The sequence below is a fragment of the Cyanobium sp. Aljojuca 7A6 genome (genome assembly GCF_024346455.1).
Taxonomy (GTDB): domain Bacteria; phylum Cyanobacteriota; class Cyanobacteriia; order PCC-6307; family Cyanobiaceae; genus Cyanobium.
Window position 1 is genome coordinate 52,838 of record NZ_JAGQCY010000011.1, and the last position, 57,671, is coordinate 110,508.

General features: G+C 67.1%; 37 protein-coding genes and 1 tRNA gene (2 of these 38 running past the window's edge). 25 read left to right on the top strand and 13 right to left on the bottom strand.

Features of this window, described 5'->3' with window-relative positions:
- Positions 1 to 766: the 5' portion of a serine hydrolase gene (locus tag KBY95_RS10885; RefSeq protein WP_254965028.1), read on the bottom strand. It extends 155 nt beyond the left edge of the window; only the first 766 of its 921 coding nucleotides appear in the window; the start codon lies at positions 764 to 766; its stop codon lies beyond the left edge, outside the window.
- 18 nt (positions 767 to 784) lie between these two features.
- Between KBY95_RS10885 and KBY95_RS10890 the strand changes: the two genes are divergently transcribed.
- From KBY95_RS10890 to KBY95_RS10905, 4 genes are all read left to right on the top strand, one after another.
- The gene (locus KBY95_RS10890; protein ID WP_254965029.1) at positions 785 to 1,501 is read left to right on the top strand and encodes a C40 family peptidase; all 717 of its coding nucleotides are present in this window, start codon (positions 785 to 787) and stop codon (positions 1,499 to 1,501) included.
- A gap of 33 nt (positions 1,502 to 1,534) precedes the next feature.
- A complete protein-coding gene (locus KBY95_RS10895; RefSeq protein WP_254965030.1) occupies positions 1,535 to 2,500 on the top strand; it encodes a glycosyltransferase family 2 protein in 966 nt (321 codons plus the stop codon).
- 82 nt (positions 2,501 to 2,582) lie between these two features.
- A complete protein-coding gene (locus KBY95_RS10900) occupies positions 2,583 to 2,699 on the top strand; it encodes a photosystem I reaction center subunit VIII (RefSeq protein ID WP_254951695.1) in 117 nt (38 codons plus the stop codon).
- 63 nt (positions 2,700 to 2,762) lie between these two features.
- Positions 2,763 to 3,254, top strand: coding sequence for a photosystem I reaction center subunit XI (locus KBY95_RS10905; RefSeq protein WP_254965031.1), 492 nt, complete (start codon positions 2,763 to 2,765; stop codon positions 3,252 to 3,254).
- A gap of 409 nt (positions 3,255 to 3,663) precedes the next feature.
- On the opposite strand, the gene KBY95_RS10910 is transcribed toward KBY95_RS10905, so the two are convergent.
- Together KBY95_RS10910 and KBY95_RS10915 are read right to left on the bottom strand one after the other, a co-directional pair.
- Positions 3,664 to 9,648, bottom strand: coding sequence for an ExeM/NucH family extracellular endonuclease (locus KBY95_RS10910; protein WP_254965032.1), 5,985 nt, complete (start codon positions 9,646 to 9,648; stop codon positions 3,664 to 3,666).
- Positions 9,649 to 9,909: 261 nt separating this feature from the next.
- Positions 9,910 to 16,089 carry a choice-of-anchor I domain-containing protein gene (locus tag KBY95_RS10915; RefSeq protein ID WP_254965033.1) on the bottom strand — a complete coding sequence of 2,060 codons (6,180 nt, stop codon included), beginning with the start codon at positions 16,087 to 16,089 and terminating at the stop codon, positions 9,910 to 9,912.
- Between the two features lie 481 nt (positions 16,090 to 16,570).
- Here KBY95_RS10915 and KBY95_RS10920 point away from each other — a divergent pair, with 481 nt between their 5' ends.
- Complete coding sequence (locus tag KBY95_RS10920) at positions 16,571 to 16,744, top strand: hypothetical protein (RefSeq protein WP_254965034.1); 174 nt, start codon at positions 16,571 to 16,573, stop codon at positions 16,742 to 16,744.
- Positions 16,745 to 16,834: 90 nt separating this feature from the next.
- On the opposite strand, the gene KBY95_RS10925 is transcribed toward KBY95_RS10920, so the two are convergent.
- Complete coding sequence (locus KBY95_RS10925; RefSeq protein ID WP_254965035.1) at positions 16,835 to 18,493, bottom strand: cation:proton antiporter; 1,659 nt, start codon at positions 18,491 to 18,493, stop codon at positions 16,835 to 16,837.
- 166 nt (positions 18,494 to 18,659) lie between these two features.
- On the opposite strand from KBY95_RS10925, the gene KBY95_RS10930 reads away from it, so the two are divergent.
- The 4 genes from KBY95_RS10930 (at position 18,660) to pstB (ending at position 24,486) form a co-directional block, all read left to right on the top strand.
- Complete coding sequence (locus KBY95_RS10930) at positions 18,660 to 21,371, top strand: HAD-IC family P-type ATPase (protein ID WP_254965036.1); 2,712 nt, start codon at positions 18,660 to 18,662, stop codon at positions 21,369 to 21,371.
- A gap of 291 nt (positions 21,372 to 21,662) precedes the next feature.
- A complete protein-coding gene (gene pstC, locus KBY95_RS10935; protein ID WP_254965037.1) occupies positions 21,663 to 22,658 on the top strand; it encodes a phosphate ABC transporter permease subunit PstC in 996 nt (331 codons plus the stop codon).
- 186 nt (positions 22,659 to 22,844) lie between these two features.
- Positions 22,845 to 23,663 (top strand): phosphate ABC transporter permease PstA, encoded by an 819-nt coding sequence (pstA, locus tag KBY95_RS10940; RefSeq protein ID WP_254965060.1) that lies wholly within the window; start codon positions 22,845 to 22,847, stop codon positions 23,661 to 23,663.
- 4 nt (positions 23,664 to 23,667) lie between these two features.
- Positions 23,668 to 24,486, top strand: a complete 819-nt coding sequence (pstB, locus tag KBY95_RS10945; RefSeq protein ID WP_254965038.1) for a phosphate ABC transporter ATP-binding protein PstB — start codon at positions 23,668 to 23,670, stop codon at positions 24,484 to 24,486.
- Positions 24,487 to 24,718: 232 nt separating this feature from the next.
- On the opposite strand, the gene psaB is transcribed toward pstB, so the two are convergent.
- Entirely contained in the window at positions 24,719 to 26,947 is a 2,229-nt protein-coding gene (gene psaB / locus KBY95_RS10950) for a photosystem I core protein PsaB (protein WP_254965040.1), read from the bottom strand.
- 20 nt (positions 26,948 to 26,967) lie between these two features.
- Positions 26,968 to 29,271, bottom strand: coding sequence for a photosystem I core protein PsaA (psaA, locus tag KBY95_RS10955; RefSeq protein WP_254965041.1), 2,304 nt, complete (start codon positions 29,269 to 29,271; stop codon positions 26,968 to 26,970).
- A 495-nt stretch (positions 29,272 to 29,766) separates the two neighbouring features.
- Between psaA and KBY95_RS10960 the strand changes: the two genes are divergently transcribed.
- Both KBY95_RS10960 and cobJ read left to right on the top strand, forming a co-directional pair.
- Positions 29,767 to 30,918, top strand: coding sequence for a hypothetical protein (locus KBY95_RS10960; RefSeq protein ID WP_254965043.1), 1,152 nt, complete (start codon positions 29,767 to 29,769; stop codon positions 30,916 to 30,918).
- A gap of 53 nt (positions 30,919 to 30,971) precedes the next feature.
- Positions 30,972 to 32,693, top strand: a complete 1,722-nt coding sequence (gene cobJ / locus KBY95_RS10965; protein WP_254965061.1) for a precorrin-3B C(17)-methyltransferase — start codon at positions 30,972 to 30,974, stop codon at positions 32,691 to 32,693.
- A 17-nt stretch (positions 32,694 to 32,710) separates the two neighbouring features.
- On the opposite strand, the gene KBY95_RS10970 is transcribed toward cobJ, so the two are convergent.
- Positions 32,711 to 32,784, bottom strand: a tRNA-Pro gene (locus tag KBY95_RS10970).
- 67 nt (positions 32,785 to 32,851) lie between these two features.
- Here KBY95_RS10970 and lipA point away from each other — a divergent pair.
- Positions 32,852 to 33,748 (top strand): lipoyl synthase, encoded by an 897-nt coding sequence (gene lipA / locus KBY95_RS10975; protein ID WP_315858915.1) that lies wholly within the window; start codon positions 32,852 to 32,854, stop codon positions 33,746 to 33,748.
- Positions 33,749 to 33,794: 46 nt separating this feature from the next.
- Here the strand turns inward: lipA and gltB are convergent, their stop codons facing one another.
- Positions 33,795 to 38,399 (bottom strand): glutamate synthase large subunit, encoded by a 4,605-nt coding sequence (gene gltB / locus KBY95_RS10980; protein WP_254965045.1) that lies wholly within the window; start codon positions 38,397 to 38,399, stop codon positions 33,795 to 33,797.
- A gap of 212 nt (positions 38,400 to 38,611) precedes the next feature.
- Between gltB and KBY95_RS16290 the strand changes: the two genes are divergently transcribed.
- From KBY95_RS16290 to KBY95_RS11025, 9 genes are all read left to right on the top strand, one after another.
- Entirely contained in the window at positions 38,612 to 40,438 is a 1,827-nt protein-coding gene (locus KBY95_RS16290; RefSeq protein WP_261353642.1) for a phosphodiester glycosidase family protein, read from the top strand.
- Positions 40,439 to 40,457: 19 nt separating this feature from the next.
- Complete coding sequence (locus tag KBY95_RS10990; RefSeq protein WP_254965046.1) at positions 40,458 to 40,793, top strand: AIR synthase; 336 nt, start codon at positions 40,458 to 40,460, stop codon at positions 40,791 to 40,793.
- Between the two features lie 97 nt (positions 40,794 to 40,890).
- Positions 40,891 to 41,265, top strand: a complete 375-nt coding sequence (gene rpsL / locus KBY95_RS10995; RefSeq protein ID WP_015109448.1) for a 30S ribosomal protein S12 — start codon at positions 40,891 to 40,893, stop codon at positions 41,263 to 41,265.
- A gap of 64 nt (positions 41,266 to 41,329) precedes the next feature.
- Positions 41,330 to 41,800 (top strand): 30S ribosomal protein S7, encoded by a 471-nt coding sequence (gene rpsG / locus KBY95_RS11000; RefSeq protein WP_254951669.1) that lies wholly within the window; start codon positions 41,330 to 41,332, stop codon positions 41,798 to 41,800.
- Positions 41,801 to 41,912: 112 nt separating this feature from the next.
- Positions 41,913 to 43,988 (top strand): elongation factor G, encoded by a 2,076-nt coding sequence (gene fusA, locus KBY95_RS11005; protein ID WP_254965047.1) that lies wholly within the window; start codon positions 41,913 to 41,915, stop codon positions 43,986 to 43,988.
- Positions 43,989 to 44,030: 42 nt separating this feature from the next.
- Positions 44,031 to 45,260, top strand: a complete 1,230-nt coding sequence (gene tuf, locus KBY95_RS11010; RefSeq protein WP_216908134.1) for an elongation factor Tu — start codon at positions 44,031 to 44,033, stop codon at positions 45,258 to 45,260.
- Positions 45,261 to 45,391: 131 nt separating this feature from the next.
- Positions 45,392 to 45,712 (top strand): 30S ribosomal protein S10, encoded by a 321-nt coding sequence (rpsJ, locus tag KBY95_RS11015; RefSeq protein ID WP_015109452.1) that lies wholly within the window; start codon positions 45,392 to 45,394, stop codon positions 45,710 to 45,712.
- Between the two features lie 139 nt (positions 45,713 to 45,851).
- Positions 45,852 to 46,520 carry an LON peptidase substrate-binding domain-containing protein gene (locus KBY95_RS11020; RefSeq protein WP_254965048.1) on the top strand — a complete coding sequence of 223 codons (669 nt, stop codon included), beginning with the start codon at positions 45,852 to 45,854 and terminating at the stop codon, positions 46,518 to 46,520.
- 3 nt (positions 46,521 to 46,523) lie between these two features.
- The gene (locus KBY95_RS11025) at positions 46,524 to 47,543 is read left to right on the top strand and encodes a methyltransferase domain-containing protein (protein ID WP_254965049.1); all 1,020 of its coding nucleotides are present in this window, start codon (positions 46,524 to 46,526) and stop codon (positions 47,541 to 47,543) included.
- 15 nt (positions 47,544 to 47,558) lie between these two features.
- On the opposite strand, the gene pheA is transcribed toward KBY95_RS11025, so the two are convergent.
- Positions 47,559 to 48,404: a prephenate dehydratase gene (pheA, locus tag KBY95_RS11030; RefSeq protein WP_254965063.1), complete on the bottom strand. Its 846-nt coding sequence runs from the start codon at positions 48,402 to 48,404 to the stop codon at positions 47,559 to 47,561.
- 56 nt (positions 48,405 to 48,460) lie between these two features.
- Here pheA and KBY95_RS11035 point away from each other — a divergent pair, with 56 nt between their 5' ends.
- Positions 48,461 to 48,973, top strand: a complete 513-nt coding sequence (locus tag KBY95_RS11035; protein WP_254965050.1) for a DUF1997 domain-containing protein — start codon at positions 48,461 to 48,463, stop codon at positions 48,971 to 48,973.
- On the opposite strand, the gene KBY95_RS11040 is transcribed toward KBY95_RS11035, so the two are convergent.
- From KBY95_RS11040 to KBY95_RS11050, 3 genes are all read right to left on the bottom strand, one after another.
- Positions 48,912 to 49,508 carry a ribonuclease HII gene (locus tag KBY95_RS11040; RefSeq protein ID WP_254965051.1) on the bottom strand — a complete coding sequence of 199 codons (597 nt, stop codon included), beginning with the start codon at positions 49,506 to 49,508 and terminating at the stop codon, positions 48,912 to 48,914. The genes KBY95_RS11035 and KBY95_RS11040 overlap by 62 nt on opposite strands.
- A 94-nt stretch (positions 49,509 to 49,602) precedes the next feature.
- Complete coding sequence (locus KBY95_RS11045) at positions 49,603 to 51,648, bottom strand: Rne/Rng family ribonuclease (RefSeq protein ID WP_254965052.1); 2,046 nt, start codon at positions 51,646 to 51,648, stop codon at positions 49,603 to 49,605.
- 376 nt (positions 51,649 to 52,024) lie between these two features.
- Positions 52,025 to 54,664, bottom strand: a complete 2,640-nt coding sequence (locus KBY95_RS11050) for a TIGR03960 family B12-binding radical SAM protein (protein WP_396095014.1) — start codon at positions 54,662 to 54,664, stop codon at positions 52,025 to 52,027.
- Between the two features lie 99 nt (positions 54,665 to 54,763).
- On the opposite strand from KBY95_RS11050, the gene KBY95_RS11055 reads away from it, so the two are divergent.
- Genes KBY95_RS11055 through KBY95_RS11065 form a run of 3 tightly spaced genes read left to right on the top strand, consistent with a single transcriptional unit; the run spans position 54,764 to position 57,225 of the window.
- On the top strand, positions 54,764 to 55,990 hold the full coding sequence (locus KBY95_RS11055) for an LL-diaminopimelate aminotransferase (protein WP_254965053.1): 1,227 nt from the start codon (positions 54,764 to 54,766) through the stop codon (positions 55,988 to 55,990).
- Between the two features lie 29 nt (positions 55,991 to 56,019).
- Complete coding sequence (clpS, locus tag KBY95_RS11060) at positions 56,020 to 56,352, top strand: ATP-dependent Clp protease adapter ClpS (protein ID WP_254965054.1); 333 nt, start codon at positions 56,020 to 56,022, stop codon at positions 56,350 to 56,352.
- Between the two features lie 48 nt (positions 56,353 to 56,400).
- Entirely contained in the window at positions 56,401 to 57,225 is an 825-nt protein-coding gene (locus tag KBY95_RS11065; RefSeq protein WP_254965055.1) for a CPBP family intramembrane glutamic endopeptidase, read from the top strand.
- Positions 57,226 to 57,346: 121 nt separating this feature from the next.
- On the opposite strand, the gene KBY95_RS16410 is transcribed toward KBY95_RS11065, so the two are convergent.
- Positions 57,347 to 57,671, bottom strand: partial view of a calcium-binding protein gene (locus tag KBY95_RS16410; RefSeq protein WP_315858914.1) — the end only. The gene runs 1,643 nt beyond the window's last position; 325 of the gene's 1,968 nt are visible here — the last part of the coding sequence; the start codon falls outside the window, past its right edge — the gene reads right to left on this strand; its stop codon occupies positions 57,347 to 57,349.

The window sequence follows — 57,671 nt, forward strand, 5'->3', positions numbered from 1 at the left end:
TGCTCCACAGCCGGGCCCCATCCGGCAGTGCGGCCCCGAGAAAGCCATCCACCTGATTCTCAGGATCGGCGGCCCGCACCTGGGGATCCAGCGAGCGTTCCAGCAGGGCCATCATGCGGTGGCAGGCCGGCGGGGAGACCGCAGCACCTGCCATCACCGCGTGCAGCAGACGGGCCGTGAAATCCGTGCTCAGGCGGTTGCGGTTCTCCAGCTGGGGCCCATAGAACTCTCTCTCGCGGCCGTAGGGCCCCTCTGCCCAGGTCTTCTGGCAGGCGTTCACCCCCATCACCTCGCTCCAGCCGAGGCGCCCCAGCCAGTCGTTGACCACCTGGCGCTGACGACACCAGGCCGCCGCCCGCCCAGGGGGAAGGGACGGTCCACTGGTGGTGCCGGTGAGCAGATCCACCACCAGGCTGGTGGCGTCGTTGCCGGAGTCGCGCACCATGTCGGCCAGGGCTCGGCGCAGCTCCGGCCCCTCCTCGATCAGCTGGCGTTGCAGCCAGGCTTCGGCGGCCACCAGATAGACCAGCTTCACCACGCTGGCGGGGTAGCGCGGCCTCTCCCCCTCCCAGCCGGCACCGGTCACGGTCTGGGCCCAGAAGGCCTCCTGGCCCAACCCTTCAGCCCCGCCCACCAGCGAAGCCCCGTAGCGGAGCCAGGTGATCGAGAGCTGCTCCCCCAGTCCCGGGCGCCCCTCCTGCTCCAGTTGGCCGATGAGCTGGCGCAGGGTCTGGCCCATGGCCGGATCCGGGCTGTAGAACGCCATCAGCGGCGGCACCTTGCGATGGCGACCTTAGGCACCCTGCCGGCGCCCGGCCGTACCTGGACCCTGACCCGGCCGCTGCCGGCCTACAGCCTGCCGCAGGGCCCGGGCCTGGCCACCGAGATCCAGGCCGGCCGGTACCTGAGGGTGCTCGACAGCGCAGGGCCCCGCCTGCGGGTGCGGCTGCACGGAGACGGCTACCCCTGCTGGGTGGAGGCGCCCGCCCTCGCGAGCCACGGGCACCCCGCCCCGCCGCCGCCGCTGCCGCGCCTCGATCGCGACAGGATCGCCGCCCGCCTTGGGGCGGTGCTCGCCTTCGCCGAGGCCGCCCGTCACCAGCCCAACCGCTACCTCTGGGGGGGCACCCTGGGCCCGGACTTCGACTGCTCGGGGCTGGTGCAGAGCGCCTTCGCCCAGGCCGGCATCTGGCTGCCCCGGGATGCCTACCTACAGGAGCGCTTCTGCCGCCCGGTGGCGGTGGGCAGCGGCATCACCAGCCTGCTGCTGCCAGGGGATCTGCTCTTCTTCGGACCCCCGCAGCGCTGCACCCACGTGGCCCTGCACCTGGGCGGCGGCCGCTATCTGCACAGCTCCGGCCGCCAGCATGGCCGTGATGGCATCGGCATCGACGACCTCCATCCCCGCAACCGGGATCCGGTGGCCTGCCACTACCGGGCCGAGCTGCGGGGCGCGGGGAGGGTGATGCACAGCCACGACGGCAGTCCCCTGCCTCCTTGAGCGGGTACGGTGCAGCCTGAGCTGGGTGGGGCCATGGCGGAGACCGCCAGCCTGTCGGTGGTGGTGCCCCTCTACAACGAGGAGGCCAGCGTGCCCCTGCTCGTGGAGAAGCTGCTGGCGGCCCTGAGGCCCCTGGGACGGCCGTTCGAGCTGGTGCTGGTGGACGACGGATCCAAGGACGGTACCCAGGCCGTGCTGCGGCACTTGGCCGGCCAGGTGCCGGAACTGGTGGCCGTGCTGTTACGGCGCAACTACGGGCAGACCGCCGCCATGGCCGCCGGATTTGATGCGAGCGGTGGTGGGGTGATCGTCACTCTCGACGGCGATCTGCAGAACGATCCCGCCGACATTCCGCTGTTGCTGGCCCGCCTTGAGCAGGACGACCTGGACCTGGTGAGCGGCTGGCGGCACCAACGCCAGGACGGCGCCCTCAACCGGCTGCTGCCGTCCCTTGTGGCCAACCGGCTGATCGCGAGGGTCACAGGCGTGCACCTGCACGACTACGGCTGCTCCCTGAAGGCCTACCGACGGGAGGTGGTCAGCGACATGAACCTCTACGGGGAGCTGCACCGTTTCCTGCCGGCCCTGGCCTTCATCGAGGGGGCCCGGATCGGCGAGGTGCGAGTGTCCCACCAGGCCCGTCGCTACGGCCGCAGCAACTACGGCATCGACCGCACTTTCCGGGTCCTGATGGACCTGCTGACGGTGTGGTTCATGAAGCGGTTCCTGACTCGCCCGATGCACGTGTTCGGCTTCGCCGGCCTGCTGGCCCTGGGGGTCGGGCTGGCCATCGCCATCTGGCTGGTGGGCGAGAAGGTGCTGCTGGGGGTCGACATCGGCAACCGCCCACTGCTGCTGATGGCGGTGCTGGCGATCGTCAGTGGGGTGCAGCTGTTCAGTTTCGGGCTGCTGGCTGAGCTGCAGATGCGCACGTACCACGAGAGCCAGGGCCGGCCGATCTATCGGGTGCGGGCCACGCTGCGCGGCGGCGCCGGCTGAACTTTTATGTCACCCCCGCTTCCCTGAGAAGCCAGGCAGGAAGGGGTCCTTACAGTACCGGCGGTTCCTATTGGCCCAAGCCATGACTGGTGAATTTGCCGTTGCCTGGATGCCGTCCGTGCTGGTTCCCCTGGTGGGAATCCTCGGCGCAGCGGTGGCCATGGCCCTGCTGTTCAACGTGATCGAGGCGACCGACTGACAACCGGCCCAGGCCCCAGCGTCACTCGCCTCCCCTTCTGACGACCCCCCGATCCGCCCCCCCATGACCGTGACCCCCGTCGCCGACCCGACCGTCGGCAATCTGGCCACCCCCGTCAACAGCAGCTATTTCACCAAGGCTTTCCTGAACGCCCTGCCGGCCTACCGGCCCTCCCTGTCCCCCAACCGTCGCGGCCTTGAGGTGGGCATGGCCCACGGCTACCTCCTCTACGGCCCCTTCGCTTACACCGGCCCGTTGCGCGCCACCGAGTTCGCCAGCACCGCTGGTCTCCTCGCCGCCATCGGCCTGGTGTCGATCCTGACCGTCTGCCTGTCGATCTATGGAACCGCCGGCAGCGGTCCCAACGTCCAACCCCCTGACGCCACCATCGACAACCCGCCCGCCGACCTGTTCACCAAAGCCGGCTGGGCTGAATTCGCCAGCGGCTTCTGGCTGGGTGGCTGTGGTGGCGCCGCCTTCGCCTGGTTCCTCTGCAGCACGGCCATCCAATCACCGCTGGCCAACATCGCCGGTGGCGTCTGGAGTGTTGGCTGAGCCAGCCCTGAGCACCTGACATCTGAAAATCTGCTCTAACCCTGCCTCGGCAGGGTTTTTTATTCTCCCTGGGTCTGTGTGTGATGCCAGCAGCCAGCACGGCCTGCTGGATGTGGATGAAAGCGTGCGAAAGAAAAGATGGGATCTCACCCCACCAGCCCGAACAGCGACTTGAGGTGGTTGACGTCCAGATTCAGCACCTCACCCTGGCCAATTTCCTGAAGCCCTTGGCCAGGGCAGGCCGGTTGAGCAGGCTGCCGTTGGCGAGGGACTTGGTGAAGCTGGCCAAGCGCAGCTGCCCGTCACGAAGGTGAGCAGCGCTGTGGGGTGCTGCCGTCGTCAAGCACGAACTCGCTGAGGGCCGTGGCCTGCTCGGCGGTCACGAGACAACGGCCCAGGCCAGCTGCCCTCAGGCCAGCAGCTGGATGTCGTCTCCGAGACCGCCCAGCCTGAGCCCCTTGACCCCCTCCAGCAGCACACCCTGGAGGGGGCGTCCCGAGAAAGTGAGGAAGGTGCCGTTCTGGTACTCCGTCACCTGGGCCGTTCCCAGTCCACCGAGCACCTGAAGCTGGTCGCGACCGGCCTCGAAGCCAAGGATGCGATCGACACCCCCGTCCTCCAGCGCGTAGATGACCGCGTCGGCGGCCCCGTCTCCACCGCCCCCGGGGGCACGCAGGTCGATCAGGTCGCCGCCGCTCACCACCACCCGGCGGGCCGAGCCGCGGCCAGCGAAGCGGAAGCTGCCATCGTCGCCACCGCCGGTGAGGCTGTCTTCCCCGAAACCACCGGTCAGGGTGTCGTTGCGGCGCGCGCCGATGAGGGTGTCGCGGCCCTCGCCGCCATCGGCTTGCAGCCGCACGTTCCCCTGGGTCTCGATGCGGTCATCGCCCTCACCGCCGGAGGCGACGGCCGTGCTGAAGCGGCCGTCGTAGGTGGGGTCCCACTGGGAGCCGTTGCCGGACGGCCGTCCATTGTCGGCCAGCAGCACGTCATCGAGGTCAGAGCTGCCCACCGCGGCGAAGCGGAGCACATCGTTGCCTTCCCCGCCCGACGCCGTGGCCGTGTTGGTACGGCTGGCCCCATCGCTGTGGAACAGCCAGGTGAGCGTGTCGTTGCCGGCGCCGAACCCGATCGCACCCCGCTTGGCTCCCACCACCTGGAGATCGAAATCCAGGGGCGGCGCCGTGGAGAGATCCCAGCGGACGTCCACGAAGTTGGCCACCAGCAGGTCGGTGCCCAGGGACGGTGTCCAGTACTCGGAGCCGAGGGTGAGGTTCTTGAGAGAATTCCAGTAGCTGGTGTTCTCGATCCGGGCCCGGGGGACGCTTTCCCCCGGAAGGGTGATCGGGGTGGTCTGCACCGAGCCGAGGGACCCAGTGGCGAGGGGCTGACCCGCTGGGACCGATCCCGGGGGGTTCCCGCCCACTCGCTGGCTGATGGAGAAGCCGGGGCCATTGATCACCGCCGCCTGCACGGCGGCGCCCTCGGCCAGGTCCTCCACCGTGATGGTGAAGGGCCTGTCGTAGCTGTTGCCAGCGCTGTCGTTGACACGCAGGGTGAGGCGGCGCGCTGCGGCCGCCTCGAAGTCCAGCGGGGCGGTGGTCAGCAGGCGCTCGCCGTCAAGGCGGAAGAGGTCGCCTGGGTTGCCGTTCGGCGCGAAGGAGAAGCTGAAGGTGTCGCCACCATCCGGGTCGGTGGCGGAAAGCTCCCCGACGAGCGTGTCGGCCGGAAGGTTCTCCAGCACCGTGCCGCCCGTGAGCGTGATCACCGGGTCGATCACGGAATCACCGCGCACCGCCAGGCTGAAGTCGGCCGAGCCGGTCACCGTCTCGATCGCCCAGGCCGGCTGGTCGGTGATCGGGTCGATCCCGGAGAGCAGGTGGAAGTCACCGATCACCTGGTCGGTGGTGACGGTGAGATCGAGGAAGCCGCGCCGGTTCACATCGGCATAGGCCAAGCCGCCGATGTAGCCCATGAACAGGCCGTCGAGGCCGTCGACGGCGGGGTAGTTCGCCCGGATGTAGGCATCGGCGCCCGGGAGATACCTTTCGAGGCCCGGCGAGGTGACGCCGGGGGTGGCGAATTCCAGTCCGGCCAGGCTGCCCGTCGTCGTGTCGAGCACGCCGGCCCAGGCGTTGTGGGTGTCACCGGCCAGGCTGATCAGCCGCTTGCCAAGGGCCAGGGCGCTCTGCAGGAGCGTCTCCCGCTCCACCCCGTAGCCATCCCAGGCATCAAGGTTGTAGGGGATCTTGCCGGCTTCGGCGAACAGGGCCCGCTCCGCCGCCGTGAGCTGGTCGAAGGGGGTGCCGGTGGCGAGCTTCTGCAGCGGGGCGGCGTACTTGTCGAGCAGGGCAGGATTGCCGGCATCCAGCAGGAGTTCCGCCGGCACCGCCATCGACTGCATCAGCACCTGTTGGCCCAGCACCTGCCAGGCGGCGGCAGAGCCGGCCATGCGTTGCTGCAGCCAGGCCATCTGGGTGTCGCCGATCAGATCCCGGTCGGGATCGCCCCAGGCCTGCTGAACAGTGGACAGCACCAGTTGCTGGGTGACCAGGGGAGCCAGGGCGGCGGCGAAGCCCGGGACCGCCGCGGGGGAGGTCGGCGGGGTGAGGCCCAGCTGGCTCGCATAGGCCGCCAGCTGGGCCGGGTCGGCGAGGATCGCGCCGATGCGGGCCTGCACCGCGGCGGCATCGGGATACTCCAGCTGCTCATCGCGGGCGGTGAGACGGGTTTCAAGGATGTGCAGCGCCAGCACATCGCCGAAATCAAAGGAGCGGTAGCCCTGGGTGAGGGGCGAAAGGGCCGTGGCCCCGTCCCCGCTCTGGCGCAGGCCGGGCTCCCGGATCGGCAGCCACTCGTGGTAGGCCTTCAGGGCGGCGTCGCGCCGGGCGATCCAGTCGCCCTCGGTGGCGCTCTGGTGGTTCTGGGCGCCACCGGCCCAGCTGTCGTTGGCGGTCTCGTGGTCGTCCCAGATGGCGATCAGCGGCGCCGAGGCGCGCAGCGCCTGGAGATTGACATCGGTGTGGTACTGGGCATAGCGGAGCCGATAGTCGTCCAGGCTGACGATCTCGCGGTTGGGCAGGAAGCCACGGCTGCCGGCGGCGTCCTCCGCCTCATTGAAGCCCCCGGGACCGTACTCATAGATGTAGTCGCCCAGATGCACCAGGGCGTCGTAGGGGTTCACCGCATGGATGCCAGCGGCCCTGGCGTAGGCCAGGAATTCCTCCTCGGCGGTGAAGTTGGCACAGGAGAACACCGCCAGCCGCACCGGACCACTGCCCACCGGCAGGGTCTTGGTCTGCCCCACCAGCGACACCGCATCGCCGGAACGGAAGCGGTAGTGGTACACGGTGTCGGCACTGAGGCCGTCGGCCTCCACCTTCACGGTCCAGTCGCGGGCGACGCTGGTGGTGAACACACCGCGATCGACGATCGAACCGGCCTCGAAACCGGCGCTTGTGGACACCTCCCAGTGCACGTCAAGCAGTCCGGCAAAACTCCCGGGCGGTGTGACCCGGGTCCAGAGGATCACCGAATCGGCATAGGGGTCGCCGGAGGCGACGCCGTGGGAGAAGGCGAGTCCGGCGGGCAGCGCCCGGCCCAGGTCCAGGTCCAGCACCAGGGGGTCGTGGTCGGAGGTGCGGTAGGGATCGGGCGCGAAGAAATCGCGGGCCGCCGCATTGCCGTTGCTGTTGGTGTCGAGGTTGTAGTCGCGGAAGGCGCCCTCGGCGGCGTTGATGCTCCAGTCGGTCGCTGCCACCGCCTGGCTCACCAGGGAGGGGGAGATCAGCATGTGATCGAGGGCCCCGCTCATGTCGACCGGGGTGAAGAAGGCATAGCTCGAGGGGGGCTCGGCCGTGAACGTGGGCAGGGCGTTGCGGAAGCCCGCCGCTTCGAACACACCGATCGGGTCCTCCTTGGCGTAGGCATTGATGTCGCCCAGCACCACCCAGTCGCTGTCGCCGTTGCCGGTGGGATCGGTGCCGATCCAGCGCACCAGTTCGCTGGCCGCCGCGGTGCGGGTGGCATTGAAGGCCGCCTGCCCATCCTGTTGATCCAGATCCAGGCCGGTGGCACCGCCACTGCCCTTGGATTTGAGGTGGTTGACGACCACATTCAGCACTTCGCCGCTGGCCAGTTCCCGGAAGCCCTGGGCCAGGGCCGGCCGGTTGAGCGGGCTGCCGGTGGAGAGGGGGTCGGTGAAGCTGGCGGTGCCGAGCACCCGGGCCGCGCCGTTGGGGGCCACGGCCTGGCTGTCGTAGATCAGCCCCACCTTGATGGCGTCGCTGCCGATCAGGCCGGTGGGCACGAAGCTGTACAGGCGCCCCGAGCCACTGGGCTGGGCGGCGTTGAGGCGGGCCACGATCGCGGCGAGGGTGGCGTCGTCGGCATCGTTCTCCAGCTCCATCAGGCCGATCACATCCGCCTGCAGACCCACAAGGGCCGCAGTGAGCTTGGTGAGCTGGCGCTCCAGTTCTGCGGCCGTGTTGGCCCCGCGGGGGGCCAGGTTGGTGTCCGTGAGGGCGCCGCCGGCGTTGAGGGTGGTGAAGGTGTTCAGCACGTTGAAGCTGGCCAGCCGCAACTGGCCAGCAGCGGCCGGGGCCGGCGCCGGCGGGCGGGGGTTGCCGCTCTCGAAGCTGAGCGGCGCCGTGGGCTGCAGCCGGTACTTGCCGAAGTCGAATCCGAGCACCCCTTCCACCGCGGTGATGGTGTCGCCGCGGCGCAGCAGCTGGTCCCGCACCGGCGCCGCCGGGGTGGCCGCCGCCGCAGGCCGGTAGCTGCTGTTGCTGCCGTCGTCGAGCACCAGCTCCCGGCGGGCCGTGGCCTGCTCGGCGGCAAAGGCCGCTGGGCCCGGCTCCATCACGTTGGTGGGCTGGAGCGGCAGGCCGCCGGCACTGAGCTCCACTTCGCCGAAGCGGAACTGACCGAACAGACCATTAACGCTGAGGGTTTCCGGGAAGCGCACCCACATGCCCTCGTAGGGCTCCAGATCAAGGGGGCTGCTGCGTTGGGCCAGCAGATCGGGAATGTCGACCCGTTGCGTGTCGCCCAGGCGGCCCTGGCCTTCCACCGTCAGGGCGCTGACGGACGTGATCGCCGTCTGGCCGAAGCGCTCGGCCACCGTGCCAGTGAGAAGCACCCGGTCACCGATCACCACATCGGCGTTCGTGCCCGCCAGCGGGTAGGCCACATACAGCCCCTCGGAGGTGAGGTCGCTGGTGTCCCAGTCAGCGGTCTCCTCCTGCAGGAAGAACCCACCCAGTTCGGCGGAGGCCTGGAAGTCGCCCACCACCACGGCCCTCAGCGTCACGCTCTGACCGACCAGGGGGCTGCTGGCGCCGCTGCCCTGGACCGCCGAGATCAGGCTGATGCGGTCGTTGTCTTGGATGGTGATGGCCGCACTGCCCGCTCCGCTGGCGATCGCGTGACCGGCAGGAGCCGTCAGCTCCACGACCAGGGTTTCGGTTCCTTCATCGAGGGCGTCGTCGAGAACCTCGATCGCCAGATCAATGCTGCTGGCCCCGGCGGGGATCACAACCGAACTGGGCAGGGTGCTCAGGTCGTTGGCATCGGCAAACCCAGCACCGCTACCCAGAGTGATCGGCACCTCCAGGGGCGCCACCGTGGAGCCGCTGCGGCTGATACGCAGGCTGGCCCCATCACCGGATTCGCTCGCCACGGCGTCGATGGCCTGGATCGAGACCTCCGGCAGCGCCGGTGGCGTCGAGACCGACAGGCGCAGATCGTCGATGGCCAGGCCGTGGTCGTTGCCGGGATCGTTGATCTCCGCCCAGCGCAGCCAGAGGGTGGCGTCGGCCGCCCAGGGGCTGGCGGAGAGGTCGAGGCTGCCGCCCACGCCAGCCACCCGGCCGGCGCCGTTGCCATCGACGGCACCGGCCGTGCTGCCGGTCACCGGGGTGCTCCAGTTGAAGCTGCCGCCCGGGGTGGTCCAGAGGCCCACCTGCTCGAAGCTGGCGCCGAAGCCCCATTGGAGCTCCATCGTGTGGGCCGTGGTGTTGCCGCCGTTGCGCCACTGCTCACCGTTGAAGGAGAGATCCATGCTGGCGATCGCCGCCCCGCTGGCATTGGTGAGTGCCAGGGCGAACCAGCCCGCCGGCGAACCGCTGGAAGGGGAACCGAAATAACTGCCGCCCGACCCGAGCCCCCCCAGGGCCCGGTCGCTGCTGCCCGTCGACCCGTAGCTCACGACGGCGCCGGCATTGCCCGTGCCGCTGTCGGCGTTGTAGCTGATCAGGGCGACGGGTGCCGCCGCCGGCTGGCGGAACAGGTGCCAGCCCGGCAGGGTCACGTCGTTGGACCAGCCGTTTCCGGAACCGGAGAGGGCCAGGGCATCGAAGCTCTGGCTGTACAGGCCTGTGAAGAGGGCTGGCATGGTCCGGGGGGGTAGGCGAGGGGAGAAGGCGGAGACTGGGAGGGGCTCAGGGGGAATCCCAGGGGCTGGTGGAGGCCGCATCCCTGGTGGAAGGAATGGGCCTCGAGGGCACACTCAGGCCAGGGCGAAGTTGGCCTGGTTGTTGAGAACAGCGGCGCCGAAGTCGGCGCAGTGACCAAGGGAAAGGAGAAGCTGGGCGAACCGGTCAGCAACGTTCACGGCTGTCAGGACCGTCCACGGGACGACATCGACCTGCTGCCCTCAGGCCAGCAGGTCGATGTCGTCGCCGGCTCCGCCCACGCTCAGACCCCTGACACCCTCCAGCAGCACGCCCTGCAGCGGGCGGCCCGAGAAGCTCACGAAGGTGCCGTTGCCGAACTCCGTCACCTGGGCCGTTCCCAGGCCACCGATCACCTGCAGCCGGTCCAGGCCCGCCTCGAAGCCCCTGACCCGGTCCACTCCGCCGTCCGCCAGGTCGTAGATGACCGTGTCAGCCGCTCCGTCACCGCCACCGCCGGGGGCCTGCAGGTCGATCAGGTCGCCGCCGCTCACCACCACCCGACGGCCGGATCCGCGGCCGGTGTAGCGGAAGCTGCCGTCGTCGCCGCCGCCAATCAGGGTGTCCTCGCCCAGGCCACCGATCAGGCGGTCGTTGCGGCGCGCCCCGATCAGGATGTCGTCCCCCTCGCCGCCATCGGCCTGCAGCCGCACGTTCCCTTCCGTCTCGATGCGGTCATCGCCCTCACCGCCGTTGGCGAAGGCCGTGCTGAACCGGCCGTCGTAGGTGGCGTTCCACTGGGAGCCGTTGCCCGCGGGCCGGCCATTATCAGCCAGCAGCACGTCATCGAGATCGGAACTGCCCACCGCCGCGAAGCGGAGCACATCGTTGCCCTCCCCGCCCGACACCGTGGCCGTGTTGCTGCGGGCGGCCCCATCGCTGTGGAACAGCCAGGTGAGGGTGTCATCGCCGCCGCCGAAATCGATGGCCCCCCGCTTGGCACCCACCACCTGCAGGTCGAAATCCAGGGATGGCGCCGTGGACAGATCCCAGCGCACATCCACGAAGTTGGCCACCAGCAAGTCGCTGCCCAGGGACGAGTTCCAGTAGTCGGCGCCGAGGGTCAGGGTCTTGAGGGAATTCCAGTAGCTGGTGTTCTCGATCCGTGCCCGGGGCTCGCTTTCCCCCGGAAGGGTGATCGGGGCGGTCTGGACGCTGCCCAGGGAGCCGGTGGCGAGGGGCCGGCCGCTGGGGACCGATCCCTGGGGGTTGCCGCCCACACCGTTCGTGATCGAGAAACCGGGGGCGTTGATCTCCGCCGCCTGCACGGCGGACCCCTCGGCCAGGTCGGTCACCGTGATGGTGAAGGGCCTGTCGTAACGGGTGCCGTCGCCATCGGTGACCCGCAGGGTGAGGCCGAGGGTCGCGGCCGCCTCGAAGTCGAGCGGGGCGGTCGTCAGCAGACGATCCCCGTCGAGGCGGAAGAGGTCGCCAGGGTTGCCGTTGGGCGCGAAGGAGAAGCTGAAGGTGTCGCTCCCGTCCGGGTCGATGGCGGAAAGCTCCCCCACCAGGGTGTCGGCCGGCAGGTTCTCCAGCACCGCCCCGCCCGTGAGGGTGATCACCGGGTCGATCACCGAATCACCGCGCACCGACAGGTTCTGCAGCCGCCTGTCGAGGGCCGCCGGGGTGTCGGCCGCCGTGAACGGGTTGGCCGGCGAGTGGTTGGCCGCCAGGAATTCGGCCAGGGCATCCTGCTCGGAGCCGTTGGCGGCGAAGGTGGCGACGCCGGTGCGGGGGGCGCCGGCCTCTGTGATGTTGACCCGGTTGGGGTTGGTGAGGCTGGCGAAGGGGTAGCCATCGCCGCCGCTGGCCAGGAAGTCCAGCGTCACCATGCGAATGCTGCGGGTCGGATCCCCCACCACGGAGCCATTGCGCACCACGACGTCAAGGTCGTTGCCGGCGTCGTCCTGGATCGCCAGGTTCACCACCCGGGAGCCGGCCGGCCTGCTGAGGTCATAGCTGAAGGCCAAGCCTCCCACCTGGGGGAAACGGCCCTGGTTGACGCCGGCGGCGATGCCGTGCTCGATCAGGGCCTTGAGTTCGCCGGGGGTGACGCTGACCAGGGACAGGCCGTTGTTGAAGCTCAGGGCGTTGGCAATGTCGTTGCGGGAGATGCCGCCCTCCGGCTTCACCACATTGCCCTGGGCATCGAACACCGCGGCGGTGGGCAGCAGATCGGGAACGCCGTCGACCGAGCCGGTGGGGATCACCGACTGACCGATGGAGTTGCGGATACCGCCACCGTTCTTGAGCGAGACCAGAACGGTGGAATCGATCTGGCGGGCATAGGCGAGGTTGGCGTCGGCGGTGAGGTTGCCGAAGTTGGTCTCCTCGCTGCGCACACCGGGGTTGCGGTTGCCATTGAGGAACACCTCACTGACGCCGAACCATTCCGACTCCTGGGAGACGATCACCGCCCGCAGGTTGTCGACCACCTCCTGCACGCGGGCGTCGATGAAGGCTTCGGCGTTGAGGGCCGCCACTCCAGCGGCATCGGTGCGGAAGGCCCCGCTGATGGTGGGGTCGTAGCTCTCGGGGATGATCACCCCCTGGCTGTCAAAATCGAGCACCAGGCGGCCGAGATACTGGTAGGTGCCATCGGTGTTCACCACGGCCACCGGCTTGCCATCGGCATCGGTCTTGATGATCGGGTAGGGGCCCTGGACGCTGTCGCCGGGGCGGGCCACGTCATCGCTGTCGAACAGACGGGTGTTGGAGCCGCCGGCCACGATGATGTCCACGTGCCGCAGGCGCTCGGCCAGGGCCTGTTCGATGCTGATCTGCTGCATGTGGGCCAGCAGGATCACCTTGTTGAGCCCAGGGTTGGCTGCGATCAGGGCATCCACATCGGTCTGGATCTCCGCGGCGAGGGCATCGAGATCGGCGGCCGTGGGGATGCCGCTGAAGCCAGCCGGTGCAATACCGACGTTGCCAGGGCTGGAGATGGTTCTCAGCCAGGGGGTGGTGGCACCGACCACGCCCACCGTCTCGCCGTTCACATCGAAGACGACACTGCTGGTGATGCTGTTGGGCCGCGGCGCCTGACCGGCGGGGACCACGAGGGAGGCGAGGTTGGCGTCGGTGACGAAGTTGAGGTTGCCGCTCAGGTAGGGGAAGGCGGTGCCGGGGTAGCCTTCGGCCGCATTGGGCCGGATCAGGTCCCGCACCACCGCGGTGCCCTGGTCGAACTCGTGGTTGCCGAAGGCGATCGCCTGGACGCCCAGGGCGTTCTGGATCAGCACATCACCGCGGCCCACGGCGCCATAGACCTGGGCAGAGGCGCCGTAGAAGAGGCCGGGGATCCAGGCGTCGCCGCTGGAGAGGGTGAGGGTGTTGGTGAAGCCGGGGATGCCATCGAGATCGATGTCCTGGGCCCGCAGGGCATTGAGCACGCCGGACAGGCGGGGGGCATTCTCAAGGGCGGAAATGGCCCCTTCCTGATCGGCCAGGTGGAACAGCTGCAGCTTGAAGGCGCTGCCCGCCGCCAGGGGCGCTGCCGAGGTGATGCTCACCACATCGTTGCCTTCGCTGCTGGCGACCACGCCCGCCGGCTCGCCGGCGGCACTGCGCAGGAAGGTGATGCCCTCGATGCGATCAGAGCCGGGGAACACCAGCGGATCGACGGCCGCCACGTTGTAGGGGTCGGTGATTTCGAAGATCGCCGCCACGCTGGTGGTGGTGCGCTCCAGGGCCACGAAGGCGTAAGTGCGGCCGGCCACGGTGGCGATCTCCACCATCTCGGGCTCGGTGCCCTTGTCGTCGTCGCGATTGCTGGCCATCAGGCCGAGGCTGTTGGCCAGCTCCTCAAGAGCCGAGCTGGAATCAAAGACCACGTTGCCCTGGTCGTCGAAGATGCGCAGCGATCGGGAGCCGATGCTGAACGGCTTGTCGATCAGGCCATCGCCGTCGATGTCGCCGTAGTCGTTGAGCAGATTGAGGCGGGTGCGGCTGATCCCCGTGGAGGCCGCAAAGGCGGCATTCAGCGCGGCCACCCCGGGATGGTCGCGGAAGGGGGTGGTGCCGTCTCGCACCGGGGCAGCACTGTTGGCGCGGCTGAGATCGAACCAGATGTTGCCCTGGTCGGGCTCGTATTCGCGCGAATCCCCCTCACCCACGGCCAGCAGGAAGTTGCGGCCCTGGGCATCGGTGAAGGCGGCGATGCCGTCGGGCATGGTGAGGCCGTAGAGCGGTAATCCGCTGACGGGGCGGTATTGGTTGCCGCCGACATCGGTGCCATCCACGTCCCGGTCGGAGCTGTCGAAGCCGGCGCCATCGAAGCTCACCACGGTGATGGTGTTGCCACTGGCGCCTTCGGTGCCGAAGTCGTTGTCGTAGTTGATCACCAGCGCGCCGTCGTCGCGGATGGTGAGGCCTTCCGGCTTGTCGAAGGCCAGGCTGCCGCCGATCGAGGGAAGATTGAACAGCTCGATCTTGTGGGCCAGGCGAATGCCGGCGGCCGCCAGGGCATCGGCGCTGGAGAGGCTGAAGATCGTCGGGGTGGCGGGGTTGCTGTCGTGGTCCACAAGGGTGCGACGGTTGTCGAGCAACTCGGGGCTCACCAGGCCGATCGCACCCAGCCAGCCGTCAGTGGCCTGGTTGGCAGCGGAGGTGAGCGGCAGGGTGTCGGTGGCACCGCGCAGGTCCACCTCAAACACATGCTTGAAACCGGTGAGGCTGCGGCTGCTGTCGCGCTCCAACACCAGGAACACACCACGGGCGGCGTCGAAGGCGACATCGCCGATCTTGTCCTGGCCGGCGCGGCCACTGAGCAGATAGAGGTGCTCCTTGACCGGGGCACCGGTGGCGGGGTCAATGGCCAGGATGCGGGTCAGTTCCGAGCGGCTGCGGCCTTCGGTGACGCCGTCCCCGTTGGCGTCCACATCCAGGGGGCTCTGCATGAAGGCATAGAGCAGGCCGTCGGTGGGGTTGAAGGCCATGCCCTCAATGCCGCGGTTGGCCCAGCGGTTGCCGTAGATGGCCGGCAGGCTGTCGATCGTTTCGGCGCCGATCGGGGTGGCGCCGCCCACGTTGTGCTGGGCCGCAAGCTGAGCCTTCTGGCCGGCGGGGATGTAGCGCTGGATCAGGTTGCCGCTGACCGCATCAAAGATGGAAATCTGGCCCCGGTATTCATCCCCCACAGCGAACACCTGGCGGGCGGCGCCGCCGATGTTGAGGCTGAACAGGGAGACGGTTTCCGAGTCGATGCCAAACGGGTCGTAGCTGAGCGGGGCGTTGACAGCATCGATTGGCACATCGTCCTTGATCGCCAGCTGGGGCAGGCCGGTGAGGGGGGTGCCGTCGGGGCGGTTAAGGCCAATGCGGTCGAGCTCGGTGACGGCGCCAGTGGCGCGATTCATGCCCAGCTTGTAGATGGTGGGCTGGAAATCAGGATCGAGAAACTGACGCTGCCCAGCGATCAGATCGCCGTTGGGGCCGCGATCGGTGATGGAATAATAAACATCCAGCTCCGTGCCATTGACCGTTTCCTTGCCGGCGAAGAACAGGCCGGAAAGACCACCAGCCAGCACGCCAACGGGCTGGTTCTCGGCACCAGCCGCATACTCCAGCTCATAGTTGAAATTCTCGGCGCTGGCAACGCCGCGGGACCAATCCTTGATTCCGGCGGAGAAGATGGTGCTGATCACCGGCGCTGTGCCGCGCAGATCAAGCACGGCGATGGCGTTGTTCTCCTGCAGGGAGATCCAGGCGGTGTTGCCATCGGCGCTGATAGCGATCGCCTCCGGCTCGATGTCCTGGGCCACTGTGGTGGTCATCCGGCGGGTGCCGATGCGCACGCCGCGGTTGATCAATTCCTCGCGGCGGTTTTCCCAGGCTTCAAAACCCACGCTCTGCACATTGGCGGCCGTGGGAGCCAGAGGTGTGGCCGCCAGGTAGCCGCTGGTGTCGATCAGGGAGATCGAACCAACCGGATCAATGGTGTACAGAGAATTCGGCTCTCCTTCATTGGTCACCAGCAGCTTGGTGCCGTCGCTGCTGAACTTGACCATGTCGGGCAGGGAGCCCACGGTCACGGTGCTGAGGTGAACGGGCAGTGCAGGGTTGCTCAGGTCATAGAACTGCACGAAGCCGGGGTCCGTCTTGACCGCGTTCTGCACCGCAATGGCGAGCAGATTGCCGAACACCGCCACGCTTTGGAGGGTTTCACCATTGCCGGTGGAGGTGGCCCGTGCAACAGCAAGTGGGATGGCGGGATTGCGCAGATCGGAAACAACAATCGCTCCAGATCCACCACCGACGGTGTAGAGAAAACCAGTCGTTGGGTTGTAGGCAGAGATTTCAGCGTTGGCCCCAAGACTCCCCAGTGAAATCACTCCATTTGTCGCCTGGATGAAGGGATCCAGTGCGGAAAAGGTGAGAGCCATTGAAATCAGCTGCATTCAGCTTAAACCTGACAGCAGCGGCCTCATGCCAGGTTAAGCCCTGACAAATTCATGTTGAAGAGCTGGGGGCCATTAGCTTGCCCACTACGCGCCCAGGTGTTCGGGGCGACGTACGCGCTGCTCACTCCATACCCTTAGGAGCCCAGGCCCTGTTACCAGCCTCTCCTCAGCCGTCCGCCCCTCTGCCTGGCGCTGTGATCATGGTCAATCTCGTCGCGAACAGCGCGAGTATGTGGCCGTTGGCTATGCCAATGCTCGTTACTTTCTCGCTTCTCGCTGTCAACTGACAGGCGGCTTGTTGCTTCCACTGATGGCAACCAGGAACAGGGCCTGGGAAAGAAACGCACCGATGGACCAGGGAACAATGACCCAGTTCCCTCAGGAACAATTCAGGGGCAGCTCAAGATGGGAGCATCGCTCTGAGCCGAAGCGCTGAGTGACCATGGGGACGATCAACACATCCATGCTGCTGGCCAGTGTGCTGCTGCTGATCGGCATCGCCTCGGGTAAGTTCTCGGCCCGGCTTGGCGTGCCTGAGCTGGTGCTGATTCTCTTCGACGGCGGTTTGCGCACATCCTTGATGAGCGTGCGGCGTGTCTGGAGGCAGGCCCTGTCCCTCTCCACGGTGGGTGTATGACTCACCTCGGCCATCACCGGCCTGGCAGCGAGCTGGGTTCTGGATCTGCCAGAGCGGCATCGTGCGGGTCACCACAACAGCAGGCGAGGTTCAAACCGAACCTTGAGCTTGCAGTTCCAGCAGGTCGGCAACAATCAGCTCAGCCGCCCGCTCGGCAGCATCCAGAAAGGGCAGCAGGGTGCGCTGGGCACCCAGGGATTCCAGCCGGGCCACCTCCGCTTCGTTGTGGGCCGTGGCGATGAAATGGCCGCGAAACCCTGCCGTCTGCAAGCCGTGGCTGATGGCCGCATTGGCCTCCAGGGACGGAAGGGTGCTCACCACGACCGTGGCCGAGGAGAGCGGCAGGGAGGCGGTGAACTCCGGATCCTCGGAATCGCCGTACTGAACGGGCACGCCTTCGGCGGCGGCCTGGCGCAGGGCCTGGGGATCGAAGTCGACACCAAGGAGCGAGAGGTTGTGGGGTCGCAGCTGGCGCTGGATGGCGCCGCCGAATCGGCCCAGGCCCAGCAGAATCACGTCGACCCTTGCCGGCCCAGAGGAGCCGCCGGCGATTTCGCTGAAGGGACGGGCCCGCTCCAGCAGCCGCAACGGTTGCTGCAGCCATTGGTAGAGGGGATCAGAACCCAGGATCATGTAAGTGGAGAGCCCGATGGTGATCACCCCCACCAGGGTGATCAAGCTCACTTCGGCTTCTCCGATCTGTCCGAGCTGCATCCCCAGGGCCGCCAGGATCAGCGAGAACTCCGAGATCTGGGCCACGGTGAGCCCAGCCAGCAGGCCTGTCCGGCGCCGGTAGCCCATGACGCCCATGATCGCCACCACGATCAACGGGTTGCCCACCAGCACAAACAGCGACAGCACCAGCGCTGGCCAGAGCTGCACACCCGCCGCAGCGAGGTTGAGGCCCGAGCCCAGGTCGATGAAAAAGAACAGCAGCAGGAAATCCCTCAGGCCGGTGAGCCGGGAAGCAATCGCCTCGCGGTAGGAGGTTGAGGCGATCGACACGCCCCCCAGGAAGGCCCCCACCTCCTTGCTGAAGTTCACCCCATCGGCGAGGGCCGCCAGCCCCACCGCCCAGGCCACGGCAAACAGCACCAGCAACTCCTGGTTCTGGGCCAACCGGCCCAGCAGCGGCGGCATCACCCAGCGCATGGTGGCGGCGGTGCCCAGCACGAACGCCGTGCCCACCAACAGCAGGCGGATGGCCTGGGCCGCGATCCCCCCCGATCCAGCCGCCGTGAAGGAGGTGAGCAGGATCATCGCCAGGATGACGGCCATGTCCTGCACCACAAGGAATCCCACCGCAATCCGACCGTGCAGGGAGTCGATCTCCCCCTTGTCGGAGAGCAACTTGACGATGATGATCGTGCTCGAGAAGGTGAGACAGACGGCGATGTAGATCGCCTTCACTGGCGCAAACCCCAACCCCAGGGCCAGCAGGAAGCCAAACAGCGAGGTGAACACGATCTGGCCCAGCCCTGTGGCCAGGGCCACCGGGCCCACCGAGCGAATCAAGCCCACGTCGAGCTTGAGGCCCACCACAAACAACAGCACCGAGATGCCGATGCTGGAGAGCAGCTTGAGCTCACTGCCGCCGGAGGCCCACCCCAGCACAGCCGGCCCCACCACGATGCCGGTGAGGATGTAACCGATGATCAGCGGCTGGCGCAGCTTCAACGCGGCGATGCCAATGACAGCGGCGATCATCAGGATCGCGGCCAGCTCGTGAAAGGTGGTGTTGAAGGTCATCACGGGTCTCCGCCTTGGGGCCATCAACGCCTCCATCCAAGCGCCTGTCCAGCCAATCCCATGTCCGGGGTGCGCTGGCGAGGCCGCAGGGAGCATCGCTGCTGCACTGGCCGTCAGTCTCCAGGAAGTGCGCTAAGGCTTGGGTCCAGAACCTGAACCTCCCCAGATGCCGCCCTTGCCCGCACCAGCCCATGCCCGGCCAGCGGCCGATGTGGTGGAGGACCTGCAAAGCGACAGCAACAGCGGCCTGAGCGAGGCGGAAGCCAGTCGGCGGCTCCATGCCCATGGCACCAATACGCTCACGATCCGTGGCGGCAAGCCCGGCTGGCTGAAGTTCGTCCTGCAGTTCAACAACCCCCTGCTGATCACCTTGCTGGTGGTGGGGGCGGTGAAGGCATTGCTGGGCCACCCCCGCGATGCCCTGGTGATCTGGAGCGTCACGGTGATCAATGCCGTGATCGGCTTCGTGCAGGAGAGCAAGGCCGAGAACGCCATCGCCGCCCTGGCGCGGTCGGTGCGCACCGAGGTGGAGGTGGTGCGCGCTGGCGCGCGCCAGCGCCTGGCCTCGGAGCAATTGGTACCGGGCGATCTGGTGCAGCTGGAGGCTGGGGCGCGGGTGCCGGCCGACCTGCGGTTGCTGGAAGCGCGCCACCTTCAGACCGATGAATCGGCCCTCACCGGGGAATCGATGCCGGTGCACAAGGGCACCACCGCCGTCGAGGCGTCCGCCCCCCTGGCCGAGCGGATCGGCATGGCCTATGCGGGCAGCTTCGTGACGAAGGGTCAGGGCCTGGGGCTGGTGGTGGCCACCGGGGATGACACCGAGGTGGGCAGCATCTCCAGCTCCCTGCAGGACCAGGTGGATCTCACCACCCCACTCACCCGCAAGTTCGGCCGCTTCAGTCGCAGCTTGCTGCAGGTGATTCTGGTACTGGCCGGGCTCACGTTTCTGGTGGGGCTGGCGCGGGGGCGCGGCGTCGATGAGATGTTTGATGGGGCCGTGGCCCTGGCCGTGGGCGCGATCCCGGAAGAGTTGCCGGCGATCGTGACGATCACCCTGGCCATCGGCGTGAATCGCATGGCCAGGCGGCGGGCCATCATCCGCAAGCTGCCGGCCGTCGAAACCCTGGGCAGCACCACCGTCATCTGCTCCGACAAGACCGGCACCCTCACCCAGAACCGGATGACGGTGCAGCACCTCTACGGGGGCGGCCAATCGGTGGCGATCGAGGACCTCTGGCCGGGCCAGGGCCAGGCCGGCCCCACGAATGTGGCCCTGCAGGAAACCCTGCTGGCCGGCCTGCTCTGCAACGACGCCCGACCCAGCAACCGTGAGGGGCTGGTGGGGGATCCCACCGAAACGGCCCTGCTGGTGTCTGCTGATGCGGCCGGCATCGACCGCCAGGACGCTCTGGCTCGCCATCCCCGCCGCGATGCCATTCCCTTCGCTTCGGAACATCAGTTCATGGCCACGCTGCACGGCAGCGATCGCATCCTGGTCAAGGGCTCGGTGGAGACCGTCCTGGAACGCTGCAGCCGGCAGCTGGATTCCCTGGGCCAGCCCGAAGCCCTCGACCGCGCGGCGATCGAAGCGGCCGTAGGGGCGATGGCGGCCCATGGGGAGCGGGTGCTGGCCTTTGCCATTGGCCGGGCCGAGACCTCCCAGCAGCAGCTGGAGCACCACCATGTGGCAGAAGATCTGGATTTCCTCGGTCTGCAGGGGATGCTGGATCCACCGCGCCCCGAGGCGATCCGGGCCGTGGCGGCCTGCCAGGCGGCAGGCATCACCGTAAAGATGATCACCGGCGACCACCTGGAAACCGCCCGGGCCATCGCCCGCGAGATGGGCATCGGGCGCACTCCGGTCGGCGAGGCTGAGCCGCTGGCGGCGATCGATGGCCGCCAGCTGGCCGAACTCGATCCGGATGGCATCGCCGCGTGCGTCGATCGGGTGGACGTGTTTGCCCGGGTGGCGCCGGCCCAGAAGTTGCAGTTGGTGCAGGCCCTGCAGGCCAACGGCGAGGTGGTGGCGATGACCGGCGACGGCGTCAACGACGCGCCCGCCCTCAAGCAGGCCGACATCGGCATCGCCATGGGCGCCGGCGGCACCGAGGTGGCACGCCAGGCCGCCGACGTGCTGCTCACCGACGACAACTTCGCCACGATCGAAGCGGCGGTGGAAGAGGGCCGCTCGGTCTACCTCAACCTGCGCAAGACCCTGGCCTTCGTGCTGCCGGTGAACGGTGGCGCCTCGATGACGATCCTTCTGGGGGCGGTGCTCGGCACCGCCCTGCCGGTGACGGCGCTGCAGGTGCTCTGGCTCAACATGGTCTGCTCGCTGACGATGTCGATCGCCCTGGCCTTCGAGCCGATCGTCCCCTGGTTGATGCAGCAGCCGCCCCGGCCACCGCAGCAGCCCCTGCTCACCGGCGGCCTGATCCGCCGGGTGCTGGTGGTGTCGTTGTTCAACTGGGGGGTGATCTTCGGGCTGTTCCTCTGGAGCACACAGCGCTACGGCGACCTGGACTTGGCCCGCACCATGGCCATCCAGGGTCTGGTGTTGGCCCATCTGGTCTATCTGGTGACCATCAGCCAGTTGCGCACCGCTCTGCTGGCCCTGCCGCAGCTGGGCTGGCGTGCCTTCACCCAGGCACCGGCGGTGCTGCTTGGCCTCGCTGGGACGGTGGCGGTGCAGTGGATCTTCAGCCAGAGCGCGGTGATGCATCGCTTCTTCGGCACCGCGCCGCTCAACCTGGAGCAACTGGGAATCTGCGCGTTGCCCATGCTGCTGATGCTGCCCGTGGCCTGGATAGGAGAGCGGCTCGATCCCACCGATGGAAGGGTTCGAAAGAGCAGATGGCGTGGAGCGACCGGCTGAAATCAGACCATGACCAGCGCAGTGCGTGGCGATGACAAACCAGATCAGATCCAGGGTTGGAAAGCAGCACACCGGCCTCTCAAGGCGGATGGGCACGATCAGCAGGAGACCCCCACAAGACGTGCCGTAGCCGAAAGCCGGGTCAGCCCTCAGAGCAGCCCAACCACAGAGTGGGGGAAGCCCCAGGACAGATCACGAAACAGACGCCTGGAAAGCGCCATCGACACGGCTCAAGGCTTAACCATTTATTAAACAGATCTGGCTAATTGAAGGAGCAGAACATGAGCTTCCATGGACTCACGACAGCCTCACATCAGCCTGCGTGACCGTCGGCATGTGGAAGGAATCACCTCGGCGTTCACACAGCGCCGCAGAACCTGGAACGAAAGGTTTCTTGACCGTGGCTTTCGCTGGCTCGCCATTGGCCTGGCGTCCACGGTTGGCGTCGTACTGATCGCCATCCTCCTGAGTGTGTTCGGGGGTTCACTTCAGGCCATGGCCGCCTATGGCCTTGGGTTTCTGGTTTCCTCGAGCTGGGATCCCATCAACGAACAGTACGGAGCGTTCACGGCCATCTATGGAACGCTGGTTACGTCGTTGTTGGCCCTTCTGATCGCCGTGCCATTGGGGGTGGGCTCAGCAGTGTTCATCACCGAAGAGATTCTCCCTTTCAGCATCAGGAAGATCATCGGTGTCATGGTCGAACTCCTGGCCGCCATTCCGTCCGTCGTGCTGGGGTTGTGGGCGATCTTCGTGATGGAGCCCGCGCTTCGGCCCGTGCTCAGTGATATCCATCACAAACTGGGCTGGATCCCGCTCTTCAGCACGCAGCCGATGGGACCAGGCATGGCTCCTGCCGTGCTGATTCTCGTGGTGATGCTGCTTCCGATCATCACCGCGATCTCCCGAGACACGCTTGATCAAGTGCCGATTGAGCTTCGCTTCGCGGCCTATGCGGTGGGCAGCAGTCGCTGGCAGTCGATTCTGAAGATCATCATCCCAGCGGCCATCTCCGGCATCGCAGGTGGTGTCCTGCTGGCGCTTGGGAGGGCCATGGGCGAGACCATGGCGGTCACCATGATCATTGGGAACTCTACAAACTTTTCACCCAGTCTTCTGGCCCCTGGCAACACCATCGCCTCGATGCTGGCCAATCAGTTTGGCGAGGCCGATGGCCTTCAGGTCTCTGCCCTGATGTATGCAGCGTTTGTGCTCATGGTATTGACACTATTGGTGAATCTCTTAGCCGAGTACGTGGTCAGAAGGCTGAGGCTTCGATACCACTGATGGCACGGCACTGGAGCAGTGCTAAAGGCCATCAAACCGCAACGTCGATCCCCTCCAAAGCTGCCCACCATGGAATCATCAACCCAAAGCAATACTGGCGCCAACTGGAGTACCGACAACCCGCGAGCAGAATTTCAAGACGCACCACTCGCCTATGATTTGTTTCTCAAGCACAACCGAGAGGGGATGTTTTACACTCTTCTCTCTGGTGCTTTCGCAGCGATCGCGATTCTACCGATGGTATTGGTGCTTGGCTATGTGATTTTGAGAGGTGGCTCACTAATGAATGTGGCGCTATTCACCCAACTGCCACCTCCTCCAGGACTGTCCGGGGGTGGCATCGCCAATGCCATTATTGGCACTTTAGTCGTCACCGGGATTGCCAGCCTGATCGCGATCCCTGTTGGGGTTGGTGGCGGCATCTACCTGGCGGAATACTCCAGCGTCGACCTCTTCTCAGTGTTTGTACACTACGGGACGAATGTTCTTGCAGGTGTTCCATCAATCATTTGCGGAGTATTCATCTATCTGCTGATTGTTAGTACACGCCTATTGTTTGGAGAGAGTTTTAGTGCTGTTGCTGGAGGCCTTGCCCTGGCTGTGATCATGATACCCACAGTCATCAAAACAACTGCTGAAGCTCTCAAGCTTGTGGAAGACGATCTGCGTTGGGCTGCGATGGCGGTGGGGGCGTCAAAGTTCACGACGATCATGCAGGTGACGGTTCCCGCTGCATTCACTCCCATTGCCACCGGGTCACTACTTGGGATTGCCCGTGCGGCTGGTGAAACAGCACCGCTGATCTTTACAGCCATGTTTGCGTTCTTCTGGCCCGAGGGCCTGCTGAGGCCAATCGCTACGATGTCAGTCCTCATTTTTAATTACTCGATCATGCCCTATGAGTCCCAAAACCAGCTAGCGTTGGCTGCTTCATTTGTTCTTGTGATGTTCATCCTGGGGGCCAACCTTCTTGTCCACCAGCTTGGTCGCCTGACGCGAGGCTGAAAGCGTGAACAGCCCCAATACCAGTCCAGGAAAGAATGAATCACCAGCCAACTGCCTTGAATTTGAAGGTGTGACGATCCGATATGGCCAGATTGAAGCCGTCAGGAATGTCAACATGTCGATACCAACTGGCAAGGTGACGGCCTTCATTGGCCCTTCAGGATGTGGCAAGTCCACAGTCCTCCGAGCGATCAATCGGCTCAATGACCTCATCCCTGGTTGCACACTCAATGGCAGAGTGAGTTTCAAAGGGCATGATCTCTATGCGAAACACATTGATCCTGTTCAGCTGAGAAAGCGAATCGGGATGGTTTTTCAGAAGCCAAATCCATTCCCTAAGACCATCTATGAAAACATTGCCTATGGTGCGCGCATCAACGGGTTCAGCGGCAACATGGACAGGCTGGTTGAAAACTCACTACGACAAGCTGCTGTGTGGGATGAGTGCAAAGACAAATTGGGGGCAAGCGGGCTCTCCTTGAGCGGAGGTCAGCAACAGCGTCTCTGCATCGCAAGAGCACTCTCCATTGCCCCAGAGGTACTGTTGATGGATGAACCCTGCTCATCTCTTGATCCATTATCGACCAGAAAGATTGAGGATCTGATCCGCACTCTGCGTGGCCGCTATACGGTCGTAATCGTGACTCACAACCTCCAGCAGGCCTGTCGCATCTCAGACATGGCTGGATTTTTCAACGTCATTCCATCGGAAGATGGGTTTACGAAAGTTGGCGTGATGGAGGAATTCGGGTGCTCATCTCAGATCTTCAATGCTCCTAAGCAGGAAGCAACCGGAGATTATGTCGCCGGGCTATTCGGCTGAATCCCTGCCAGCTCAACAGTCGACGCAGACTCCTGCTTCAACTGCCCCGCTGGCATCATGATCCGAAGCCAGATGGGCAAAGCAAGAAGAGCGGGAATCATGAACACGGATGCCAATCAACAGGCCTTGGAGGCCTCACAAGACAATAAAAAACCCCCGACGGATACCGGGGGTTTAGAGGTCCCTCGAAGATTCGAGAAGGGGCGTAGACGGTTGTTCGAGAGCCGGAGGCTCAGCCGAACTTGCCTGACGTGGACGCGATCAGGAAGGCCGCGTACGTGAGGATGTAGCCGATCGTGAAGTGGGCGAGACCCACCACACGGGCCTGAACGATCGAGAGAGCGACGGGCTTGTCGCGCCAGCCCACCAGGTTGGCGAGGGGCGTGCGCTGATGCGCCCAGACGATGGTTTCGATCAGCTCCTGCCAGTAACCCCGCCAGGAGATCAGGAACATGAAGCCGGTGGCCCACACCAGGTGACCGAAGAGGAACATCCAGGCCCAGACGGCCAGGTTGTTGGACCCCATCGGGTTGTACCCGTTGATCAGCTGGGAGCTGTTGAGCCACAGGTAGTCGCGGAACCAGCCCATGAGATAGGTGCTGGATTCGTTGAACTGGGCCACGTTGCCCTGCCAGATGGCGAGGTGCTTCCAGTGCCAGTAGAAGGTGACCCAACCCACGGTGTTCAGGGCCCAGAAGACAGCCAGATAGAAGGCGTCCCAGGCCGAGATGTCGCAGGTGCCGCCACGGCCGGGGCCGTCGCAGGGGAAGGAGTAGCCGAAGTCCTTCTTGTCAGGCATCAGCTTGGAACCCCGGGCATCCAGGGCACCCTTCACCAGGATCAGGGTCGTGGTGTGCAGACCCAGGGCGATGGCGTGGTGAACCAGGAAGTCACCAGGGCCGATCTGCAGGAACAGGGAGTTGTTACCTGAGTTGATGGCATCCAGCCAACCCGGCAGCCAGACGGCGCCGTTGTTGGGCCACGCCGTGGAGGCGATGCTGTCGGCGTTCGCGAGCAGCACATCCATGCCGTAGAGGGCTTTGCCACTCGAGGCCTGGACGAACTGGGCGAACACCGGCTCGATGAGGATCTGCTTCTCGGGGGTGCCGAAGGCGACCACGACGTCGTTGTGGACGTAGAGACCCAGGGTGTGGAAGCCGAGGAACAGGGAAACCCAGCTGAGATGGCTGATGATGGCTTCCTTGTGCTCCAGCATCCGGGCAAGAACGTTGTTCTTGTTGGCTTCCGGGTCGTAGTCGCGGATGAAGAAGATCGCACCGTGGGCGAAGGCCCCGCACATCAGGAAGATGGCGATGTACTGGTGGTGCGTGTAAAGGGCCGCCTGGGTGGTGTAGTCCTTGGCGATGAACGCATAGGACGGCAGCGCATACATGTGCTGCGCCACCAGGCTGGTGACGACTCCCAATGAAGCCAGGGCCAGGCCCAGCTGGAAGTGGAGGGAGTTGTTGACGGTGTCGTAAAGGCCCTTGTGGCCAGCACCAAGCGCGCCGCCAAAGGGAGTGCCCTTCGGTGGGTTGTGGGCGTCGAGGATCTCACGGATCGAGTGGCCGATACCGAAGTTGGTCCGGTACATGTGGCCGGCGATCACGAAGATGCAGCCGATGGCCAGGTGATGGTGGGCAATGTCCGTGAGCCACAGCGCTTCTGTCTGGGGGTGGAAACCACCCAGGAAGGTGAGGATCGCGGTGCCGGCTCCCTCAGACGTACCGAACAGCTGATTGGCTGTGTCGGGGTTCTGGGCATAGACCCCCCAGTTGCCGGTGAAGAACGGAGCCAGACCGGCGGGATGGGGCGAGACCGAGAGGAAGTTGTCCCACCCGACGTGCTGGCCCCTGGATTCGGGGATGGCGACGTGGACCAGGTGACCGGTCCAGGCGATGGAACTGAAGCCGAACAGCACAGCCAGGTGATGGTTGAGCCGCGATTCAGCGTTCTTGAACCAGGCCAGGGAAGGCAGGAACTTGGGCTGGAGGTGGAGCCAGCCGGCGAACAGGGCCCAGGCCGAAAGGATCAGCATGAAGATGGAACCCTGGTAGAGCTCCATGTTGGTCGTCATGCCGATCGTGTACCACCAGTGGTACAGACCGGAATAGGCGATGTTCACCGGGGAGGAAGCGCCCGCCTGGGTGAAGGCGTCGATGGCGCCCTGGCCGAAGTGGGGATCCCAGATCGCGTGAGCGATGGGACGTACATGCAGCGGATCGGCGACCCACTGCTCGAAGTTGCCCTGCCAGGCGATATGGAACAGGTTTCCCGAAACCCAGAGGCCGATGATCGCCAGGTGACCGAAGTGGGTGGAGAACAGCTTTTGGTAAAGCCGCTCCTCCGTCATTCCGTCATGGCTCTCGAAGTCGTGAGCCGTGGCGATGCCGTACCAAATACGACGGGTTGTCGGGTCCTGTGCCAGACCCTGGCTGAACGAAGGAAATTTCGTTGCCATTGGGAAAGGTCAGGTGGAGGTCAGCCGACCGCGATGAGTCGGGACAGGAAGAAGGCCCAGGTGGTCGCGATACCGCCCAGCAGATAGTGGGCGACACCGACGGCACGGCCTTGGGTGATGGAAAGCGCCCGCGGTTGGATGGCGGGAGCCACCTTCAGCTTGTTGTGAGCCCAGACGATGGACTCGATCAGTTCCTGCCAGTAGCCGCGGCCACTGAAGAGGAACATGAGGCTGAAGGCCCAGACGAAGTGGGCACCCAGGAACATCAGACCGTAGGCACTGGAGGACGAGCCGTAGCTGTTCAGTACCTGGGCGGCCTGGGCCCAGAGGAAGTCCCGGAGCCAACCATTGATGGTGATGGCGCCTTGGGCGAAGTTGCCGTTGGTGATGTGCTGGACAGTTCCGTCGGCATTGACGGTGCCCCACACGTCGCTCTGCATCTTCCAGCTGAAGTGGAAAATGACGATCGACAGGGAGTTGTACATCCAGAACAGGCCGAGGAACACGTGGTCCCAGGCCGACACCTGACAGGTACCGCCACGGCCGGGGCCGTCGCAGGGGAAGCGGAAGCCCAGATTCGCCTTGTCGGGGACGAGGCGGGAGCTACGCGCGTAGAGCACACCCTTCAGCAGGATCAGCACGGTGACGTGGATCGTGAAGGCGTGGATGTGGTGGACCATGAAGTCGGCCGTTCCCAGGGGGATCGGCGCGGCGGCCACCTTGCCGCCAACGGCAACGACGGCGCCGTTGAACACTTCGCTCACACCGGCCAGCGCGTTAGGAGCGGTGGTGCCGGCGGCAGCGGCGTGCAGACCCTGAATCCATTGCGCGAAGACGGGCTTCAGCTGGATCGCCGTGTCGCTGAACATGTCCTGGGGACGACCCAGGGCACTCATGGTGTCGTTGTGGATGTAGAGGCCGAAGCTGTGGAAGCCCAGGAAAATGCACACCCAGTTGAGGTGGCTGATCAGGGCATCACGGGCTTTCAGCACCCGATCCAGAACGTTGTCGATGTTCTTGGCCGGGTCGTAGTCGCGGATGAGTGCGATGGCCGAGTGGGCACCGGCTCCGACGATCAGGAAGCCGCCGATCCACATGTGGTGGGTGAACAGCGACAGCTGGGTCGGGTAGTCGATCCCGATGTAGGGATACGGCGGCATCGCATACATATGGTGCGCCACGATGATCGTGAGCGAACCAAACAGCGCCAGGTTCAGACCCAGCTGGGCGTGCCAGGAAGTGGTCAGGAATTCGTACAGCCCATCGTGACCTTTGGGCGCAGGGAACAGCAGGGGATCGCCCTTCTGGCCCTCGAGAATTTCCTTGATGCTGTGGCCGATGCCCCAGTTGGTGCGGTACATGTGGCCAGCCACGATGAACAGCACCGCGATCGCCAGGTGGTGATGGGCGATGTCGGTCATCCAGAGGCTGCCGGTCACAGGATTCAGACCACCCTTGAAGGTGAGGAAATCGCTGTAGGCGGCCCAGTTGCCGGTGAAGAAGGCGGAGATCCCCGCGCCGAAGCCGGGGAACAACTGGGTCAGCAGATCCTGGTTGAGAAACTCGTGGGGGAGCGGGATGTCGGCCACCGAAGCGATGGTCTTGCCGTTCAGCACCAGCGGGTTGCCGGCGTCGATGGCGTCCATCAACTGGGTGGTGGGCAGCGACACGTGCAGCAGGTGACCTGTCCAGGACAGGGACCCGAGCCCGAGCAGGCCGGCCAGGTGGTGGTTGAGCATGGACTCAACGTTCTGGAACCACTCCAGCTTCGGCGCTGCCTTGTGGTAGTGGAAGACACCGGCGTTGAGCATGAGGCCGGCCATCACCAGGGCACCGATGGCGGTGCACAGGAGCTGGAACTCGTTGGTGAAACCCCAGGCTCTCCACACGTGGAAGAGGCCGGAGGTGATCTGAATGCCGTGGAAACCGGCACCCACATCGCCATTGAGAATTTCCTGGCCGAAGATCGGCCAGACCACCTGAGCACTGGGTTTGACGTGCAGGGGGTCGGCCAGCCAGCCGGTGTAGTTGGAGAAGCGGGCTCCGTGATAGAAGGCGCCGCTCAACCAGATGAAGATGACGGCCAGATGGCCGAAGTGAGCGCTGAAGATCTTCCGGGAGACCTCTTCAAGATCGCTCGTGTGGCTGTCGAAATCGTGAGCGTTGGCGTGGAGGTTCCAAATCCAGGTGGTGGTTTTGGGACCTTTGGCGAGGGTGCGATCGAAGTGCCCGGGCTTGCCGAGAACATCGAAGTCGACGGGAACGGGGTTCCGGTCAACCATGTCCTTCGCCTTGTTCCCACGCTCTGGTGGGCTGATGGTCATCGAGACGTTCCTCGAGGGACGGGGTCGAGGTGGAGGTCCACCCCTTCGACGGACGCCGGGGACAGGTCATGGGACCGTCCCGGGCCCATCGGTGGGCCCCATGGCCGGGAAGACCCGACCATGGGCACCAGTCGCGAGGTGGGGGAAATCCCTTGCCACGACTGGGGCTTTGGGCCCCGAAAGGGGACCGCTGGCGGAAGTATAGGGGTCGAAAACAAGGCGAATCGGCCGCCAGTTACAAAGGTTTAATCCCAGCGGTTCCAAGGCTGCGACAGCGGTCTGACGGCATGTTGTCAACAACGTAACAATCAGAAATAACGCAGGATTTCTATAACCTGCTGCTGCATTTAACGGCCATTTCGACAGCCGATCTGCCCGCTTCAGGCCCCGAAGCAGAATGGCGCCACGCATGAGGGAGCCCGCGTGAGCGACAGGGATGACAGGCCAGGAGCCGCAGGGCGAAAGGCTGGCAGGGCGTCCTTCTGGGCCGCCCTGTTGAAGGGGGTTCTGTTCACGGGGGTCCTGCTGCTTGTGCTCAGCCTGGCGCCACCGGCCGCTCTCGCTTTCTCCCTGCCGGGCCGCCGGCCGCCCTCGCCGGCCGCCCCGCCCCTGGCTCAGGGGCGTTCCAGCCAGCAGGAAGTGGCGCCCCCCCTGGCGGTGCAGCAGCTGCAGGAAGCCCTGGAGGGGAGGCGGCCGCGGCTGGAGATCCTCTCCCCTGCCGACGGCGCCCTGCTACCGGCAGGTCCCTGGACCCTGGGGCTGCAGGTGGAGGACTGGCCCCTGGTGGACGCTGGCCCCCTCGGACTCGGCCCCCACGTGGTGGTGCAGCTGGATGGGGATCCCCCCCTGCCGCTGACCGGCACCACCACCACCATGCGGCCGCTGGAATCGGGCAGCCATCGGCTCACCGTCTATGCCGCCAGGCCCTGGGGCGAGGCGGTGAAAAGCCCCGGGGCCCAGCGCCAGATCCGGCTGCACCGGGTCGCGGCCAACCCCTTGAGCCAACCCACCCCGGGCAGCCCCCAGCTGATCGCCGTCAGCCCCCAGGGAACTGCGGCCAGCACGCCCCTGCTGCTCGACTGGCTGCTGCTGGAGGCCCCGCTGCAGAACCTGCGCAGCGGTGATGCCAGCTGGCGGCTGCGGGTCAGCCTCAATGGCGACAGCTTCCTGGTGGATCAACAGACGCCTCTCTGGCTGAAGGGCTGGCGCAGCGGCAGCAATGCGATCCAGCTCGACCTGCTCGATGGCCTGGGCGAACCCCTCAACCCACCGTTCAACAGCCTCGTGACGGAAGTGACCCTCCAGCCCGGCGCCGAAGCACCCCGCTGGCAGGGGGGGCGCCTGGAGCCCGCCGAGCTGGCCATCTTGCTGGGAGAGGCCCCGCCGCCTGCCGCGTCGGAACCGGATCCGGAGCCCATGCCCGAAGAACAGCCAGCAACGGCAGAGGAATCTGCCCCTGAACTGGAGACCGAGGCCCTGATGGGAGCTGAACCAGACCCTGAAACCAAGCTGGGATCGGAGGACCAGGCTGGGGGCGGGAACCTGGCGGAGATCGAGGCTGCGACAGCGGACCTCGCAGGCCCACCGGAGCCCCCAACCACGATTGAGCTGGCCGAGCCCCCCCTGGATGGGAGCGTGGCACCGTGAACGGCACCCATCGTCACATCGTCGGCCTCGGCTTCGGTCCAACGGCCACACCGATGCTGCAACAACTGACGCAGGCCGGTCTGCTGCGAACGGTGCGGGGCCCGGAGGATGCGGCGGCGGCCACCTGGCTGGCCGAGCACTGGGGGGCGGCCGAAGCGGTGGTGGCCGTCGGGGCCTGCGGCCTGGTCACCCGGCTGATCGCCCCCCTGATCAGCGACAAGGACAGGGATCCAGCCGTGCTGGTGGTGGATCCACAGGGCCGATTCGTGGTGCCGCTGCTGGGAGGCCATGCCGCCGGTGGCGATCGGCTCAGCCAGGAGATCGCCGCCCTGATCGGCGCTGCAGCCGTGCTCACCGGCGCCAGCGCCGCCCGGCGAGGCCTGCCCCTTGATGCCTTCGGCCAGGCCTGGGGCTGGCGCCGGGGGGCAGGGGACTGGCGACGCCTGATGGTGGAGGCGGCCCGCGGCGACCACATCAGCCTGCGGCAGGAGAGCGGCAACACCCTCTGGCAGACGCTGGAGGCCGCCGACACCGCCGAAGCCAGTTTCCCTGAGGCCCTGGTGATCAGCCCCAACACCGGCGACGGCTGTCGCTGGCATCCCCCCGCCCTCTGGCTGGGCCTCGGCTGCGAACGGGACACGAGCCTGTCGTTGCTGGAACGCCTGGTGGCGGAGGGGCTGGCGCAGCAGGGGCTGGCCCCTGAGGCCGTGGCCGGCCTGGCCAGCATCGATCGCAAGGGGGATGAACCCGCCCTGCTGGCCCTGGCGGAGCAGCGGGGCTGGCCCCTGCGGCTCTTTGACGCCCCCACCCTGGCGGCGGTGACCGTCCCCCATCCCTCCGACGCGGTGGCCAGGGAGATGGGCACGGCGAGCGTGGCCGAGGCCGCGGCGCTGCAGGCGGCGGCGGCGGCGGGGGGCGCGGCGCGCCTGCTGGTGGAGAAGCGGATCGAGCGCGCCGGCGCCGGGGAGCGGGGTGCCGCCACCCTGGCGGTGGCCCTGGCCGGACGCCAGTGGGCCCCGCAGCGGGGCAGCCTGCAGTTGGTGGGCAGCGGTCCGGGGCCGATCGCCCTGCTCAGTGGCGAGGCCCGCCAGGCCTTGGCGGCCGCAACGGTATGGGTGGGCTACGGGCTCTACCTCGATCTGCTCGAACCGATCAGGCGACCCGACCAGCTGCGCCGCGAGGGCCGCCTGACGGAGGAGACGGCCCGCTGCGCCGAGGCCCTCGACCTGGCCCGCCAGGGCCTCGACGTGGCGCTGATCTCCTCAGGAGACAGCGGCATCTACGGCATGGCGGGGCTGGCCCTCGAGCTCTGGCTGCAGCTACCCGTCCTCGACCGTCCCGCCTTCACGGTGCACCCGGGACTGTCGGCCCTGCAGCTGGCCGCCGCCCGGGCCGGCGCGCCCTTGATGCACGATTTCTGCACCATCAGCCTCAGCGACAGGCTCACGCCCTGGGAGGTGATCGAACGGCGGCTGCGGGGCGCCGCCAGCGGCGATTTCGTGGTGGCCCTGTACAACCCCCGTTCCCTGGGCAGGCCCTGGCAACTGGGCCGGGCCATCGAACTGCTGGGCGAGGGCCGGCCGGCCACCACGCCGGTGCTGCTGGCCCGTCAGCTGGGGCGCACTGAAGAGGCGATCAGCCTGCACACCCTGGGCACCCTGCCCCAGGAGCAGGTGGACATGCTCACCCTGGTGCTGGTCGGCAACAGCTCCACCCGGGTCCAGGACGGCCGCATGGTGACCCCCCGGGGCTACCCGGGGGCGGCTCTGGCCTGAGGGCTGACGCAAAAAAATCGGGATGACAGGATTCGAACCTGCGGCCCCTTCGTCCCGAACGAAGTGCGCTACCAAGCTGCGCCACATCCCGATGGCCAGACTTTAGGGGATGGCCCGCAGGCCGCCCTGCCTACAGTCCGCCCAGCCCAGCGATGCCCGTGACCCTCAGCGACCCACGGCCCGCCCCTGCCAAGCCGCCCTGGTTGCGGGTCAAGGCGCCGCAGCGGGAACGGATCGGGGCGGTGGCGGACCTGCTGGTCGACCTCAAGCTGAACACGGTCTGCCAGGAGGCCAGCTGCCCGAACATCGGCGAGTGCTTCGCCGGTGGCACCGCCACCTTCCTGATCATGGGGCCGGGCTGCACCCGGGCCTGCCCCTACTGCGACATCGACTTTGACCGCAGCGTGCGAGCGCTGGATCCCACCGAGCCCGAGCGGCTGGGGGAGGCGGTGCGGCGGCTGGGCCTGAGCCATGTGGTGATCACCTCGGTCAACCGGGACGACCTGGCCGATGGCGGCGCCAGCCAGTTCGTCGCCTGCATCGAGGCCCTACGCCGCACGTCCCCCTTCACCACGATCGAGATCCTGCTGCCGGATCTTTGCGGCACCTGGGAGGCCCTGGCGGTGGTGATGGCGGCGGCGCCGGAAGTGCTCAACCACAACATCGAAACCGTGCCCAGGCTCTACCGGCAGGTGCGGCCCCAGGGGGTGTATGAACGCTCGCTGGAGCTGCTGCGCCGGGTGCGGGACGGCTGGCCGCGCACCTACACAAAATCGGGCCTGATGGTGGGCCTGGGGGAAAACGACGCCGAGGTGCAGGGGGTGATGGCCGACCTGCGCGCCCACGCCGTCGACATCGTCACGATTGGCCAGTACCTCTCCCCCGGCCCCAAACACCTGCCGGTGCAGCGCTTCGTGTCCCCCGAGGGGTTCGAAGCCTTCCGCCGCCACGGCGAAACCGACCTGGGCTTCCTGCAGGTGGTGAGCAGTCCGCTCACCAGAAGCAGCTACCACGCCGGCGAGGTGCGGCGCCTGATGCGCGAGCACCCGCGCTGAACACGACGACCTGGCGCCGTTCCCGTCGGTCCGGGTCCGGGTCCGCTCAGGCCGCCACGGCTTCCCGTTGGGCCAGACCCACCGTGGCCTTCTCGCTCGGGGGCACCAGCACCTGGAAGCGGCCTTTCCAGGTGGTCCAGTCGGCGAGAATCGCCGCGGCCTTGGTGCTGCCGGTGGCCTGCAGATGGGCCTCCAGCAGGGGGCGCAGCAACCCTTCCTGCTCGGGGGTCGTGAGGGGCACCAACTCCACCGACTCCGGATTGAGGCGGGCCGCCAGACCACCAGTCTCGTTGAGCAGGAAGGCCACCCCGCCGGTCATGCCAGCGGCCACATTGCGGCCGGTGCCGCCCAGCACCACCACCACGCCGCCGGTCATGTACTCACAGCAGTGGTCACCGACCCCCTCCACCACGGTGCGGGCACCGCTGTTGCGCACGCCGAAGCGCTCGCCGGCGCGGCCGAGAGCGAACAGCTCGCCTCCCGTGGCGCCGTACAGGCAGGTGTTTCCCAGGATCACCTGGGCACCGGGATCGGTGCCACCGGCCGGGGGCACCACGGTGATGCGGCCTCCGTTGAGGCCCTTGCCCACGTAATCGTTGGCCTCGCCCACCAGGCGCAGGTCCATGCCCTGGAGCACGAAGGCGCCGAAGCTCTGCCCGGCCGCACCATGGAAGGTGAGGGCCAGCCCCCCCTGGAAGCCGGTGTTGCCGTGCAGGGCCGCAATCTCGCCGCCCAGCCGGGCCCCCACGCTGCGGTCGGTGTTGACGATCGGCAGCTCGCGCACCAAGTGGCCATGGGCGTCGATCGCCGCGCGCACCTCCCGATCGGCGAGCAAGGCGTCCTCAAGCACCGGGCCGTTGTCGTGGGCCACGTCGTCGTGGCGCAGCCAGGAGCGGTCGGCGGCCGCAGGGATCGGATCCAGCAGGCAGGAGAGATCCAGGGCGCCGGTCTTGGTGAGGCTGATGGCGCGGGGCGCCAGCAGCTCGGTGCGGCCGATCAGGTCCTCGAGGCGGGCCACACCCAGCACGCTGAGCAGCTGGCGCACCTCCTCGGCCACGAAGAGGAAGAAGTTGACGACCTGCTCGGGCAGGCCCGTGAAACGCTTGCGCAGGGCTTCCTTCTGGGTGGCAACCCCCACCGGGCAGTTATTGGTGTGGCAGACGCGGGCCATGATGCAGCCCTCGGCGATCATGGCCACGGAGCCGAAGCCGTATTCCTCGGCCCCCAGCAGGGCGGCGATCAGAACGTCCCAGCCGCTCTTGAGGCCACCATCGGCCCGTAGCAGGACACGATCCCGAAGGCCGTTCTCCAGCAGGCTGCGGTGCACTTCCGTCAGGCCCAGCTCCCAGGGACTGCCGGCGTGCTTGATCGAACTCAGGGGCGAGGCTCCGGTGCCGCCGTCGTGGCCGGAGATCTGGATCACGTCGGCGTTGGCCTTGGCCACCCCGGCGGCGATCGTGCCGATGCCGATCTCGGCCACCAGCTTCACCGAGACCCGGGCGGCGGGATTCACCTGGTGCAGGTCGTGGATCAGCTGGGCCAGATCCTCGATGGAATAGATGTCGTGGTGGGGCGGCGGTGAAATCAGTGGCACGCCCGCCTTGCTGTTACGCAACCAGGCGATGTAGGCATCCACCTTGGGGCCGGGGAGCTGGCCGCCTTCGCCGGGCTTGGCGCCCTGGGCCACCTTGATCTCCAGCTGCCGGCCGCTGCGCAGGTAGGCCGGTGTGACGCCGAAGCGACCCGAGGCGATCTGCTTGATGGCGGAGCAGGCACTGTCGCCGTCGCGCAGGCCGCGCAGGCTGGGGAGGGTGGGCGAATGGCCCTCGCCATCGACATCGTGCAGGGGTTGGTAGCGGGCTGGGTCCTCGCCGCCCTCGCCGCAGTTGCTCTTGCCGCCGATGCGGTTCATCGCCACCGCCAGCACTTCGTGGGCCTCGCGGGAGAGGGCACCGAGACTCATGCCACCGGTGCAGAAGCGGCTGCAGATGCTCTCGACACTCTCCACCTGCTCCATCGGCAGAGGCACCGGGGCCGGCCTGAGCTCGAGCAGGTCCCGCAGGGCCGTCACAGGCCGGTTTTCGAGCAGCGTGCGGTACGTGGAGAAATGGTCGTAGCCAGGGCCCGCGGCGACGGCGGCGTGCAGGGCCTTGGCCATCTCCGGGTTGTTGAGGTGAAACTCCCCGCCGGTGCGGTACTGCACGAAGCCCATGAACTCCAGCTTGGTGCGGTTCAGCTCCGGGTAGGCCTTGGCATGGAAGGCCAGGGTCTCGCTGGCCAGATCCCGCAGGCTCAGACCGGCGACCCGGCTGGTGGTGCCCGTGAAGGCCAGATCGATCAGATCGGCGCCGATGCCGATGGCCTCGAATATCTGGGCGCCGTGGTAGCTGGCGAGCAGGGAGATGCCGATCTTGGAAAGGATCTTGCGCAAGCCCTCCTCGAGGGCCTTGCGCACGTTGGCCTGGGCCTTGTCGGCGTCGAGGGGGGGCAGCTTGCCCCGTTCAATCATCGACTGCGTACGCGGGTGGGCCAGCCAGTGGCGGGTGGTCTCCCAGGTGAGCCACGGACAGACCGCGCTGGCGCCGTAACCGATCAGGCAGGCGAGGTGATGGGTGCTCCAGCACTGGGCGGTGTCGACCACCAGGGAGCACTGCAGGCGCAGGCCGAGTCGCAGCAGGTGGTGGTGCACGGCGGCCACCCCCAGCAGGGGAGGAATGGCTGAGGTGCCGGCGGAGAGGCCGCCAGCGGCGCGGTCGGAGAGCACCAGAATCTGGACGCCACTGCGCACGGCCGCCTCCGCCTCGAAGCAGAGGCGGTGCAGGGCCTGCTCCAGTCCGTCGGGACCGTTGGCCACCGGCAGCAGCGTGGAGAGGGTGGTGATCCCGAGGCCGTGGGAGCCCAGCGCCTGGAGTTCGGCCTCGTTGAGCACCGGCGTGGTGAGGTGCAGCACGGCGGCACCGGAGGCATCCGGCCGCAGGGCCGAGCCGCGCCGGCCGAGGTGCATCTCCAGGCTCATGACCAGCTTCTCGCGCAGCGGGTCGATGGGGGGGTTGGTGACCTGGGCGAAACGCTGCTTGAAGTAGTCGTAGAGGAGATGGGGCTTGGAAGAGAGCACCGCCAGGGGGATGTCGTCCCCCATGCAGTAGGTGGGCTCCTTGCCCTGGCCGGCCATGTCCTCGATCACCAGATCAAGGTCTTCGGCCGTGAAGCCGAAGGCGGTCTGCTGCTGCAGGAGCTCCAGGTCGCCCAGGGAGCGGTCCGTCTGCCAGGCACCGGGGGCGAGGCTGCGGCGATGGTCAAGCAGCCAGCCGGCATAGGGAAGCCGCGCCGCGGTCTCCTCTTTCACATCCCAGTTGCGCAGCAGCCGGTGCTGCTCCATGTCCACCGCCAGCATCTGGCCGGGACCAAGACGCCCCTTCTCGATGATGCGGGATTCCTCCAGCTCGACCACGCCCGTCTCCGACCCCATCACCACGTAGCCGTCGCTGGTGATGCAGTAACGGGCCGGACGCAGACCGTTGCGATCGAGGGTGGCCCCGACCATGCGGCCATCGCTGAACACCAGCAAAGCGGGGCCGTCCCAGGGCTCCTGCAGACAGGCGCTGTATTCGTAGAACGCCTTGATCGCCGGCCGTTCGTCGAGTTCGGGCTGGTCACGGAAGGCCTCCGGCACCAAGGTGAGCAGGCTGTCGGTGATCGGCCGGCCGCTGCGCACCATCAGCTCGAGGGTGGCGTCGAGGTTGGCGGAATCGCTGAAGGCGGCGTTGACCAGGGGCCGCAGGTCCCGGGCGGCATCGCCCCAGACGGCCTCGAGATGGGATTCGGCGGCCCGGGCCCAGTTGATGTTGCCCAGCAGCGTGTTGATCTCGCCGTTGTGGCCCAGCAACCGCATCGGCTGGGCCAGGGGCCAGCGGGGCAGGGTGTTGGTGCTGAAGCGGCGGTGGTACACCGCGAAGGCCACCGTGAAGCGTTCGTCCCTGAGGTCGGCGTAGAAGGCATCCAGCACCTCCGAACGCACCATGCCCTTGTAGACGACGGTGCGGCCGCTGATCGAAGCGAAATAGAGATCTGTGGTGTCAGCGCCCCACACCTCCCTCACCCTGTCAACGGCGCGGCGCCGCAGGCGGAACAGCAGCGATTCGAGGGCGTCCACATCCGCCATGACGCCTTGCACGGCATCGGGGGCCGCCAGCAGCCACTGCTCGATGGCCGGGGCATTCTCCCGGGCCAGGGGCCCGAGCACCTCGGGAACAACGGGAACCTTCCGCCAGCCCAGGCTCAGAAGCCCGAGGCGCTCGGCCTCCTCGTCACAGATCCGGCGGGCCTGATCGCGCCGCTCCTCATCCGCAGGCAGGAACAGCATTCCCAGCCCCCGCACCATCGCCGTGGAGGCCGCGGCCGCCGGCCAGACGGCCTCCAGGAAGCTCCAGGGGATCGCGGTGAGCAGTCCGGCCCCGTCGCCGGAATCGCCATCGCCACCACAGCCGCCCCGGTGCTCCATGCAACGGAGGCCCCGCAGGGCCTGCTGAAGGACCCAGTGGTTGGGAACCCCATCGAGATGGGCCAGGAATCCCACGCCGCACGCGTCCGTTTCTCCAGGGCCTGGGGCCGAGCTGTCGCGATGGGGCCAGACAGGAGAGGAGGAGGACATAGGCCGATGTGGTGCTGCTGAAACGGAGCTGGAATTGGCTTGAAAGCAACAAGCCTAAAGACGCCGGCGGGGAAGGCCTGCCGTGGAGCTGCCGTGTCACCCGTGCAGCAGCCGAGTCCGCAACGACAAGGCAAGCCATCGATCCTAGGCAGGTGCCCCGACCCCCACAACGGTGGGACTAACTTTTTCCATTGACCGGCAGGACAGCATCGATGGCCAGGATCCTTCCCATCGCCCTGGCCCTGCTGGCCCTGACCGCGGCGCCGCCGGTCACCCGGGCAGCCCCGCCACCCATGCCACCACCCGTGCCCGTGCGGCTGGCCCCCGCGGCGGAGATCGGCGGCACCCGGCTGGCGCTCAATGGCCGCAGCCAGCAGGCCGCCTGGCGCTGGGGGGGCCAGGACCCTCGTCAGCCGCAGACGTTGTGGCTGCCCCTGGAGGTGCTGGAAGGCCAGCTGGGCTTCAGCAGCCGATCGAGCCCGGACGGCAGCCTGGCCCTGGAATGGTTCGGCCAGGAGCTGGTGGTGCCCCCCGGCCAGCAGCGCTCGCTGGCGGATGAGGTGGCCATCGACGTGGCGACGATCCTGCGGGACGTGGGCGTGACCGTGGAGCGCCGCGGCGACCTGCTGGATCTACGCCTGCCGGCGCCCCGCCTGCTCCAGGTCCGCAGCTCGGAGCAAGCCGGCTTCCGGCGCGTGGTGCTCGACTTGGACGGGCCCGCCTTGGTGCGCAGCAGCGAAGGCGGCGTCCAGCTGGCCCTGCTCAGCCGGTCTGACCAGCTGGCCCAGCTCACTGCCCGGGGCCTGCGCAGCGGCGCCAACGGGGCGGAACTGAACCTGAGCCTGCCAGGCGGAACCGCCCCCCTGCGCCTGTTCACCCTGGGGGAACCGGCCCGGGTGGTCATCGACCTGCCCCTGAGCGGCACCGCCACCGGCACGGCAGCGCCAGCACCGACGGCTCCTGCACCGATCGATCCCCGGCTGCTGGCGCTGCTGGGGCCCCAACTGCGCTGGGACCAGCAGGTGCGCGCCGTGGGGGGCACCAGGGTCCTGGTCAACGCCGTCAGGGTCGATCCCCGCAGCGGGCCACTGGAACTGAGGACCCTCAGCCGCCCCGACGGCATGGCGGGCCTCAGCTCCCTGGCGGCCCTGGCCCAGCGCCAGGACGCCCTGGTGGCGATCAATGGCGGCTTCTTCAACCGGGTGCGCCGCCTCCCGCTCGGCGCCCTGCGGGACCAGGGCCGCTGGCTGTCCGGGCCGATCCTCAACCGGGGCGCGATGGGCTGGGATCCCCGCAGCCTGCCGCGCTTCGGGCGCCTGCGGCTGGACGAATGGATCAGCGATGACCGTGGCCAGCGCTGGCCGCTGCTGACCATGAACAGCGGCTACGCCCAGCGGGGACTGAGCCGCTACACCGCCGAGTGGGGCCGGCTCTACCAGGCCCTGACCGGCTCGGAGACGGGCGTGATGCTGAGTGGTGGCCGCGTGCAGCGGCGGATCGGCAGCCAGGAGCTGGCGGCCGGAGTGCCGCTGCGGCCGGAAGACACCCTGGTGGTGGCCCGCGGCGGGGCCGTCCTGCCCTGGAGCGAAGGGACGTCGTTGCGCCTCGAGAGCCGCCCCAGCGACCCGTTGGGCAATGCCAACGCCGTGATGGGAGGCGGACCGTTGCTGCTCCAGAACGGCCGCATCGTGCTCAACGGCAGTGCCGAAGGGTTCGGCGCTGCCTTCCTGCGCCAGGGGGCGCCCCGCACGGTGGTGGGCAGCGATGGCACCCTCCTGTGGCTGGTGACCCTGGAGAGCGCCGGTGGCGGTGCCGGACCCACCCTCTCCGAGACCGCCTGGCTGCTGCAGCAGCTGGGACTGGTGGACGCCCTCAACCTCGACGGCGGCAGTTCCACGGGCCTGGTGATGGGCGGCAGCCACCGGGTCAAGGGCCGGGGGGTGGCCGGCTCTGTTCACAACGGACTGGGACTGGTGCCGGTCGGGGACGGCGCGGCGACCAGCCAACTGACCCCCACCAGCCAGCGGCTGGCAGACTGAGCTGATTCGCCTCTCCATCGTGCCCCGGGGCCATAGCCTTCGCCTCACCGCCGCCGCCGCCGCCGAGCTGTGCCGGCAGGCGGCCGTGGCCGGCACCCCGGGGCTCATGCACCTGGAGCTTCTGGAGGGCGCCTGCGAAGCCTGGGCGATCCGGCTGCGCCCGGGTCACCTGGCCGGCACCCCCGTGGCCCGGGCCGACGGCATCACCCTTTATTCCCCCGCGAAGCAGTTGCCCCTGCTGCAGGGTCTGCAGCTCGACTACCGGGGCGACCTCAGCGGCGGGGGCTTTCTGGTGCGTCCTGGGCCGGGCGTGCGCAGCTGCGCCTGCGGGGCCGCCTTCAGCCGCGAAACCTGAGGGGGACGGCGACGAAGTAACGTGACGGATTGACGAAACGGCCGGACAACCGGCCAATCCCCTCAGACGTCCACACCGAGCAGCACCCCGGCCCTCGATGCCCACTATTCAGCAGCTGATCCGCACCGAGCGGCAGCGTCTCACCCGCAAGACGAAGTCGCCCGCCCTGCGCGCCTGCCCCGAGCGGCGTGGCGTCTGCACCCGGGTGTACACCTCCACCCCGAAGAAGCCCAACTCGGCTCTGCGCAAGGTGGCCCGTGTGCGCCTGACCTCCGGGTTTGAGGTGACGGCCTACATCCCAGGCATCGGCCACAACCTTCAGGAGCACTCGGTGGTTCTGATCCGCGGCGGCCGCGTCAAGGATCTTCCCGGTGTCCGGTACCACATCATCCGTGGCACCCTCGACACCTCCGGTGTCAAGGATCGGCGGCAGTCCCGCTCCAAGTACGGCGCCAAGACACCGAAGGCCTGAGCCTTCGCTTCCCCGGCACTTCGCGGCCGGACCAGCTCTCTCCCGCTTTTTCTCCCTCCGTTCCATGTCCCGCCGCAACGCCGCCGAGAAACGCCCGGTTCTCCCGGATCCTCAATTCAACAGCCGCCTGGCCTCGATGATCGTGGCCCGGCTGATGAAGCACGGCAAGAAGTCCACGGCCCAGCGCATCCTTTCCGATGCCTTCACCCTGATCAACGAGCGCACCGGCTCCGATCCGCTCGATCTGTTCGAAACGGCGGTCCGCAATGCCACTCCCCTGGTGGAAGTGCGGGCCCGGCGGGTCGGTGGCGCCACCTACCAGGTGCCGATGGAAGTACGGCAGGAGCGGGGGACCGCCATGGCGCTGCGCTGGCTGGTCAACTTCTCCCGGGCCCGCAACGGTCGGAGCATGGCCCAGAAACTGGCCGGTGAGCTGATGGACGCGGCCAACGAAGCCGGCAGTGCCGTCCGCAAGCGGGAGGAGACCCACAAGATGGCCGAAGCCAACAAGGCCTTCGCCCACTACCGCTACTAAGCCGCCCCAAGGGGCCGGATCCCTGGGCTGATCCGGTTCCCGCAGATCGAACCAACCCCGGTCTGTAAAATTACGCCCGCTTTTTGTCGACCCACCCCCGGAGAACTTTCCCGTGGCCCGCGCCTACCCCCTGGAACGCGTCAGAAATATCGGTATTGCCGCTCACATTGACGCGGGCAAGACCACCACGACCGAACGGATTCTGTTCTATTCCGGCGTGGTCCACAAGATGGGCGAAGTGCATGATGGCGCCGCCGTCACCGACTGGATGGAGCAGGAGCGAGAGCGTGGGATCACCATCACCGCTGCCGCCATCTCCACGAGTTGGAAAGACAACCGGATCAACATCATCGACACGCCCGGCCACGTCGATTTCACGATCGAGGTGGAGCGCTCGATGCGGGTGCTCGACGGAGTGGTCGCCGTGTTCTGCGCCGTGGGTGGCGTCCAGCCCCAGTCGGAAACCGTCTGGCGCCAGGCCGATCGCTACAACGTGCCCCGGATCGTGTTCGTCAACAAGATGGACCGCACCGGTGCGAACTTCCTGAAGGTCTACGAGCAGATCAAGGATCGCCTCAAGGCCAACGCCGTTCCCATCCAGCTGCCGATCGGCGCGGAGGGTGATCTCAAGGGCATCATCGACCTGGTGCGCAACAAGGCGATCATCTACACCAATGATCTCGGCACCGACATCCTCGAAGAGGAGATCCCCGCCGACATGCAGGACGAGGCTGCGGAATGGCGCCAGAAGCTGATGGAGTCGGTGGCCGAAACCGACGAAGAGCTGATTGAAGCCTTCCTCGAGAACGGCGAGCTCACCCAGGAGCAACTGATGCGTGGCATCCGCCTCGGGGTGCTGCAACACGGCATGGTCCCCATCCTCTGCGGCTCCGCCTTCAAGAACAAGGGCGTCCAGCTGGTGCTCGATGCGGTGGTCGACTACCTGCCCGCCCCCGTCGATGTGCCACCGATCCATGGCCTCCTGGCCGACGGCAGCGAAGCCACCCGCGCCTGTGACGACAGCGCCCCCTTCAGTGCCCTGGCCTTCAAGGTCATGGCCGACCCCTACGGCAAGCTCACCTTCGTCCGCATGTACAGCGGCGTGCTGCAGAAGGGCAGCTACGTGCTCAACTCCACCAAGGACAAAAAGGAGCGCATCTCCCGCCTGATCCTGCTCAAGGCCGATGAGCGCGAGGAGGTCGACGAGCTGCGGGCCGGTGACCTGGGTGCCGTTCTCGGCCTCAAGGACACCACCACGGGCGACACCCTCTGCGTCGACTCCGATCCGATCATCCTGGAATCCCTGTTCATCCCCGAACCGGTGATCTCCGTGGCCGTGGAGCCCAAGACCAAGGGCGACATGGAGAAACTCGGCAAGGCCCTGCAGTCCCTCTCCGAGGAAGACCCCACCTTCCGGGTCTCCACCGATCCGGAAACCAACCAGACCGTGATCGCCGGCATGGGCGAACTGCACCTGGAGATCCTGGTCGACCGCATGCTGCGGGAGTTCAAGGTGGAGGCCAACATCGGCGCCCCCCAGGTGTCCTACCGGGAAACCATCCGCGGCAGTGCCAAGGGTGAGGGCAAATTCGCCCGCCAGACAGGCGGCAAGGGCCAGTACGGCCACGTGGTGATCGAAATGCAGCCCGGCGAGCCGGGTTCAGGGTTCGAATTCGTCAACAAGATCGTTGGCGGCATCGTTCCCAAGGAGTACATCGGTCCGGCGGAAGCCGGCATGAAGGAAACCTGCCAGTCCGGTGTGATTGCCGGTTTCCCCATGATCGATGTCCGGGTCACCATGGTGGACGGCTCCTATCACGACGTCGACTCTTCGGAGATGGCGTTCAAGATCGCCGGTTCCTTGGCCTTCAAAGATGGCGTCAAGAAGTGCAATCCCGTACTGCTTGAGCCGATGATGAAGGTTGAGGTCGAGGTCCCCGAGGATTACCTCGGTTCGGTCATCGGCGACCTTTCCTCCCGCCGCGGTCAGGTCGAAGGACAGTCCGTCGACAACGGACAGTCCAAAGTCCAGTCCAAAGTGCCTCTGGCCGAAATGTTCGGCTACGCCACCCAGCTCCGATCCATGACCCAGGGTCGGGGTATCTTCTCGATGGAGTTCAGCCATTACGAGGAAGTTCCTCGCAATGTGGCGGAAGCCATCATCTCCAAGAATCAGGGCAATTCCTGATCTTTCTTTCCATCCAACCCACCCCCCCGATTCTTTCCTTCCATGGCACGCGAGAAGTTCGAGAGGAACAAGCCTCACGTCAACATCGGCACCATCGGTCACGTTGACCACGGCAAGACCACCCTCACCGCCGCCATCACCAACGTGCTGGCGTCCCAAGGCATGGCCAAGGCCCAGGCCTACGACGAGATCGATGGCGCCCCTGAGGAGAAGGAGCGGGGGATCACGATCAACACGGCCCACGTCGAGTACGAGACCAACAAGCGTCACTACGCCCACGTCGACTGCCCGGGCCACGCCGACTACGTGAAGAACATGATCACCGGTGCCGCCCAGATGGACGGCGCCATCCTGGTGGTCGCCGCCACCGACGGCCCCATGGCCCAGACCAAGGAACACATCCTTCTGGCCAAGCAGGTGGGCGTGCCCGCGCTGGTGGTATTCCTCAACAAGAAGGACATGGTCGACGACGAGGAGATCCTCGAACTCGTCGAACTGGAGATGCGTGAACTGCTCAGCAGCTACGACTTCCCTGGCGACGACATTCCCGTGATCGCCGGTTCGGCCCTCAAGGCCCTCGAGTACATCCAGGCGGGCAAGAAGGCCGTGCGTGGCGAAGACGAGTGGGTCGACAAGATCCTCGATCTGATGGATGCGGTGGACGAGGCCATCCCCGAGCCCGAGCGTGAGATCGACAAGCCCTTCCTGATGGCCGTCGAAGACGTCTTCTCGATCACCGGTCGCGGCACCGTCGCCACTGGCCGTATCGAGCGCGGCAAGGTGAAGGTGGGCGAAACCGTCCAGATCGTGGGCATCCGCGACACGCGGGAAACCACCGTGACCGGCGTGGAAATGTTCCGCAAGTTGCTCGACGAGGGCATGGCCGGCGACAACGTCGGTCTGCTCCTGCGCGGCGTCCAGAAAGAAGACATCGAACGCGGCATGGTGCTGGTGAAGCCCAACTCCATCAAGCCCCACACCAAGTTCGAAGGTGAGGTTTACGTGCTCAAGAAGGAGGAGGGTGGCCGTCACACCCCCTTCTTCGCCGGCTACCGCCCGCAGTTCTACATCCGTACCACCGACGTGACCGGCCAGATCACCGCCTTCACCGCCGATGACGGCACCAACGTGGAGATGGTGATGCCCGGCGACCGCATCAAGATGAGCGCCGAGCTGATCTGCCCGGTCGCCATCGAGCAGGGCATGCGCTTCGCCATCCGCGAAGGCGGCCGCACCATCGGTGCCGGCGTGGTGTCCAAGATCGTTCTTTGAGGCTGAACTAGCCTCACCGGGGGAGGAGCACCAAGGTGCTGCTCCCCCTTTCGGAACCACCGGTTCCCTGTGCACCTCGACAATCCGTTTCAGCGGCGCTGCCGCCGCCCTTCGCCCGCGCTTCCCTTCCGATGACCGCCTCCATTCCCCAGCAGAAGATCCGCATCCGCCTGAAGGCCTTCGATCGCCGCATGCTGGATCTCTCCTGCGAAAAAATCATCGAAACCGCCGATCACACCGCTGCCACGGCGATCGGTCCAATCCCCCTGCCCACCAAACGCAAGATCTACTGCGTGCTGCGCTCGCCCCACGTCGACAAGGATTCCCGTGAGCACTTCGAGACCCGCACCCACCGGCGGATCATCGACATCTACAGCCCGAGCTCCAAGACCATCGACGCGCTGATGAAGCTTGACCTGCCGAGCGGCGTGGACATCGAAGTCAAACTCTGATGGCGATGGGGCCATCCGGCCTTCGCCGAGCTGGTCTGTCTTTCTAGGATCAATCAACACTTGAGTTGCTCTGGTTGATCCTTTCCTTCCCGACCTCCGATCGCCCCTCTCCACCTGCCGCCAGCGGCAACATCCTCGCGTGACTGATCTGGCCGTCAGGGAGTTGCCCCTGTTTCCCCTGCCTGATGTGGTGCTCTTCCCCCAGGAGGTGTTGCCGCTTCACATCTTCGAGCCGCGTTACCGCATGATGCTGCAGACGGCGATGTCGGAGGATCGACGCTTCGGAGTCGTGCGCTGGGACCCCCAGAACAAGCGGATGGCGGAGGTGGGTTGCTGCGCCGAAATCCTCCACTGCCAGGTTCAGGACGACGACCGCAGCAACATCGTGACCATGGGCCAGCAACGCTTCCGGGTCCTCAACATCGTGCGCGACACGCCCTTTCGTGTGGGCATGGTCAGCTGGATCGAGGACACCGTGAGCGAAAGCCACGAGGAGCTCGAAACCCTCACCAGCGATGTCACCCGGGCCCTGAGGGACGTCGTTGATCTCACCGGCAAGCTGATCGGCAAGCCCTCGTCCCTGCCCGCCGATCTGCCCGATCTGCCACGGGAGCTGTCCTTCTGGATCGGCGCCCATCTCGGCGGCCCGGTGGCTGATCACCAGCAGGCCCTGCTGGAGATCACCGACACCGGCGAGCGCCTGCGGCAGGAGTACGAATTGCTCGACCAGACCCGGCGGCAACTGGCGGCGCGCACCGTCCTCAAGGACACCTTCTCCAGCCTCGGCGGCGACGACGGCGAGACCTGAACCATGGCGAGCCTGCTTTCGGGCGGTGTGCTGCTGCCCCTCCTGGTGGCGGGGGCTGTCCTTGCCGCCGTTCTGGTGGCCCTGCTCTGGCAGCGCCGGTCGCGGGCCTATCTCTCCACGGCCAGCGTGGCTGCCGCCTATGACCGCTGGACGGACGACCGTCTGCTGGAGCGGCTCTGGGGCGAGCATGTGCACCTGGGGCACTACGGCGATCCCCCCGGATCACGGGATTTCCGGGCCGCCAAGGCCGCCTTCGTCCACGAACTGGTCCGCTGGAGCGGCCTCGACCATCTGCCCCCCGGCAGCCGGGTGCTGGATGTGGGCTGCGGCATCGGCGGCAGTGCCCGGATCCTTGCCCGGGACTACGGCTTCGAGGTGCTGGGCATCAGCATCAGTCCGGCCCAGATCGCCCGGGCCAGGGAACTCACCCCAGCCGACCTGCCCGGCTGCCGCTTCGCCGTGATGGATGCCCTGGATCTGGATCTTCCCGACGGAAGCCCTGATGGTGGCCCCGACGGTGGCTTCGACGCGGTCTGGAGCGTGGAGGCTGGCCCCCACATGCCCGACAAGCAGCGCTATGCCGATGAGATGCTGCGCGTGCTGCGGCCCGGCGGCTGCCTGGCCGTGGCCGACTGGAACCGCCGCGACCCGGCCGTCGCCCCGATGAACCGCCTGGAGCGTTGGGTGATGCGCCAGTTGCTCGACCAGTGGGCCCATCCGGAGTTCGCCAGTATCCCTTCCCTGAAAAGAAACCTGGAGACCAGCCCCTGGAACCGCGGCCTGCCGATCAGCACCGCTGACTGGACCCGGCCCACCCTGCCCTCCTGGGTGGATTCGATCGTTGAGGGGGTGCGACGCCCCGGGGCGGTGCTGGGTCTGGGACCCCGGGCCGTGGTTCAGGGCCTGCGGGAAACGCCGACGCTGCTGTTGATGCACTGGGCCTTCCGCACCGGCCTGATGCAGTTCGGCGTCTTCCGGGGGCCCTTGCCTGCAAGCCATGGCTCCCAAGGTCAGCGGCGTTGATCCCCGCTCCGGTCCTCAGAGCCCCTTGTCCTCGGCGGCAAGGTTGGTGAGGGGGTAGGCGCCGAAGAGGGCCAGATGCTCGCAGAGGGGGGTGAGATCGGCGATGGCCCCGTCCAGAGGGGCCGCTCCCTCGGCAAGCTCGAGATCGACGAAAAAGATGTATTCACCCATTTCCCGCTTGGAGGGGCGCGACTCGATACGGCTCATGTTCAACCCCTGCCGGGCGAAACAGCCCAGGGACTCCAGCAGCGCACCAGGGCGGTTGGAATGGAGCGAGAAGGCCAGGCTGGCATGAGGACCGCGGTGGGAGCGTTCCCCCCGCCGCAGCAGCAGAAAACGGGTGCAGTTGCCGGGCACATCGTTGATCGGGTAAGCCAGCACCTCCAGGCCATGCTCGGCGGCCGCCTCCAACGAGGCGATGGCCCCCCGGAAGCGGCTGCCCCGCACCAGCCGGGCCGCCTCGGCGGTGGAGCTGGTGGGCAGCTGCAGGGCCTGGGGCAGCTGTTCCCCCAGCCACAGGCTGCACTGGGCCAGGGCCTGGGGGTGGGAGAGCACTTCACTGATCGCCTCCAGCGGGCCACTGCCCACCAGGGCATGGCGGATGGGAAGCACCAGGGCCCGAGCCACCGCCAGGTCCGGGTGCTCCCAAAGGGCATCGAGACAGCTGGTGACGCCCCCCTCGACGGAGTTCTCCACCGGCACCACCGCCAGTTCGCAATCAGCGTCGGCCAGGGCCCTGATCACGGCGCGGATGCCCTGCTGGGGCACAAAATCCACCCCCTCCAGGCCCTCCAGGACCGCCAGTCGCTGCGCCGCCTGCTCGCCGTAGGTGCCGACGGGACCGAGGAAGGCAAGACGCATGGCGGTGGGGCGGTCTGGGGTGATCGGTAGGATCATGGCCTGCCGGCCCGCAGGCCATGTCCCTGGCCTTCAGCGCCAGCCAGCAACTCGACCTTCCGGTGCTCAGCGAAGCCGATCGCCTGCCCGCCTATCTGGACGACGAGGAGCGGGTGGTTCACGCCCTGCTCGATCCCCGCCAGCTCGAACCCCTCGGCCCGGGCCGCTACCGCTACACGGTGAGCCAGGTGAAGGTGTTCCAGCTGAAGATCCAGCCGGTGGTGGAGCTGCAGGTCGCGCATCGCGACGGCCGGCTGGAGTTGGAGGCCCTTGATTGCCAGCTGGAGGGGCTGGGACTGGTGGAGGATTTCCGCCTCGGCCTCTGCTCCTGGCTCGCCGCGGCCGACGGCGGCCTGACCGGCGAAGCCAGCCTCTCGGTGACGGTGAGCCGTCCCGCCCTGCTGCAACTGATCCCCCCCAAGGTGCTGGAGGCCACCGGCCGCTCGGTGCTCGGCGGCATCCTGCTGGGCATCAGCTCCCGGGTGAGTCAGCAGCTGCTGGGGGACTTCCAGCGCTGGTGCCGTTCGAGCTGAGAAAGCTGCGGCGGTGCAGGGGGGTGGGCCCCAGCCGCAGGATCGCTTCGCGGTGCTGGGGCGTCCCATAGCCGGCATGGCGCTCCAAACCGTAGCCGGGATAGCGCAGCGCCAGGCGCGCCAGCAGGGCATCCCGTTCCTGCTTGGCCAGCACGCTGGCGGCGGCGATCGCCGCACAACGGCCATCGCCGCCCACCAGGGTGGTCTGGGGCCCAGGCCACGGCCTCAAGGGAAGCACCCCATCCACCAGCAGCAGCAGGGGCGGCCTGGACAGGCGTTGCAGCGCCCGGAGCATCGCCCATTCGGTGGCCAGGCGCAGACCCCAGCGGTCGATTTCACTGGCGCTCGCCTGCCCAAGGGCCCAGGCCAGGGCGTGCTGCCGGATCAGGGGAACCAGGGCCTGCCGGCGCCTGGCGGTGAGCTTCTTGCTGTCGTTGAGGCCCACCGCCACCAGGGGCGCGAGGGCCACCGGCGGCAGCACCACGGCGGCGGCGAACACCGGCCCGAACAGGCTGCCCCGACCAACCTCATCCACCCCGGCACAGGAGGAGGGGTCGAGGCCTCCCCAGACTGGGGCGTCGGATCGCCAGAGGGCCTCGGATCGCCCAAGGGCCTGGGGGCCGCGCCGATCAGCCCGAGGCAGAGGAACGGCGCCGGCGCCGGCGCGGTTCGCCGGCGTCACTGGAGCCGGCCTCGGCCTCTGGCCCAGCGGCGGCCGCCGCCACCGGGACTGGCGCGGCCACCGGCGTGGACCTGCTGGAGGAGCGGCGGCTGGGCAGCGCCACGCTGACGAGCTCGGCAGGAGCAGAGACAGCCTCGACTTCGAACGGGGCCGGTGTGATCTCCAGGATGGGAATCATCTCGTGGTGATCAGGGGCCTCGGTGGATTCGGAGGTGTCGAAGGCTTCGGAGGGGTCAGAAGCTTCGAAGACGTCAGCAACCTCAGTGGCTTCAGCCGAACCATTGCGCCCCTCGCCGTTCCTGCCGCGCCGGCGGCGCCGGGAGCCGCTGGCGGCCAGCTGCTGGCGGGCTTCCTCGATGACAGCCTCGGGATCGGCATCGGGGCGAACCACGCGCACCATCAGGCTCTCTCCGGAGGGGATCGGATCCAGCAGCAACGCTGGGCTCAGGCCCATCCAGCCATACACCAGCTCCTGCTCAGCGTCCATCGGCACGGCCAGCACCTCAGGCTCCTGGCGGCGCTGGGGCGCATCGGTGGAGGGGGTGGGCTCCTGGGGGGCAGGCACCACGGCGGCGCCGTTGCCACCGCCCTCGGCGAACCCACTCGACGCCTGGCCCTCGGCTTCGGTACCCCGGCCACCGCGACCACCGCGCCGCCGCCGGCCACTGCTGCCGGCCTCAGCACTCCCGTTGGCGGGGCTGGCCACTTCGGCCCGGGCCGAGGCCGCCGATCGCACCAGGCCGGAGACCGTGGCCAGGGGCTGGAGGGTGTCCTTGCCGGGGAGCACGGCCACATGGCCCAGGCCCCCACAGCTGGGGCAGGCCCGTCCGAACAGTTCATAGATGTTCTGACCCTGGCGTTTGCGGGTCAGCTCCACCAGGCCGAGCTCAGTGAGCTGGGCGATCTGGGGACGGGCCGTGTCGTCCCGGGAGGCCTGGGTGAAGTGCTCCAGCAGCTGCAGCTGGTCACGCCGGGACTCCATGTCGATGAAGTCGATGATCACCACGCCGCCGATGTTGCGCAGCTTCAGCTGGCGGGCGATCTCCACGGCCGCCTCGCAGTTGGTCCACAGGACCGTCTCACGGGCGTTGGCCGAGCGGGTGAACGATCCGGAGTTGACGTCGATGACCGTCAGAGCCTCGGTGGGCTCGATGATCACGTAGCCGCCGGAGGGAAGATCCACCCGGGGCTTGAGGGCATCGCGGATGGCCGCATTGACCCGATAGTGCTCAAGGATCTCGGTGGATTCGCCGTGGTGCTCCACCAGCAGATTGGCCTGGTCGGAGCCGAGGAAGGCATTGACCCGCGCCACCGCATCGGGGCTGTCGACCACCACGCGCAACACATCGGGGCTGTACAGGTCGCGCAGCACCCGGTGGATGAAATCCTCATCGCGGTTGAGAAGCACCGGCGGTGAGGCCGTCTCAGCGGCCTGCTGAATCGACTCCCACTGGCGCAGCAGACCCTCAAGGTCGTCGATCAGCATGTCTTCGCTAACGTCCTCGGCCTCGGTACGGATCAGCAGACCGGCGCCGGGGGGCTTGATCAGCACGCCGAGGGCCCGCAGCCGGTTGCGCTCGTTCTCGCCATTGATGCGGCGGGAGATGTTGACCCCCTGGCCGTGGGGCTGCAGCACCAGGAAGCGGCCAGGCAGGGAGAGGTTGCCGGTGAGGCGCGGCCCCTTGGTGCCCGTGGGCTCCTTCATCACCTGGACGAGCACCTTCTGCCTCGGCTCGAGCAGCTCGGTGATGCCGGCGCCGCCCTTCTTCAGACGCAGGGGTCCGAGGTCGGTGATGTGGATGAAGCCGTTCTTCTCGCTTTCTCCGATGTTGACGAAGGCCGCATCGATCCCGGGCAACACGTTTTCAACGGTTCCGAGATAGACGTCGCCAATCTGGTAGCGACCCTGGGCGACGATCAGTTCATCGACGCGTTCCTCGTTGAGCACTGCGGCGATCCGCAACTGCTCAGCGATGACGATCTGCTGGGGCATGGAAGAGATGGTGGGCTCTGTGGAGCCCTGCCAGAGGGCAGGTGGAGGGAAGGAATCGGACGCCGACCATGGCGGTCGCGCAGCCACTGAAGAGGAACAGACCAACTCCGGAAGCAATGGAGCCGGCTGTTTGCCTGGTACAGGCCCTTGATGTCAAGGGCCTGAGGAGAAGCAAAGACGTCGTCGGGCCGGCAGCGTGGCGGAAGGGTTGTCTTCCCTTCCCGATGCGAAGCAACGAAGACCGAACCAAGCAGTGTTGACTGTGATCGCGCTTACGCCGAGAAGCTTCTAGAAAGCATCTCTGTTGCAGAAGCGTCTGGGCGGAGGAGGAAGAAGGGAAGGATCCCCGCGATTCCTTTCTCCGTCTAGGGCGAACTTAGCATGCGTCCAGCCGAAGACAACGGCGCTGGACCGCCCCCAGCACCAAGGGCAGGCCGAGGGACTCGCCCAGCCAGTGGCGCAGATGTTCGGGTCGCAGGCTGCGGCCCTGGGGATCCACGGCGGCCTCCAGATCCAGCACCTGCATCGCCCCTTCCGGACCCCGGGCCTCCAGCGGCGCCGGGCGGAGGTCGAGCAGGTAGGGGCGGCAGTCGCGCTGGCGGGGTCGGCCCTTCTTGTCCTGGTCCTGCCAGGGCAGGGTGGTGGCGTCCACTAACGCGGCGATGGCCGCTGACCACTGGGACGGTGCCGGAGCCGGCTGATCCGGCGCCGGAAGCAGGGCGATCCGCCAATGGGCGGTGCGGATCTGCTGGGCCAGGCCGGGGGTCGCCAGGGGCACCGCCTGCACCGAGAGCAAGGTCAGCTCGGGGCTGAGTTCCGCCTGGAGGCGCTGGCGGGCCATCTCTGGGTCGACCGGGGCGGCGAAGTCAAGATCGAGCCACTCGCCCAGGCCCTCCACCCCCAGGGGCAGGGGCAGCGCCACCTGCAGCCGGGGCAGGGGGTGGAATCCGCCCGTGAAACTCACCGGCAAACCGCTGCGCCGCAGGGCGCGCTCCAGCATCCGCAGGGTGTCCAGATGGCTGATCAGGGCCAGGGAGCCGGTCTTGGCGAAGCCGAAGCGCAGCCGGCAGACGCGTTCGCTGGCGGGCGCCCGCGCCGGGATCGGCGGCGGAACCGGGGGGGGCGGGATCACCACGTTGTGGCCAAGCTCGGGGCCGCAGACGCCGCAGCTGCTGCAACCGTCGAAGGAGCAATCCGGCACCACGGCGGCCGCCAAGGCCCGGCGGAGGTCCTCGGCCAGCCAGGCCTTGTCGACGCCGGAATCGATGTGGTCCCAGGGAAGGGGCTGGCGGCAGAAGGCCTCGAGGTCGCCCGTGGCAAAGGCCTCCGCCGCACTCCAGCCGCCCATCTCCAGGGCGCGATAGGAGCCCCCCAGGCCGGCGGCCTCGATGGCGCCGGTCCAGGCGGCATGGGTGCGATCGGCGGATTCGAACCAGGCGTCCAGCCCCGCCCCAGCCCGCCAGGCCGCCGCGATCACCGGCGCCAGTCGCCGATCCCCACGACCCACGAAGTCCTCCACCGCCGACAGGCGCACGTCGGTGAAGTTCGTCTTGAGGCCCCGCAGGGGCCGCAGGGCGTCACGCAGCAACTGCTGCCGGCGACGGAATTCCGCCGTCGACACGCTGTGCCACTGGAACGGCGTGTGGGGCTTGGGGGTGAAATTGCTGATCGTGATGTTGAGCTGCAACCGGCCCAGATCCCGGCACTGCTGCTGCAACGCCCGACAGGTGTCGACGATGCCGAGCACATCGGCGTCGGTCTCGCCCGGCAGACCGATCATGAAATAGAGCTTCACCCGGCTGTAGCCGTTCTCCATGGCGGTGCGGATGCCGCGCAGCAGTTCCGCATCGGTGAGCCCCTTGTTGACGATGTCCCGCAGACGCTGGGTGCCGGCTTCGGGGGCAAAGGTGAGCCCGGCCCGGCGGGTGCCGCCGAGAATGTGGGCGATGGAATCGTCGAAGCGGTCGACCCGCTGGCTGGGCAGGGTGAGGCTGACGTTGTGCTCCGCCAGCCGGTTGCGCAGCTCCACCCCCACCGCCGGCAGGGACAGGTAATCACTGCAGCTGAGCGACAGCAACGAGAAGTCGCTGTAGCCGGTGCGCCGCATGCCCTCCTCCACCGCCTCGATCACCGCCTCGGGCTCCACATCCCGGGCCGGGCGCGTCAACATCCCCGGCTGGCAGAAGCGGCAGCCGCGGGTGCAGCCGCGGCGGATCTCCACGGTGAGCCGGTCGTGCACCGTTTCGATGTGGGGAACCAGGCCCATGGCGTAGTGGGGCATGGGGGTGGCCGTGCGCCGCTGGATCCGGGGGGCCAGGCCAGGCTCCAGTGGCAGCAGGCTCACGCCATCAGGCCCCGGCGCGTACAGGGCCGGCACGTAGACCCCCGGCAGTTCGGCCAGATCCCGCAGCAGGGCCCGGCGGCCCAGGCCGGCGGCCCTGCCCTCGGCCACCACCAGGCCGATCTCGGGCAGCAGCTCCTCCCCATCCCCCAGGGCCAGGAAATCGAAGAACGGCGCGAAGGGCTCCGGGTTGCCGGTGGCGGTGGGACCACCGGCGAAGATCAGCGGCGCTGCCGCCGGATCGTCCAGGGGGAGGTCGCCCCGGTCGGCGGCCAGGATCGGGAGGCCGGCCAGATCCAGCATCTCCAGGATGTTGGTGCCACCCAGTTCGTAGCTGAGGCTGAAGCCGAGGATGTCGAAGGCCGCCAGGGGCCGGTGGCTTTCCACCGCGAACAGGGGCGCGCCCCGCTGCCGCAGCCGGGCCGCCAGATCGGGCGCCGGCAGGTAAGCACGGTCGCAGAGCTGGCCGGGGACGGCATTGAGGATGGAATAGAGCAGCACGTGGCCGAGGTTGCTGGCGCCGACCTCGTAGACCTCCGGATAGGTGAGGGCCCAGCGCACCCGGGCCGCCGACCAGTCCCGGTCCTCCACCCCCCGCTCGTTGCCCAGGTAGCGGGCCGGCCGGGAGATGGTGCTGTCCACCAGCGCGGCGAAGTCGATCGGCGCAACGGTCAAGGCCAGGGCCTGCAGGCTGGGAACCGATGGTAGGCAGGCCGCACCGCGGCATAGGAAGATGCCGCCACGCCCAGCCGCCACGCCTTCCGCTTCCCTCCCATGGTTCAGGTCAACGACAGCTATCTCAAGCTCAAGGCGGGCTATCTGTTTCCCGAGATCGCCCGACGCGTCAAGGCCTTCAGCGAGGCCCATCCCGAGGCGGCCGTGATCCGCCTCGGCATCGGCGACGTCACCGAGCCCCTGCCGGCGGCCTGCCGCGAGGCGATGAAGCAGGCCATCGAGGCCATGGGCACCCGGGAGGGCTTCCACGGCTATGGCCCGGAGCAGGGCTACGCCTGGCTGCGGGAGGCCATCGCCCGCCACGACTTCCAGTCCCGCGGCTGCGAGGTGAGCGCTGAAGAGATCTTCGTCTCCGACGGCTCCAAGTGCGACAGCAGCAACATCCTCGACATCCTCGGGGCCGGCAACCGCATCGCCGTCACCGATCCGGTCTACCCGGTGTACGTGGACAGCAACGTGATGGCAGGCCGCACCGGCGAAGCCGACGATGGCGGCCGCTACGGGGGCCTCACCTACCTGCCGATCACCGCGGCCAACGGCTTCGTTGCCCCCCTGCCGGAGCAGCCGGTGGATCTGATCTACCTCTGCTTCCCCAACAACCCCACCGGCGCGGTCGCCACCCGGGAGCAGCTGCAGCAGTGGGTGGACTACGCCCTGGCCCACGGCGCCCTGATCCTGTTCGACGCCGCCTACGAGGCGTTCATCTCTGATCCGGAGCTGCCCCACTCGATTTACGAGATCGAGGGGGCGCGCCGCTGTGCGATCGAGTTCCGCTCCTTCTCCAAGAACGCCGGCTTCACCGGCACCCGCTGCGCCTTCACCGTGGTGCCCCGGGGACTCACCGGCACCACGGCCACCGGCGAGCCGGTGGAGCTGTGGGGGCTCTGGAACCGGCGCCAGAGCACCAAGTTCAACGGGGTGAGCTACATCGTGCAGCGGGGCGCCGAAGCCGTGTACTCGCCGGAAGGCCAGGAGCAGGTGCGGGCCCTGGTGAGCTTCTACATGGAGAACGCGGCCATCATCCGCCGCGAACTGGCGGCCGCCGGGCTGCAGGTCTACGGCGGCGAGCAGGCCCCCTACGTCTGGATCAAGACGCCAGAAGGGCTGGATTCCTGGGGCTTCTTCGATCATCTGCTCGGCCAGGCCCATGTGGTGGGCACCCCCGGCAGTGGTTTCGGAGCCGCCGGGGAAGGCTATTTCCGCTTGTCGGCCTTCAACTCCCGCGCCAACGTCGACGAGGCGATGCGGCGGATCCGGGCTCTTTAGAGTTGGCCCTAATGAGGACCGGAGCGGCCATGCCCATGACCATCCCGGCGGCGACCGAAACCCCCACCCGATCGCCGGGGGGCGCCGCCGTGATCGAGAAGGCTCCGGAGCGGGTGCGCAAGACCTCGCCCCGCTACAAGGTGCTGCTTCACAACGATCCGGTGAACAGCATGGAATACGTGGTGAACACCCTGCGCCAGGTGGTCCCGTCCCTGAGCGAACAGGATGCCATCGCCGTGATGCTGGAAGCCCACAACACCGGCGTGGGGCTGGTGATCGTCTGCGATCTGGAGCCGGCGGAGTTCTACAGCGAAACCCTCAAGGCCAAGGGCCTCACCAGCACGATCGAGCCGGAGGCCTGAGTGGCTGTCTCCCCGGAGATTCCGCAAGGCCGGCACGGTCCCCGCTGGATGGGGACCCTCCTCTACGTGCCAGTGCTCTACGGGCTGGGTTGGCTGTTGGTTCGGCCCCTGGGCAGCCTCGCCCCAGGGCTACGCCCCGATCAGGTGAACCTGGCCGGGGCGATGGTGTCCCTACTGCTGCTGCTGCTGTCCTTGCCACTGCGGTTGCGGCGGGCCTGGGGGGAATCCCATCCCTGGCGCGCCCTGGGAGTGGTGGCCCCACCGCTGGCGATCCTGGGGGCCTTCGGGCGAGGGCTGCTGACGTCCCTGGTGCTGCTGGCCCTGGTGGTGGGTGCCCTGCTGACCCTGGGCGGCGCTCGCTGGATCGGCCCAGCGGGCCTGGAAGGGGGCGAGAGGCTCAACGCCCTGGCCCTGCTGGTGGGGGTGGGCTTCGCCGAGGAATTGGTCTTTCGCGGCTGGTTATGGGGCGAACTGCAGCGGCTGTTGGCGCCTCGACGGGCGCTGCTGCTGCAGGCAGCCATCTTTGCCTTGGTGCACCCCTGGAGCAGTGCCGGCCTGATGGGAGCGGTGGGGCTGCTCGGTGGCCTGGTCCTGCTGGGGCTGAACCTGGCCCTGCTGCGCCGGAGCGATCAAGGGATCCTCTGGGGGGCGGTCGGCCTGCACGGCGGACTGGTGGGGGGCTGGTTCGCCCTGCAGGCGGGCCTGGTGGAGCTGCTACCCAACGCACCCCCATGGCTGGCGGGACCAGGCGGCAGCCAGCCCAATCCGATCGGCGGGCTGGTGGGATGGGTGGGTCTGGGGGGAATGCTGGCTCTGAGGGCCTGGCGGAAGAGGCGGTGCCGAGAGGACGACATACCCAACACCAACGGTTGACGGTCCCCCAGAGTTCGTAACCAGTCACCCAAGCCCTTCCGGACCATCACAAGGGGCACTGACCCGGGGGCTTCAGTGAAAAGCAGGCTGCCGGCCTGTGACCCAACAAACCTGAGGGAACTTACAGGACGAAGTCGGCGGCATTGAAGTTCTGCAACCCATTCACCTGGATGGTGAATTCGGCTATTGAGGCATCCGTGGTGTTGCCTTCCACAATGGTGTTGGTGCCGTCCTGGAAGTAACGCAACTGACCCGCAGCCGAGAATGCTGCGGTGCCGATGAAGGAGAAGCGCTGGTTGCCATTCAAAACGGTGTTCGCATCAATGGCAGAGAGATCAATTCTATCTCCACCGACCAAGCCTGCACCTGCGAAGTCCGTTATTACATCGCGAGTCGCAGCAGTTGTACCAGAGTCGGCAACGGAATCATAAAAGAAGATGTCATTC

Excerpts from the sequence above, each read along its gene's own strand:
- KBY95_RS10890 (WP_254965029.1), top strand. The coding sequence starts at position 785 with ATGGCGACCTTAGGCACCCTGCCGGCGCCCGGCCGTACCTGGACCCTG.
- KBY95_RS10895 (WP_254965030.1), top strand. The coding sequence starts at position 1,535 with ATGGCGGAGACCGCCAGCCTGTCGGTGGTGGTGCCCCTCTACAACGAG.
- KBY95_RS10900 (WP_254951695.1), top strand. The coding sequence starts at position 2,583 with ATGACTGGTGAATTTGCCGTTGCCTGGATGCCGTCCGTGCTGGTTCCC.
- KBY95_RS10905 (WP_254965031.1), top strand. The coding sequence starts at position 2,763 with ATGACCGTGACCCCCGTCGCCGACCCGACCGTCGGCAATCTGGCCACC.
- KBY95_RS10910 (WP_254965032.1), bottom strand. The coding sequence starts at position 9,648 with ATGCCAGCCCTCTTCACAGGCCTGTACAGCCAGAGCTTCGATGCCCTG.
- KBY95_RS10915 (WP_254965033.1), bottom strand. The coding sequence starts at position 16,089 with ATGGCTCTCACCTTTTCCGCACTGGATCCCTTCATCCAGGCGACAAAT.
- KBY95_RS10920 (WP_254965034.1), top strand. The coding sequence starts at position 16,571 with ATGCTGCTGGCCAGTGTGCTGCTGCTGATCGGCATCGCCTCGGGTAAG.
- KBY95_RS10925 (WP_254965035.1), bottom strand. The coding sequence starts at position 18,493 with ATGACCTTCAACACCACCTTTCACGAGCTGGCCGCGATCCTGATGATC.
- KBY95_RS10930 (WP_254965036.1), top strand. The coding sequence starts at position 18,660 with ATGCCGCCCTTGCCCGCACCAGCCCATGCCCGGCCAGCGGCCGATGTG.
- pstC (WP_254965037.1), top strand. The coding sequence starts at position 21,663 with ATGGACTCACGACAGCCTCACATCAGCCTGCGTGACCGTCGGCATGTG.
- pstA (WP_254965060.1), top strand. The coding sequence starts at position 22,845 with ATGTTTTACACTCTTCTCTCTGGTGCTTTCGCAGCGATCGCGATTCTA.
- psaB (WP_254965040.1), bottom strand. The coding sequence starts at position 26,947 with ATGGCAACGAAATTTCCTTCGTTCAGCCAGGGTCTGGCACAGGACCCG.
- psaA (WP_254965041.1), bottom strand. The coding sequence starts at position 29,271 with ATGACCATCAGCCCACCAGAGCGTGGGAACAAGGCGAAGGACATGGTT.
- cobJ (WP_254965061.1), top strand. The coding sequence starts at position 30,972 with ATGCTGCAACAACTGACGCAGGCCGGTCTGCTGCGAACGGTGCGGGGC.
- gltB (WP_254965045.1), bottom strand. The coding sequence starts at position 38,399 with ATGTCCTCCTCCTCTCCTGTCTGGCCCCATCGCGACAGCTCGGCCCCA.
- KBY95_RS16290 (WP_261353642.1), top strand. The coding sequence starts at position 38,612 with ATGGCCAGGATCCTTCCCATCGCCCTGGCCCTGCTGGCCCTGACCGCG.
- rpsL (WP_015109448.1), top strand. The coding sequence starts at position 40,891 with ATGCCCACTATTCAGCAGCTGATCCGCACCGAGCGGCAGCGTCTCACC.
- rpsG (WP_254951669.1), top strand. The coding sequence starts at position 41,330 with ATGTCCCGCCGCAACGCCGCCGAGAAACGCCCGGTTCTCCCGGATCCT.
- tuf (WP_216908134.1), top strand. The coding sequence starts at position 44,031 with ATGGCACGCGAGAAGTTCGAGAGGAACAAGCCTCACGTCAACATCGGC.
- rpsJ (WP_015109452.1), top strand. The coding sequence starts at position 45,392 with ATGACCGCCTCCATTCCCCAGCAGAAGATCCGCATCCGCCTGAAGGCC.
- KBY95_RS11025 (WP_254965049.1), top strand. The coding sequence starts at position 46,524 with ATGGCGAGCCTGCTTTCGGGCGGTGTGCTGCTGCCCCTCCTGGTGGCG.
- pheA (WP_254965063.1), bottom strand. The coding sequence starts at position 48,404 with ATGCGTCTTGCCTTCCTCGGTCCCGTCGGCACCTACGGCGAGCAGGCG.
- KBY95_RS11035 (WP_254965050.1), top strand. The coding sequence starts at position 48,461 with ATGTCCCTGGCCTTCAGCGCCAGCCAGCAACTCGACCTTCCGGTGCTC.
- KBY95_RS11045 (WP_254965052.1), bottom strand. The coding sequence starts at position 51,648 with ATGCCCCAGCAGATCGTCATCGCTGAGCAGTTGCGGATCGCCGCAGTG.
- KBY95_RS11055 (WP_254965053.1), top strand. The coding sequence starts at position 54,764 with ATGGTTCAGGTCAACGACAGCTATCTCAAGCTCAAGGCGGGCTATCTG.
- clpS (WP_254965054.1), top strand. The coding sequence starts at position 56,020 with ATGCCCATGACCATCCCGGCGGCGACCGAAACCCCCACCCGATCGCCG.
- KBY95_RS11065 (WP_254965055.1), top strand. The coding sequence starts at position 56,401 with ATGGGGACCCTCCTCTACGTGCCAGTGCTCTACGGGCTGGGTTGGCTG.